This is a genomic window from Maritimimonas sp. 2405UD52-3 (genome assembly GCF_056591715.1).
In genome coordinates, this window is sequence record NZ_JBWQOL010000002.1 from 57,672 (window position 1) to 115,342 (window position 57,671).

53 protein-coding genes (2 of these 53 cut by a window edge) are annotated in these 57,671 nt (G+C 33.9%); 20 read left to right on the forward strand and 33 right to left on the reverse strand.

The window, feature by feature from the left end:
• From AC1EU5_RS04380 to AC1EU5_RS04390, 3 genes are all read left to right on the forward strand, one after another.
• Positions 1-2,276, forward strand: the 3' portion of a protein-coding gene (locus AC1EU5_RS04380; RefSeq protein ID WP_480191144.1) for a hypothetical protein. It extends 16 nt beyond the left edge of the window; the window shows 2,276 of its 2,292 coding nt (coding positions 17-2,292); the start codon falls outside the window, past its left edge; its stop codon occupies positions 2,274-2,276.
• A 129-nt stretch (positions 2,277-2,405) separates the two neighbouring features.
• Positions 2,406-4,271: a tetratricopeptide repeat protein gene (locus AC1EU5_RS04385; RefSeq protein WP_480191145.1), complete on the forward strand. Its 1,866-nt coding sequence runs from the start codon at positions 2,406-2,408 to the stop codon at positions 4,269-4,271.
• Between the two features lie 280 nt (positions 4,272-4,551).
• Positions 4,552-6,165 (forward strand): hypothetical protein, encoded by a 1,614-nt coding sequence (locus AC1EU5_RS04390; RefSeq protein WP_480191146.1) that lies wholly within the window; start codon positions 4,552-4,554, stop codon positions 6,163-6,165.
• A 46-nt stretch (positions 6,166-6,211) separates the two neighbouring features.
• Here AC1EU5_RS04390 and bshC read toward each other — a convergent pair whose 3' ends face one another.
• The 7 genes from bshC to AC1EU5_RS04425 form a co-directional block, all read right to left on the reverse strand.
• A complete protein-coding gene (bshC, locus tag AC1EU5_RS04395; protein WP_480191147.1) occupies positions 6,212-7,825 on the reverse strand; it encodes a bacillithiol biosynthesis cysteine-adding enzyme BshC in 1,614 nt (537 codons plus the stop codon).
• Between the two features lie 79 nt (positions 7,826-7,904).
• The gene (gene rimO / locus AC1EU5_RS04400) at positions 7,905-9,215 is read right to left on the reverse strand and encodes a 30S ribosomal protein S12 methylthiotransferase RimO (RefSeq protein ID WP_480191148.1); all 1,311 of its coding nucleotides are present in this window, start codon (positions 9,213-9,215) and stop codon (positions 7,905-7,907) included.
• Between the two features lie 46 nt (positions 9,216-9,261).
• Positions 9,262-10,215 (reverse strand): signal recognition particle-docking protein FtsY, encoded by a 954-nt coding sequence (gene ftsY, locus AC1EU5_RS04405; protein WP_480191149.1) that lies wholly within the window; start codon positions 10,213-10,215, stop codon positions 9,262-9,264.
• A gap of 231 nt (positions 10,216-10,446) precedes the next feature.
• Positions 10,447-10,596, reverse strand: coding sequence for a DUF4295 domain-containing protein (locus AC1EU5_RS04410; protein WP_480191150.1), 150 nt, complete (start codon positions 10,594-10,596; stop codon positions 10,447-10,449).
• 43 nt (positions 10,597-10,639) lie between these two features.
• Complete coding sequence (rpmG, locus tag AC1EU5_RS04415) at positions 10,640-10,822, reverse strand: 50S ribosomal protein L33 (RefSeq protein WP_480191151.1); 183 nt, start codon at positions 10,820-10,822, stop codon at positions 10,640-10,642.
• A gap of 6 nt (positions 10,823-10,828) precedes the next feature.
• Positions 10,829-11,068, reverse strand: a complete 240-nt coding sequence (gene rpmB / locus AC1EU5_RS04420) for a 50S ribosomal protein L28 (RefSeq protein WP_480191152.1) — start codon at positions 11,066-11,068, stop codon at positions 10,829-10,831.
• 69 nt (positions 11,069-11,137) lie between these two features.
• On the reverse strand, positions 11,138-12,394 hold the full coding sequence (locus AC1EU5_RS04425; RefSeq protein WP_480191153.1) for a competence/damage-inducible protein A: 1,257 nt from the start codon (positions 12,392-12,394) through the stop codon (positions 11,138-11,140).
• A gap of 86 nt (positions 12,395-12,480) precedes the next feature.
• On the opposite strand from AC1EU5_RS04425, the gene AC1EU5_RS04430 reads away from it, so the two are divergent.
• Entirely contained in the window at positions 12,481-13,722 is a 1,242-nt protein-coding gene (locus AC1EU5_RS04430) for a MauE/DoxX family redox-associated membrane protein (RefSeq protein ID WP_480191154.1), read from the forward strand.
• Here AC1EU5_RS04430 and guaB read toward each other — a convergent pair.
• The 4 genes from guaB to AC1EU5_RS04450 form a co-directional block, all read right to left on the reverse strand.
• On the reverse strand, positions 13,719-15,194 hold the full coding sequence (gene guaB / locus AC1EU5_RS04435) for an IMP dehydrogenase (protein ID WP_480191155.1): 1,476 nt from the start codon (positions 15,192-15,194) through the stop codon (positions 13,719-13,721). The genes AC1EU5_RS04430 and guaB overlap by 4 nt on opposite strands.
• A gap of 195 nt (positions 15,195-15,389) precedes the next feature.
• Positions 15,390-17,351 (reverse strand): ferrous iron transport protein B, encoded by a 1,962-nt coding sequence (gene feoB, locus AC1EU5_RS04440; protein WP_480191156.1) that lies wholly within the window; start codon positions 17,349-17,351, stop codon positions 15,390-15,392.
• A complete protein-coding gene (locus AC1EU5_RS04445; RefSeq protein ID WP_480191157.1) occupies positions 17,348-17,575 on the reverse strand; it encodes a FeoA family protein in 228 nt (75 codons plus the stop codon). Before AC1EU5_RS04445 ends, feoB begins: the two co-directional genes overlap by 4 nt.
• Positions 17,576-17,646: 71 nt before the next feature.
• Positions 17,647-18,366, reverse strand: a complete 720-nt coding sequence (locus AC1EU5_RS04450; RefSeq protein ID WP_480191158.1) for a hypothetical protein — start codon at positions 18,364-18,366, stop codon at positions 17,647-17,649.
• Positions 18,367-18,581: 215 nt separating this feature from the next.
• Between AC1EU5_RS04450 and AC1EU5_RS04455 the strand changes: the two genes are divergently transcribed.
• Positions 18,582-20,822 carry a TonB-dependent receptor family protein gene (locus AC1EU5_RS04455; RefSeq protein ID WP_480191159.1) on the forward strand — a complete coding sequence of 747 codons (2,241 nt, stop codon included), beginning with the start codon at positions 18,582-18,584 and terminating at the stop codon, positions 20,820-20,822.
• Positions 20,823-20,885: 63 nt separating this feature from the next.
• Here AC1EU5_RS04455 and AC1EU5_RS04460 read toward each other — a convergent pair whose 3' ends face one another.
• The 3 genes from AC1EU5_RS04460 to AC1EU5_RS04470 are packed head-to-tail and all read right to left on the reverse strand — an operon-like array spanning position 20,886 to position 24,664.
• A complete protein-coding gene (locus tag AC1EU5_RS04460; RefSeq protein ID WP_480191160.1) occupies positions 20,886-22,424 on the reverse strand; it encodes a bifunctional metallophosphatase/5'-nucleotidase in 1,539 nt (512 codons plus the stop codon).
• Positions 22,425-23,807, reverse strand: coding sequence for a M20/M25/M40 family metallo-hydrolase (locus tag AC1EU5_RS04465; protein ID WP_480191161.1), 1,383 nt, complete (start codon positions 23,805-23,807; stop codon positions 22,425-22,427).
• A complete protein-coding gene (locus AC1EU5_RS04470) occupies positions 23,804-24,664 on the reverse strand; it encodes a PPK2 family polyphosphate kinase (RefSeq protein ID WP_480191162.1) in 861 nt (286 codons plus the stop codon). The genes AC1EU5_RS04465 and AC1EU5_RS04470 overlap by 4 nt, the downstream gene beginning before the upstream one ends.
• 119 nt (positions 24,665-24,783) lie before the next feature.
• Here AC1EU5_RS04470 and AC1EU5_RS04475 point away from each other — a divergent pair, with 119 nt between their 5' ends.
• Complete coding sequence (locus AC1EU5_RS04475) at positions 24,784-25,176, forward strand: flavodoxin family protein (RefSeq protein ID WP_480191163.1); 393 nt, start codon at positions 24,784-24,786, stop codon at positions 25,174-25,176.
• A 199-nt stretch (positions 25,177-25,375) separates the two neighbouring features.
• Positions 25,376-25,942, forward strand: coding sequence for a hypothetical protein (locus AC1EU5_RS04480; RefSeq protein WP_480191164.1), 567 nt, complete (start codon positions 25,376-25,378; stop codon positions 25,940-25,942).
• 51 nt (positions 25,943-25,993) lie between these two features.
• On the opposite strand, the gene AC1EU5_RS04485 is transcribed toward AC1EU5_RS04480, so the two are convergent.
• The 4 genes from AC1EU5_RS04485 to AC1EU5_RS04500 all read right to left on the reverse strand — a co-directional run bounded on the left by AC1EU5_RS04485 (position 25,994) and on the right by AC1EU5_RS04500 (position 30,443).
• Positions 25,994-27,157: a sigma-54-dependent transcriptional regulator gene (locus AC1EU5_RS04485; protein WP_480191165.1), complete on the reverse strand. Its 1,164-nt coding sequence runs from the start codon at positions 27,155-27,157 to the stop codon at positions 25,994-25,996.
• Positions 27,158-27,274: 117 nt separating this feature from the next.
• Entirely contained in the window at positions 27,275-28,150 is an 876-nt protein-coding gene (locus AC1EU5_RS04490; protein WP_480191166.1) for a DUF6268 family outer membrane beta-barrel protein, read from the reverse strand.
• Positions 28,151-28,198: 48 nt separating this feature from the next.
• Positions 28,199-29,515 (reverse strand): ABC transporter permease, encoded by a 1,317-nt coding sequence (locus tag AC1EU5_RS04495; protein ID WP_480191167.1) that lies wholly within the window; start codon positions 29,513-29,515, stop codon positions 28,199-28,201.
• 1 nt (position 29,516) lies between these two features.
• Positions 29,517-30,443, reverse strand: coding sequence for an ABC transporter ATP-binding protein (locus AC1EU5_RS04500; protein WP_480191168.1), 927 nt, complete (start codon positions 30,441-30,443; stop codon positions 29,517-29,519).
• A gap of 149 nt (positions 30,444-30,592) precedes the next feature.
• Here AC1EU5_RS04500 and AC1EU5_RS04505 point away from each other — a divergent pair, with 149 nt between their 5' ends.
• Genes AC1EU5_RS04505 through AC1EU5_RS04520 form a run of 4 tightly spaced genes read left to right on the forward strand, consistent with a single transcriptional unit; the run spans position 30,593 to position 36,509 of the window.
• Positions 30,593-31,051 (forward strand): MarR family winged helix-turn-helix transcriptional regulator, encoded by a 459-nt coding sequence (locus AC1EU5_RS04505; protein WP_480191169.1) that lies wholly within the window; start codon positions 30,593-30,595, stop codon positions 31,049-31,051.
• Between the two features lie 23 nt (positions 31,052-31,074).
• A complete protein-coding gene (locus AC1EU5_RS04510) occupies positions 31,075-33,483 on the forward strand; it encodes a 3-hydroxyacyl-CoA dehydrogenase/enoyl-CoA hydratase family protein (RefSeq protein ID WP_480191170.1) in 2,409 nt (802 codons plus the stop codon).
• Between the two features lie 4 nt (positions 33,484-33,487).
• Positions 33,488-34,678 (forward strand): acetyl-CoA C-acyltransferase, encoded by a 1,191-nt coding sequence (locus AC1EU5_RS04515; protein WP_480191171.1) that lies wholly within the window; start codon positions 33,488-33,490, stop codon positions 34,676-34,678.
• Between the two features lie 22 nt (positions 34,679-34,700).
• A complete protein-coding gene (locus tag AC1EU5_RS04520; protein WP_480191172.1) occupies positions 34,701-36,509 on the forward strand; it encodes an acyl-CoA dehydrogenase family protein in 1,809 nt (602 codons plus the stop codon).
• Positions 36,510-36,594: 85 nt separating this feature from the next.
• Here AC1EU5_RS04520 and AC1EU5_RS04525 read toward each other — a convergent pair whose 3' ends face one another.
• Positions 36,595-37,542 carry an FKBP-type peptidyl-prolyl cis-trans isomerase gene (locus tag AC1EU5_RS04525; RefSeq protein WP_480191173.1) on the reverse strand — a complete coding sequence of 316 codons (948 nt, stop codon included), beginning with the start codon at positions 37,540-37,542 and terminating at the stop codon, positions 36,595-36,597.
• 71 nt (positions 37,543-37,613) lie between these two features.
• Entirely contained in the window at positions 37,614-39,383 is a 1,770-nt protein-coding gene (gene typA / locus AC1EU5_RS04530) for a translational GTPase TypA (RefSeq protein WP_480191174.1), read from the reverse strand.
• A 132-nt stretch (positions 39,384-39,515) separates the two neighbouring features.
• Between typA and AC1EU5_RS04535 the strand changes: the two genes are divergently transcribed.
• The 3 genes from AC1EU5_RS04535 (at position 39,516) to AC1EU5_RS04545 (ending at position 43,212) form a co-directional block, all read left to right on the forward strand.
• Positions 39,516-40,166, forward strand: coding sequence for a hypothetical protein (locus AC1EU5_RS04535; protein WP_480191175.1), 651 nt, complete (start codon positions 39,516-39,518; stop codon positions 40,164-40,166).
• A gap of 559 nt (positions 40,167-40,725) precedes the next feature.
• The gene (locus AC1EU5_RS04540; protein ID WP_480191176.1) at positions 40,726-41,490 is read left to right on the forward strand and encodes a hypothetical protein; all 765 of its coding nucleotides are present in this window, start codon (positions 40,726-40,728) and stop codon (positions 41,488-41,490) included.
• A 78-nt stretch (positions 41,491-41,568) separates the two neighbouring features.
• Positions 41,569-43,212 carry an AMP-binding protein gene (locus tag AC1EU5_RS04545; RefSeq protein ID WP_480191177.1) on the forward strand — a complete coding sequence of 548 codons (1,644 nt, stop codon included), beginning with the start codon at positions 41,569-41,571 and terminating at the stop codon, positions 43,210-43,212.
• Here the strand turns inward: AC1EU5_RS04545 and AC1EU5_RS04550 are convergent, their stop codons facing one another.
• Together AC1EU5_RS04550 and AC1EU5_RS04555 are read right to left on the reverse strand one after the other, a co-directional pair.
• Positions 43,213-43,500 (reverse strand): LETM1 domain-containing protein, encoded by a 288-nt coding sequence (locus tag AC1EU5_RS04550; protein WP_480191178.1) that lies wholly within the window; start codon positions 43,498-43,500, stop codon positions 43,213-43,215.
• Complete coding sequence (locus tag AC1EU5_RS04555; protein WP_480191179.1) at positions 43,500-44,666, reverse strand: proline dehydrogenase family protein; 1,167 nt, start codon at positions 44,664-44,666, stop codon at positions 43,500-43,502. Before AC1EU5_RS04555 ends, AC1EU5_RS04550 begins: the two co-directional genes overlap by 1 nt.
• Before the next feature lie 83 nt (positions 44,667-44,749).
• On the opposite strand from AC1EU5_RS04555, the gene aroB reads away from it, so the two are divergent.
• A complete protein-coding gene (aroB, locus tag AC1EU5_RS04560; protein ID WP_480191180.1) occupies positions 44,750-45,817 on the forward strand; it encodes a 3-dehydroquinate synthase in 1,068 nt (355 codons plus the stop codon).
• Positions 45,818-45,820: 3 nt separating this feature from the next.
• On the opposite strand, the gene bshA is transcribed toward aroB, so the two are convergent.
• The gene (gene bshA, locus AC1EU5_RS04565; RefSeq protein ID WP_480191181.1) at positions 45,821-46,951 is read right to left on the reverse strand and encodes an N-acetyl-alpha-D-glucosaminyl L-malate synthase BshA; all 1,131 of its coding nucleotides are present in this window, start codon (positions 46,949-46,951) and stop codon (positions 45,821-45,823) included.
• Positions 46,952-47,039: 88 nt separating this feature from the next.
• Here bshA and AC1EU5_RS04570 point away from each other — a divergent pair, with 88 nt between their 5' ends.
• Together AC1EU5_RS04570 and AC1EU5_RS04575 are read left to right on the forward strand one after the other, a co-directional pair.
• Complete coding sequence (locus tag AC1EU5_RS04570; protein WP_480191182.1) at positions 47,040-47,672, forward strand: NUDIX hydrolase; 633 nt, start codon at positions 47,040-47,042, stop codon at positions 47,670-47,672.
• 45 nt (positions 47,673-47,717) lie between these two features.
• Positions 47,718-48,539, forward strand: coding sequence for a lysophospholipid acyltransferase family protein (locus AC1EU5_RS04575; RefSeq protein ID WP_480191183.1), 822 nt, complete (start codon positions 47,718-47,720; stop codon positions 48,537-48,539).
• Here the strand turns inward: AC1EU5_RS04575 and AC1EU5_RS04580 are convergent.
• Positions 48,536-49,006: a Dps family protein gene (locus tag AC1EU5_RS04580; RefSeq protein WP_480191184.1), complete on the reverse strand. Its 471-nt coding sequence runs from the start codon at positions 49,004-49,006 to the stop codon at positions 48,536-48,538. The genes AC1EU5_RS04575 and AC1EU5_RS04580 overlap by 4 nt on opposite strands.
• Before the next feature lie 103 nt (positions 49,007-49,109).
• Between AC1EU5_RS04580 and AC1EU5_RS04585 the strand changes: the two genes are divergently transcribed.
• The gene (locus AC1EU5_RS04585; RefSeq protein WP_480191185.1) at positions 49,110-50,060 is read left to right on the forward strand and encodes a hydrogen peroxide-inducible genes activator; all 951 of its coding nucleotides are present in this window, start codon (positions 49,110-49,112) and stop codon (positions 50,058-50,060) included.
• A 16-nt stretch (positions 50,061-50,076) separates the two neighbouring features.
• Here AC1EU5_RS04585 and AC1EU5_RS04590 read toward each other — a convergent pair whose 3' ends face one another.
• From AC1EU5_RS04590 to AC1EU5_RS04630, 9 genes are all read right to left on the reverse strand, one after another.
• Positions 50,077-50,271, reverse strand: coding sequence for a hypothetical protein (locus AC1EU5_RS04590; protein ID WP_480191186.1), 195 nt, complete (start codon positions 50,269-50,271; stop codon positions 50,077-50,079).
• Between the two features lie 105 nt (positions 50,272-50,376).
• Positions 50,377-50,646 (reverse strand): hypothetical protein, encoded by a 270-nt coding sequence (locus AC1EU5_RS04595; protein WP_480191187.1) that lies wholly within the window; start codon positions 50,644-50,646, stop codon positions 50,377-50,379.
• A 63-nt stretch (positions 50,647-50,709) separates the two neighbouring features.
• Positions 50,710-51,333 carry a CatA-like O-acetyltransferase gene (locus AC1EU5_RS04600; protein WP_480191188.1) on the reverse strand — a complete coding sequence of 208 codons (624 nt, stop codon included), beginning with the start codon at positions 51,331-51,333 and terminating at the stop codon, positions 50,710-50,712.
• Positions 51,333-52,031: an HAD family hydrolase gene (locus AC1EU5_RS04605; RefSeq protein ID WP_480191189.1), complete on the reverse strand. Its 699-nt coding sequence runs from the start codon at positions 52,029-52,031 to the stop codon at positions 51,333-51,335. Before AC1EU5_RS04605 ends, AC1EU5_RS04600 begins: the two co-directional genes overlap by 1 nt.
• Positions 52,031-53,056, reverse strand: coding sequence for a type I phosphomannose isomerase catalytic subunit (locus AC1EU5_RS04610; protein WP_480191190.1), 1,026 nt, complete (start codon positions 53,054-53,056; stop codon positions 52,031-52,033). Before AC1EU5_RS04610 ends, AC1EU5_RS04605 begins: the two co-directional genes overlap by 1 nt.
• 5 nt (positions 53,057-53,061) lie before the next feature.
• Complete coding sequence (locus tag AC1EU5_RS04615; RefSeq protein WP_480191191.1) at positions 53,062-53,523, reverse strand: peroxiredoxin; 462 nt, start codon at positions 53,521-53,523, stop codon at positions 53,062-53,064.
• A gap of 3 nt (positions 53,524-53,526) precedes the next feature.
• Positions 53,527-53,937 carry a 6-pyruvoyl trahydropterin synthase family protein gene (locus AC1EU5_RS04620; RefSeq protein ID WP_480191192.1) on the reverse strand — a complete coding sequence of 137 codons (411 nt, stop codon included), beginning with the start codon at positions 53,935-53,937 and terminating at the stop codon, positions 53,527-53,529.
• Positions 53,938-54,462 (reverse strand): isopentenyl-diphosphate Delta-isomerase, encoded by a 525-nt coding sequence (gene idi / locus AC1EU5_RS04625; RefSeq protein WP_480191193.1) that lies wholly within the window; start codon positions 54,460-54,462, stop codon positions 53,938-53,940.
• A 33-nt stretch (positions 54,463-54,495) separates the two neighbouring features.
• A complete protein-coding gene (locus tag AC1EU5_RS04630; protein WP_480191194.1) occupies positions 54,496-55,725 on the reverse strand; it encodes a hypothetical protein in 1,230 nt (409 codons plus the stop codon).
• A 67-nt stretch (positions 55,726-55,792) separates the two neighbouring features.
• Between AC1EU5_RS04630 and AC1EU5_RS04635 the strand changes: the two genes are divergently transcribed.
• Both AC1EU5_RS04635 and AC1EU5_RS04640 read left to right on the forward strand, forming a co-directional pair.
• Positions 55,793-56,500 carry a peptidylprolyl isomerase gene (locus AC1EU5_RS04635; protein ID WP_480191195.1) on the forward strand — a complete coding sequence of 236 codons (708 nt, stop codon included), beginning with the start codon at positions 55,793-55,795 and terminating at the stop codon, positions 56,498-56,500.
• A 103-nt stretch (positions 56,501-56,603) separates the two neighbouring features.
• Positions 56,604-57,671 carry the 5' portion of a peptide chain release factor 3 gene (locus tag AC1EU5_RS04640; protein WP_480191196.1) on the forward strand. Its footprint extends 522 nt past the window's final position, so the window shows 1,068 of its 1,590 coding nt (coding positions 1-1,068); its start codon is at positions 56,604-56,606; its stop codon lies beyond the right edge, outside the window.

Consider the following 57,671-nt stretch of genomic DNA (forward strand, 5'->3'; position numbering starts at 1 on the left):
ATTTATTTAGAAATATAGGTCTGTTATTTGCTCTAATAGGCTTTATAAACTGCTCATCTGATGATATAGAAATAAATGCTCCGGCAGGTAATAACGGAGTTATTTCAAGATTAAATGTAACTCCACAAGGCAATATAACCGAAACTGAAAACGGTTTTATAGTAGATGGTAGTCTTAACATTGCAACTACATCTTCAGGAGATGTTGTTTTTAACAATGCCAACTTAGATGTGCAGTTCAATGATGACGGCTCTTTAATGAGTGTTAGTGGCACCAGTGAAATTCCACCCTCATCAAATTATTTTGAATTCGCAAATCCGGTTCAGGCAGATGTTGGTTTTTTTACCGGCAAGTTCTTAAATGAAAATAGAAACTATGAAATTCAATTGGTTGATGAACGCAACTATTTTGTATTTGCAATCTCAGTGGGTTTTGAATTGAGTCTCGGGGCAAACGATAACCCAGATGCTCATAAACCCTTATCAATTGAAGCTCCCATAGGTGGTCATATTGCCTATATTTCTGATTACACTGATCCTATGTTTTTCTTTTCTTTAGGAGGTGATGCACTAGGAGGTAATGATGAAGAGAATGATGACAACGATAGTAATAACGACAACAACAATGATGGAGATAATAACAATAATGGGGATAATAATAACAATGGAGATAATAATGACTCTAGCTCTAAGTTAGCTAGTGTAAGTTTTGGAGCCTCATTCAATTCCAATTTTACATTTGAACCAACAAACCCAGTTTCAGGAGAAGTTATTAGTTTCGACTCCAGTCTTGTTTTTGGTGGTACTGTTTCTTTCTTTAAGGTATTATCTGCTACCGGAATGTACTATCAAAATCAGGAGTTTGATGTGAATGCTAATTTCAATGAGCCCATGGAATCTGATTTTGGCATCGGTTACCGCGCCGGTATCAACGGAAAGTTAGATCTAGACTTAGAAATAGCGTCCTTTATTTCCTTTGGTTTCCCTATAGGTTCAGGAAGTGCCGCTGTAGTAGCAGAAGCCAGCACCAATAATGGCATTATTGCAAAGGCTTTTATTAATGGTCTAGTTGACCCCGATCTTTCATGGTGGCCAGATTTTATTCCTATAACACCAAGTGGTAATTTAAACGCTTATGGCTTTGTAGAACAAACCGGCAATTTTGATATTGGCCTATCTGGTGAATTGAAATTGGACACCCCCACAGGTGAGCAATCCATAGGTGGTGCACTACGTGCTACACCTCAAGCATTCACCATGGAAGGACAAGTAACCATAAACGACAAAACTTGGCAAGCAAATACAACTTTTACAAAAGATGAAACAAAGGTTGTTGCCACGCCACCTGAAAGTTTTACTGATGGCATTGCCGAAACCGTAACTGGTCAAATTGATGCTGCAATTGAAACTACAGAACAAGCCATTTCTGACCTTGAAGCCGCCAATGAAGCCTATGAATTTGAGTTGAGCCTAAGAGGTTTAAGAGCAGCTCTTCCTGGTATCATAAATAATGCAAACTCTGAAATAGACAAAGCCGTTTCTAACGCTGTTGAAAGTGGTGAAGCTCAGGCAAATACAATTCTTAGAGACTATACTGCCGCTTTGTGTAGCACAAATATTTCCAGTAAAGTTAATGATATTGTAGCGCCTTATAGAAATGCATTAAATAGACTAAAAAACGCCGTGAATGATTCTAATGATAACACACAAACGCGAATTGAAATTGAAGCAGCTTTAAGGCAACTAGTAAGTTTAGCTAACATTAACAAAACGGTTTCCGTAAAGATTACGTACGGGAATAAAGCAGTTAATAACCCCAGTCCAATACCAGATATAAGTAAATGTAGTATTTGGTCAGCTAGTACAAACCGTAACGTTAAAGTAAATGCCACGGTTTTAAATAATGAACAAAAAGCACAGTTAACAGAAGCCGCAGATAATGTAAAGTTTATTTCAGAGACACATGGCATTCGATTTGATGCTCAAGTAATCGTTGATAGGTTACCAACTGTTGAAGAACTTGAAAATTTGAAAGATGGAGCCGAAGCTTGCATTTCTGAGCTTACAGATGGTTTAGAAAAATCTGGCTTTACATTTTACTATGATAGCAAGAAGTTTGTACCATTTATTATTGTTAACGGTGAAGAAAAAGAGGTTAGTGATTTCAATATATTCAGCGGTGATGAAATGGTTAATCAAGCACGTATAAAAACAAACAGTTGCAACCCCGATGATGCTCTTAAACAATTGCAACAAAAAGCCAAAAATAGGCGTTGATTGGTTAATTATTTGAATTTGTATGAAAAAGCAAGCCTTAGTGCTTGCTTTTTTTTAGTTATAAATCTTTTGTCACTACCTTTAAAGTATTAAGAACAGTATCTTTATATAACTAAAAATATCTCTTTCATGAAGACTTCTCTTGGTTTGTTAATATTTATTTTTTTACTCTCTTTTCAAGTAGTTTATAGTCAAAATAAAGTAAAAATTGATAGTATTCTTAAAATTATTAACGAGACAAAGAGCGATACCATCAAGGCAAAAAATTACCTAGAGCTTTCGAACCTTACAATGTATAATGATCAAACAAGAACTTATGAATATCTCAAAAAAGCAGAGCAGCTTTATATAAAGACCAATAATGGTAAAGGAATAGCTAAGCTATATGCGCAAAAAGCTAATTATTATTATCGCCTTGGAAAAATAGATTCTGCAAGATATTATCTAGATAATTCGGTAGAAAAATCACTTCAAATGAAGGATACGCTTCGTGCTGCAGTAATACGACACAACATCGGAATACTAGATCATTACCAAGGAAATAGCGGTAGTGCTACCGAAATAATGAAAATCAATATTCCAATATTTAAAAAATATAAAGACACTTTACATTTGGCAAACGCATATCTTATGAAAGGCAAAATTGCAATTTCAGACGGTTATTACAATATTGCTCTTGAAGAAACATATAATGCATTAAAAATACATAGAGAAATAGCTGAGTATTTTAGAATTGCAGAAGACTTATTACAAGTTGGGTTGATATATCAAGCAACCGATGAACATCAAAAAGCTATTGATGTTTTTAAAGAAAGTATCGATTTTTATGACAAATTGAAAAGTGAACAAAGTAAGGCGCAAGTTTTAAATTACATGGCAGACTCTCAAACAAAATTAAAAAATTATGTAAAAGCAGAAGAAAATTTAAAAAAATCATTGTTAATATCAAAAGAACTGGCATACAATGCGAATATAGCCAGGGTATATGAAAATTGGGGGAAAGTAAAGTACATACAAGGAAATTACACTCAATCTATCAAATATTTTCAAGATAGTTACAATATTTGGAAAACCATTGGCTCTCCTAATAATGAAGCAAATCTTTTATATTTTTTAGGCAGATCCTATGCTTCTAAAAAAGAATATCCTGAAGCTATTAAGCATCTAAATCAGAGCATAAATGTTCAAAGTAGTGCAAACTATCCGAAAATACTTAGTGCAGTTTTTTTAGAGAAATCAATTATACAAGAAAACCTTGGAAAATATAAAGAAGCATTAATGAACTTCAAACAAAATAAAATACTTAATGATTCTATTTTTAATATTGAAAGAACAAAGGCAACTCAAGAGCTAAAAACAATTTATGAAACTGAAAAAAAGGAGCAACAAATAACGCTTCAAGAAAAAGAAATCACGGTTTTAGAACAAAAAGCAGAAATAAGTAATTTACAAAAATTGCTCTTAACACTTGGCCTTGGCTTGTCTTTGTTAATTTTTGGGTTAGGTTATTATGCCTTGCGTCAAAAAATGAAACGTAACAAACTTGAAAAAGAAAAACTAGATACTGAGCTAGCTTTTAAAAAGAAAGAATTAACAACACATGCTTTGCATTTAGCAAAAAAGAATGAAGTGTTAGAAGGCTTAAAACAAAAAGCAGAAACATTAAAAAATTCTGAAAACAATCAAAATGGTTACCAACAATTGATAAGAACGATTAATTTTGATTTGAAAGATGATAATAACTGGGAGCGTTTTAGCACCTATTTTCAAGAAGTACATAAAGATTTTAACAGTATTGTAAAGCAAAAATTTCCCGAAGTTACTACTAAGGAATTACGCTTAATTGCTTTATTAAAAATGAACTTGTCATCAAAAGAGATTGCTAATATTTTAAATATTTCTATGCCTGGTGTTAAAAAAGCTCGTCAACGATTACGCAAAAAAATGAAGCTTTCCACCCACGAATCCTTAGAAGATACCATTTTAGCAATCTAGCCGAGTACTATAAACACTCACTTTCTCAAACTATTTTCAAGGAGTATACCGTTTGTCTCCCCTAAAAATTTCACAACATCTTATGTCTACAATATGTTTGTTATGTCAATGAATTGACAAACCGTTTTGTGGTGTCTTGCGCTTACTCGGGCTGCAGACCTTTAACGCGCAAGATCACGCAAAACCAAGTTTAACCACAAAACATAATGTCATGAGCTTTTCTAAAAAAAAATACGGTTTCATTAATTTGATAAAGAACATTTTCAATAATCTAGTGATCATGCTCGCATTCATTTTTGTAATCTATAGCTGTAGTAAAGATGATAGTATTGAAACACCACCTAATGAAATTACTGAACTTATTGTTAGTCAGGGTGCTTCAGAAGATGATTTTGAAAAATTCTCTGGTGAGATTGGTGTTATTATTAATGCCAGAAACATTGCTAAAAAAGGTTACAAACCAACACAGGCTGTAGTAAATATAAATGCCGAAAATGGAAACTACTCGCAGACCATTCCTTTAGAAGATGTTTCTTTTATGGGCCAAATAAAAATACCCGTTGAAGGTCTTAGTAAAGACGCTTTAAATGAACTTAGTTTAGGTGTACCTATGTCAGCAGCGATTAAAGACGAGAATGGAAGCACTATATTTAACCAAGACATCTCAGCAGTTGTGTTTAGATCCAATCCAGAACCTATAGTGTTTAATGTTTCAAATTTAGAAGAGACTCAGGAAAACTTAGCTCTAGATTTGCGCGAAAACAAATCCTATTATATTCAAAAAGTTACTAGCGATGGACTACCAACAAATATGGCGATGGGTGCAAGCACTGGTGTCCACAAAAACATGATTGTTAGTTCTTCACTTTCATTTAATGGCGCAGAAGAGGATCGTAAGTTTGTAATGAATTTTATACCCATTCCAGGTGAGTTTAACACCTTTGCCATAAAAACGCAAGCAGAAAATAAATTCATAAGCCTAAAAGGAGTTGCTATAAATGGGCAAGCATTTATAGTTCCATACTTATCTAATTACAGGTCTTTAAGCGATGTTAGTAATAGTGGGGGATTATACAAATTTGTAATAGAGAAGGAAGAAGAAGGTATTTATACTATCACACCTCAAGGCTTATTTCCTTTAAAAGAAAGGCCTGGACTTGGTTTAATAGCACCAGGTATTCCTGGTCCTTCAGCTGAAATTGATGTACGTTGGAGAATAATTTCTAATAGCCTAAACTGGAGTGTGGAAGACATTGGCATTGCATCTTTAACACCCATATTATCAGAGCCCAATACAGATTTTGGAGCCAATAGCACCTTAACCAATTGCTCAAATGGTGAAATTACTCAAACTGTTGGACTAGATCAGAGTATAGCTATTACAAATACTGTTGGTTGGGAAGAGCGATTTTCGTTAACCGGATCAACATCAACAAGTGTTACTGCAGGAATTAGTGCAGAATTTGAAGCTGGTTTTTTTGGAAATACAGCTACTTATACTGCATCTCTCAGTGCAACAGTTGAAGCTAGTGTAAGCATTACCGATGAAGCAACAGAGTTTGGAGAAACTCAAGAAACTCTTGAAGAAACCATCTTTTTTGAGCGTAGCATTACTGTACCATCAGGAAGTGCCACATTAGTATACGATGTTGCTCAAATATATGATGATGCCAAAGTGCAATTTGTAAAACGCTTAAGGCTAAGAGCTACAGAATCGGGCAATGCTTTGTCTGGCGAAGAACTTAAATCTCAACTACTGTTTAGCAAATTTAGTGGTGTTGTTCAACAAATAGGTAGTGACTTTATTGATATTACGATTAAAGGAACCACCACTTTAGGCAAAGTTTTACAAACACAAACGACAGCACAAGATGTTCCTTCAGCTTGTAATTAAATAAAATTTGAATTCGTATAAAAAAGCAAGCTCTTAGCTTGCTTTTTTATAATGTAACTATAGAAAACTCTTGTCTCAAAGGATCAAGATTTTCTTTTAAAGACTCGATTAACCCATTTCCATATTCAAGGTAATACTCAGAAAAATTACGCAGACGTTCTTCTAGACTTTGGCTGGGAAATAATTCGTCTTGTAATTTTTTAATTCTATCTGTTAATTCCTGGTGCTTTCTTTTTTCAGCTTTTAGTAAACGCTTTTCGAGGTTATCAAGTCCGTTGAGCTGTTTTTTCGTTTGCGCTTTTACAGCACCAATAAATGATTTGTCAGTTTGTAGCGCTATTTTTTCTAATTCAGAGAACTGATCTTTTAAAAATTGTTTTTGCTTGCTAAAGTCAATTTCAAGTTTAGAAACTTCTTTTATTTTCTTATTAATTAAGTCATTTTGTTTTAGGAAAATCTCCTCTTGAGAAATATTTAATTTATCTAATTGTTGTACTTGTTTTTCTGATTGCAACAACACTGAATCGCGCAATAATAAAATTGGAAATGGCACCTCAGCTGCATTAAAATATGATTTTAGCTCAAACCAGTAAGCTAATTCTCCACCTCCACCTATATAGCCTAAATTAGGCAAGATCACTTCCTGATATAAGGGTCTTAACAGTGCATTAGGGCTAAACCGTTCCGGCACCTCATAGAGGTGCTTTATTATCTCACTCTTGCTGAAAACAATATCAGTGTTATTTATACTATAAGTTTCACCTACTGAAATGATGCGCTCTCTTAAATCATCAGTTAAATAAAATAGATTTATTTCACGAGGGTTCACTTGAATCTTATAGTTCGGTTCAAGTTCAAACATCGTTTCTGAAACTTTTTGATGACTCGTTTTATTTAATAACTCATCCTCTACAAATGGTGCAAAGAGCCTTTTTAGTTCTTTGTCATCTCCATCAACAATTACCAGTCCAAATTCAGCAAATAATTCATTGGCAATATAGCGCGTAGCATCTGTTAAATTCGTATGCTCTAAGTACCCTTTTTTAAAGAGTTCTTTTAGGTAAGAAGCATTTTCTGTAATGGGTAGTGCTTTTGAAAATTCTTCAAAAATGTTATCCATTCGTTGTGTTGACAATCGTCCAACTGCTCCGTTACAATCTCTGTTCCATTGAATTTTCTTTCCTTTAAAATTGAAAAAATTAATTTCTTCAAAATCATGATCTTCAGAAGCCATCCAATAAATAGGCACAAAATGATTTTCGGGAAACTCTTTTTTTAATTTCTCTGATAGATTGATAGTAGAAATGATCTTATACAGAAAATAAAGAGGACCCGTAAATAGATTTAGTTGATGACCTGTGGTAATCGTAAATGTATTTTCATTTGCTAAAGCATCAATATTCTGTTTTGTCTTAACCGATGACTTTACGCTCTGATATTGTTTTTTTAAGGCCTTAACTAAGATAGTTCTCGACTCCGCTCGAACCGACAGGCGTTTTTCTTCTATCTGTCTTTTGAAGCCAGAGAGGTCAGGATAATTATTGTAGAAAGGTTTAATTGTTTCTTTTCTATCTAAATAGTCACAAATAGTTTTTGAAAAATAACCAGTTTGTTGAAAAGGTAAAGTGAATAGCTTTTTTTTACAGTCTTCGTCAACCATTTGTATATATTTGGCAAGCTAAAAATACTAAAATTAAGACATCAGCCGAACCTAGAGGAAACAACTAACAATATTTTAACTAAACTGGTATTGCTTGAAGGTCAAAATCGCCAGCACCCGTGATCTTGACATTTACAAATTGGCCAATTTGCACATAATGCTCTCTTGCATCTACAATCACATCATTATCAACATCGGGTGAATCAAATTCAGTACGACCAAAGAAATAATTCCCCTCTTTTCTATCGAAAATACACTTGTAAGTACTACCAATTTTTTCCTGATTCAGCTCCCATGAAATCTGACTTTGAATTTCCATAATCTCAGATACACGTTGTTTTTTCACTTCTTCCGGAACATCATCTTCTAAGTTTGCAGCATGTGTATTTTCTTCATGTGAATACGCAAAAGCTCCCAAACGGTCAAAACGTGTATCAATCACCCACCGTTTTAATTCTTCAAAAATGGCATCGGTTTCACCGGGATAACCAACAATTAAAGTGGTACGAATAGCCATATCAGGAACCGCTTCTCTAAATTGCGTTAAGAGTTTGTTTGTTTTTTCAAAAGTGGTACCCCTACGCATAGATTTTAAAATATCAGTATTGATATGTTGTAATGGAATGTCGAGATAATTGCAAACTTTTGGTTCATTTTTCATGACCTCCAATACGTCTAATGGAAATCCGGTTGGAAACGCATAATGTAAACGAATCCATTCAATACCATTTATCTTTACCAATTCTTTTAATAAGTCAGCGAGGGCACGCTTCTTATAGATATCTAGTCCATAATATGTTAAATCCTGTGCAATTAGAATTAATTCTTTAATCCCTTTTTCAGCAAGTTTTGTTGCTTCAGTAATTAATTCTTCAATAGGAGTAGATTTATGTTTACCGCGCATTAAAGGAATAGCACAAAACGAGCAGGGCCTGTCGCACCCTTCTGCAATTTTTAAATAAGCATAGTGCTTTGGTGTGGTAGTTAGTCGTTCACCCAATAATTCATGCTTATAATCAGCTTCCAAAACTTTTAATAAGTTTGGCAAATCATGTGTACCAAAGTATTGATCTACATCAGGTATTTCTTTTTCCAAATCAGGTTTATACCGTTCACTTAGACAACCCGTAACAAACACCTTATCCACCTCACCTTTTTCCTTTTTGTGTGCATAATGTAAAATAGTATTGACCGATTCTTCTTTTGCTTTACCTATAAATCCGCAAGTGTTGATAACTACAATATTACCATCATCTTGTGCATCTTCATGAACCACATCTTTACCATTAGCTTTGAGTTGTCCCATTAATACCTCAGAATCATAAATATTCTTTGAGCATCCTAAGGTAACAACGTTAATTTTATTTTGTTTGGTGGACTTGGTTCTCATAGGTATAAATTAAAAATGGATTCCTGCCTACGCAGGAATGACAAAATTATTTGAAAAAGGAATCTACAAATTCATGCTTGTTAAAAACCTGAAGGTCATCAATCCCCTCACCTACACCAATATATTTTACCGGAATTTGAAACTGATCTGAAATACCAATCACAACACCACCTTTGGCAGTACCATCTAGCTTAGTGACAGCTAGCGAAGTTACTTCTGTAGCTTTTGTAAATTGTTTGGCTTGTTCAAAAGCATTTTGCCCTGTAGAACCATCTAATACTAGCAAAACATCATGTGGTGCATCTGCAATGGTCTTTTGCATGACACGCTTAATCTTGGTTAACTCGTTCATTAAATTCACCTTATTATGTAAACGACCTGCTGTATCTATAATTACCACATCTGCATCTTGATTCACTGCAGATTGTACTGTATCAAAAGCCACTGAAGCTGGGTCAGACCCCATTTTTTGCTTTATAATAGGCACATCAACTCTATCTGCCCATACTTGTAACTGGTCAATAGCCGCAGCTCTAAAAGTATCACCTGCACCCAAGACAACTTTTAATCCTTGTTTTTTGAACTGAGATGCCAGTTTGCCAATGGTAGTTGTCTTCCCTACCCCATTAACACCAACCACCATAATAACATATGGTTTTTTATCTCTAGGAACAGTAAATTCAGTTTCTTCACCTATATTGGTCTCAGAAAGTAATCCTGCAATTTCTTCGCGCAGTATTTTATTTAACTCATCAGTACCTAAATATTTATCGCGTGCAACACGTGCTTCAATGCGTTCAATAATTTTTAAAGTTGTGGCAACACCTACATCTGAAGCCACCAATACTTCTTCCAGATTATCTAATACGTCATCATCTACCTTAGATTTACCTGCTACAGCCTTTGAAAGTTTTCCAAAAAACGAAGCATTACTTTTTTCTAATCCTTTGTCTAAAGTTTCCTTTTTGTCTTTTGAAAATATGTTTTTAAATAAACTCATATGTCATGTTTATTTGTTTAATTGTTTATCTGTTTAAATTTTGCGTTAGGGATTGAGGTATTTGTTGGAACTCTTTTGAAAAGCTGAACTATGTTTAGCTTGATAAAAAGTGACTACCGAAAGCCTGACCCCGAGTACTCAGGAAACGCCCTAAAACAAGGCAAAAATATAAAAAAGAAAAGCTACTTTCAACAGTATGAAAGTAGCTTCAATATTTTGATGTGCAAACGATTATTTGTTGAAAAACTCGTTTACCTTAGATGGATCCATAATTGACTCAACAAATGTATAAGCACCTGTTTTAGGAGACTTAACCATTTTTATAGCCTTTGTTAATCTTTTTGAGCCTGTCTGTAACGATGCTACTGCCTTCTTTGCCATGTCTAACTTATCTTATCTGAAATTTTTTGACAAAAATTTCTAATTATTTAATTTCTTTATGAACAGTCATTTTCTTCAAGATAGGATTGAATTTTTTTAATTCCATTCTATCTGGAGTATTCTTTTTATTCTTTGTAGTAATATATCTTGATGTACCTGGCATACCACTGTTTTTATGCTCAGTACATTCTAAGATTACCTGAATTCTATTACCTCTCTTTGCCATTTGATCTTATTTTTTTAAGAAACCTTTTTCTCTAGCTTCTTTAATTACAGCAGAAATACCTTTTTTATTAATATTCTTTAATGCAGAAGCAGATACTTTTAAGGTAATCCATTTATCTTCTTCAGGAAGATAAAAACGCTTCTTCATTAAATTGGCGTCAAATTTACGCTTCGTCTTATTCATGGCGTGAGAAACATTGTTTCCAACCATGGCTTTTTTTCCGGTTAACTCACAAACTCTTGACATTTCTTGACGGTTTAAATTGTTGTTTTGAAACGAGGTGCAAAAATAACAACTTTTAAAAGAACTCACAAACTATTTTACATTCTTTTTTAAGATGGTGTTTCTAAGCAATTCTAATGCCTTGACAGATGCTCTTTGAATAACACGTTCGCGTGGTTTTCCGAAATTAAAATCATAAACCTCAACCCTTTGCGGAGAAGCGATAGCAATATATACTGTACCCACTGACTCATCTGTTTTATCTTTAGTGGGGCCAGCATTGCCAGTAACCCCAATAGCGTAATCAGAATTGAAGTTTTTCTGTACTCCAAAAGCCATTGCTTTTGCTACTTCTGAACTGACTACGGAGTGCTCCTCAATGAGCTCTTTTGATACTTGTAAAAAATCTGTTTTTATACGTTCATGGTAACTGGTTACTGAACCTATAAAATAACGTGATGCTCCGGTAACTGCCGTAATCATTTTAGCAATATTTCCTCCAGTGCAACTTTCAGCAATCGCTAAGGTGTGATTATTCGTCACTAACAATTCACCAACCACTGCTTCTATAGCACCATCTTCTTCATAACCTACAAAAATATCCTTTACTTTTTCTACAAGCTCTAAACTCAATTTTTCAATCAATGCTTCAAGTTGTTCCTTATCTTCACTTTTACCAGATAATCGCAGTCGAACTTTTCCAAGATTTGGTAAGTAGGCCAACTTTACTTCTTTTGGTAAGTTATCCTCCCAATCTTCAATTCTATTTGCAATGGCACTTTCACCTAAACCATAGGTCAAAATTGTTTTATGAATGATATAAGGTGTATGGTATTTATCATGTAAAAAGGGAAGCACCTCATAACTTATAAGTGCTTTCATTTCATAAGGAACCCCGGGCAACGAAATAAATGTTTTTTCACCTTTTTCAAAGAGCATACCAGGTGCACTACCAAACCTATTCATTAATACCTTAGATTTTGATGGCACCAACGCTTGTTGTTTATTGATATCAGAAATAGGCGTTGAAATATATTTTTTGAAAAGGTATTCTATATTCTCAAGTACTTTCTGATCTTCCACCAATTTATCATTAAAATAATTACAAATTGTATGCTTTGTAATATCATCCTTAGTAGGGCCTAAACCACCTGTAAGGATAATGATATCTGCATTGGCTTCAGCTTCTGCCAATGCTTTTAAAATATGATTTTGATCATCTTGAACGGAAGTAATCTGATAAACTGAAACTCCAATTTTATTAAGTTCTTTACTTATAAAGGCTGAATTGGTATCTACAACCTGACCTATTAGGATTTCATCACCAATAGTTATAATTTCTGCTTGCAAAGTCTCTAATTTTTGTAGATGCAAATATAGTTAACCTTTTACAGTGCAGTAATAAAATTATATTTGCCAATCTAATTTGCTATCCCATGACAGAAGATAAAATCCTTGAGAAGATAAAAGTCATTACCTGTTTGTTCTTTATCATTGGTATTTTAATGTCTTCTAACCTATGGACACATTATAGAAATTTTCCTACTATACCATTATTAGGAGATTTTATCGAATTAGGCAATTCGTTAGACAAACTATTATACTACGCCTTACTTGCTTCACTGGTTTTCGTGATGTTATTAAAAAGTAGAATGTATATTATAGGGTTATTCATTATTCTAGCTATTTTTCTTACACTAGATCAAATGCGATGGCAACCTTGGGTTTATATTTATACTTTGGTTTTATTTTCCTTTTTATTTAAGAGTAAATCGAAATCAATACTCAATTATCTTCAAATACTGTTTATAGGTATCTATTTATGGAGTGGTATTCACAAACTAAATCCAAATTTTAACGAATTCATCGTGGAAGGTTTTGCACTGTATCTTTTTAAACTCAATGACTCTTCCTTAATTTCACTACTTAAATCTATAGGTTTTTTATTTCCTATTATTGAAATTATAGCAGGATCATTATTAATACTTCCAAAAACAAGAAAATTGGGAATTTTGATAGTTATTCTTATACATTTATTCATTATTGCCTATGTGAGCCCATTGGGCATGAATTATAACCACATCATTCTTCCTTGGAATATCTTTATGACCGTTGCTGTGGTTTTATTGTTTTATAAATCAAAACAACATATTAAACTTTTGGAAGCTAATTCTAGTAACTACTTAAATGTATTTATCATTTTTTTAATGTTACTTCCGGCATTAAACTTTTTTGGGTATTGGGATTCTTACTTGAGTTTCTCGCTTTATTCAGGAAAAATTGACAATTATTATATCTTTTCAGAAGGTAAATCGATAGATCAAGAAACGGATTTTGAATTATCAAATTATGTTATCTATCAAAGTGATCTATTGGATAAAGAAATTCTTTCATTAGATTATTGGGCATCGAATGAACTGGGAGTTCCAATGATTCCGGAAAAAAGAGTTTTCAAAAAAATAACAAAGCTTTTTTGCAAAGTCAAAAATAAGGAAGAGAAACGCTATTTTGTATCTACTAACCTACCATTATTTAAATTAATTGACAGAAATGAATTAAATACATCACCAACCTTACTTCAATTAATACCAGAGAAAAAAACAAATAAACTCTTGTTTTTAGAATTTATTACTCCAATTGAAGAAGATGATTTTGAGTACTATACCTGTAATGATTAACGCCTAGAGTAATTAGGTGCTTCTTTGGTGATCATTACATCATGTGGGTGACTTTCATGAATACCCGAAGCTGTAATCTTTACAAACTTACCTGAATCTTTTAGCGTTTGAATATCTTTTGCTCCACAATACCCCATACCTGCGCGTAAACCACCAACAAATTGATGAATACTTTCTACAAGCTCACCTTTATAAGGTACGCGCCCAACAATACCCTCTGGCACTAATTTTTTAATATCATCTTCTACATCCTGAAAATAACGATCTTTTGAGCCTTGTTTCATGGCTTCAACAGAGCCCATTCCTCTATATGATTTAAACTTACGCCCTTCATAAATAATCGTTTCTCCAGGTGATTCCTTTGTTCCTGCCAATAATGATCCTAACATTACACTATCTGCACCTGCAGCAATAGCTTTTGGAATATCTCCAGTATAACGAATACCACCATCAGCAATCACAGGCACACCACTTCCTTTGATAGCTTCAGCCACATCTAATACCGCCGAGAATTGTGGAAAACCAACACCTGCTACAACTCTAGTTGTACATATAGAGCCTGGTCCAATACCAACTTTTACACCATCCGCTCCAGCTTCAACTAAGTATTTGGCTGCTTCCGGAGTAGCAATATTCCCAACGACTACGTCTAACTCAGGAAATTTTTTCTTAACTTCTTTTAATACAGTAACAACTCCTTTGGTATGACCATGAGCTGTATCTATAATCACTGCATCTATACCAGCATTTACCAATGCTTCTACCCTATCAAGGGCATCGGCAGTTACACCAACAGCAGCAGCTACTCTAAGCCTGCCATATTTATCTTTGTTAGCTATGGGTTTCTGAGTGAGTTTGGTAATATCTCTGAATGTGATTAATCCGATTAATTTATTATTGCCATTTACCACAGGTAATTTTTCAATTTTATTTTTCTGAAGAATCACTTCAGCATCTGACAACGAAGTACCTTCACCTGCTGTTACTAAATTTTCACTTGTCATTACTTCAGAAATGGCACGCTCATTATTCTTTTCAAAGCGAAGATCACGATTGGTGACAATACCTATAAGCACACCCGAATCATCCACCACTGGAATCCCTCCTATCTTATGCTCCGCCATATTGCGTTTTGCATCCAATACTTTAGCGGTAACTGGTAAAGTAACCGGATCTATGATCATACCAGACTCAGCTCTTTTTACCTTGCGCACCTCAGCTGCTTGTTGCTCTATACTCATGTTCTTATGTAGCACTCCAATACCACCTTCTCTAGCCATAGCAATCGCCATAGCAGATTCTGTAACTGTATCCATGGCAGCAGATACAATAGGAACATTTATAGAAATATTTCTGGTAAACTTAGTTTGAATATTGACTTCGCGAGGTAGTACTTCAGAATATGCAGGAACTAAAAGTACATCGTCATAAGTTAGGCCTTCGCCTACAAACTTTAATTGGTGGGATTTCATGATGCAATTAGAATTTAATTGCGAGCAAATATACTCTTTTTTAATCGAATAGAATTATGAAGATCAAAACTTAACATCCACAATCATCGCTACCACAATCATTTGCTTTTTTTGTTTTTCTAAAGAATTTGGAATAGAGAATCCATAGCGCTAATAGCACTGTAAGTATTACCAGTATGCTTTGTAACAATTCCATTATTTTAAAAACTGATAGGCTATCATAGCTGAAATATACGCAAAAACTGACATTGTTACCAATTGAAATGTAGGCCATTTCCAACTATTAGTTTCCCTTTTAACAATAGCCAATGTACTCATGCATTGCATGGCAAAGGCATAAAATAGTAATAAAGAAATACCTGAAGCCAAATTGTAAACGGGTTTCCCTGATTTTGCATGTACTTCTTTTTGCATTTTATTCTTAATAGGGATTTCCTCTTCTGAACCTACACTGTAAATGGTTGCTAGGGTGCCTACAAATACTTCGCGGGCGGCAAAAGAAGTAATCAAAGCGATGCCTATTTTCCAATCGTACCCCAAAGGTCTTATAACTGGTTCAATCCCTTTTCCTAAAATACCGATATATGAATTTTCTAACTTATAGGATGCAATTTTAGTTTCGAGTTCCTGTGGAGGTAATTCAGCATATTCCTTTTTAATTAGCTCCTCGGCATTTTTAAAAGAAGTACCTGGCCCAAAGGATGCTAGTACCCATAACAAAATAGAAATCGCAAAAATGATCTTACCGGCTTCAAAAACAAATGCCTTTGTTTTGTCTAACACATGAAACAACACATTTTTGAAAAGTGGTAATTTATAGTCAGGCATTTCAATAACGAAATATGACTTAGATTTTATTTTCAACACCCTATCCAAAACATATGCTGATGCAATAGCTGCAGCGAAACCTAAAAGATATAGTAGCATCAATGTTACTCCTTGTAGGTTTACCCAACCGCCTAATACCTTTTCATTAGGAATGACAAGACTGATAATAATAGCATATACAGGAATTCTTGCAGAACAGGTAGTAAATGGTGTTACTAAAATGGTAATTAAACGCTCTTTCCAGCTTTCAATATTTCTAGCAGCCATAATTGCCGGAATAGCACAGGCAGTACCTGAGATCAATGGCACCACACTCTTACCGCTCAAGCCATAGCGTTTCATAATCTTATCCATTAAAAAAACGACCCTGCTCATATACCCGGTTTCTTCAAGTATTGACAATACTAAAAACAGAAAGGCAATCTGTGGAATAAAGATTACTACTCCTCCAATACCCGGAATTACACCTTCTGCTAATAAGTTGGTAAACATTCCTTCTGGTAAATTTGCTTTTACCCACTCACTCAAAGAAGCAAAAGAAGCATCAATGAAATCCATTGGAGCTTCAGACCAATAAAATAATCCTTGAAATATGAGAAAGAGAATAGAAAAGAAAATAATATATCCTAATACAGGGTGAATGAGAATAGCATCTAGCTTTGATCTTAAGTCAGAAGCTTGCGTTCTATCTACCAAATATGACTTATTTAAAGCCTTCGTTAAAAATTGATACCGTTTTATCGTTTCTCTGTGCTTAGCACTGCTTTGTTTATTGTCTAGAATTCCATCTTTGTTTAAAAAACAAGGCTCTAATGACAAACTTTTATATGCTAAAATCTCATCCTTTAATTCTGTGATACCTTTATTCTGTTTGGAACTTATAAGAGCAATTTTGGTTTTGAGATCTTTTTCAAGGCTAGTTATGTTTATGGAAATCCCTTTTTTCTTCATTTGATCTTGCATATTAATAGCAAGAATGGTAGGCAAGCCCAGATCTTTGATTTGGGTGAATAGTAATAGATTACGCTTTAAATTTTCAGCATCTGCCACAACCACCACCACATCTGGATAATTCTCATTTGAATTATCAGAAAGTACTTGTACTGCTATTTCTTCATCTAAGGAACTGGCATTTAAACTATAGGCACCCGGTAAATCAATAATGGTGGCTTTTTCAGTTTTTGAAAGCTTACTTACACCAGTTTTCTTATCAACTGTAACACCAGGATAATTGCCAACTTTTTGATTTAAACCAGTTAATCTGTTAAATAATGAAGTTTTACCTGTATTTGGGTTGCCAATTAAAGCGACTTTCAGCTGCTCACTCATAGTCGTTCCACTTCAATTTTTTGGGCAATTTTTTTTCGAATGGCCAAATAGGTACCGTTTATATTTAAATATAAAGGGTCATTAAATGGAGCGTACTGAATTACTTCTACTGCGCTACCTACAATACAACCCATTTCAATGAGCTTTAGAGGTACCATTTTTCTGGTGATAGATTTTATAATAGCTTTTTCTCCTTTTTTTAAGTCAGCTATGGTAGCATTCATGAATCAACTGTACTTTTGGGGTTCCAAAAATACAGTATTATTTAGAATTAATCTAATTAAGATGGTGAATATTATTGTACTTTATCGTACTTACTTTGCCAGATAAATTCATTGAAGTTTTTACCGCTGGCAATGCCATAAAAAAGAATGTATCCAACAGCAAACTTAAAGTAAAACATAAATAACAATAAGCTGTATACTGGTGCGGTTTTATTATTAAAAATAAAATCTTGTGTTAAAAGTGTAAAAAGAACACAGCAAATCAGTGTGAAGAAGGTCAGATTTCCTACATTTTTTGTCGGCCATACTTTTAATTTCCGTAGCGGGTGCAAGTCCTTCCCCCATTTATGGATTAAATAATAGTAGCCATTACCCATTGGTGCACAAAGGATAGGGTCATCAGCTTTTTTAAGTATAAAAAGCTTTGAGGGTGCTATGATCTTAAACCCAGAAAGCTTTGTATTGTGCGCTCTTTCTAATTGGGAAATTTTAGAAATGGCTTCTTCTGGGTAATCACCTTTAAAAAATTGTGTACTTAAAAACCGTAGTCTGTAGTCAATACATATTTTTCTAATTTGATCAATATGAAAGATCTTATCGGTCTCAACTAAATCTATATTAAAATAGTTTTCTCGCTCATCTGAAAGAGACTTCAGCTTTTGCAATGTTTGAACTCGTGTATGATCTAGATCTATAAAAATCCGTTCTACCCAGCTTAAAATATCCTCATTCTTTAACTCCTTCTGTCTTTCTAGAAGTAATTTCTGTTCTAAGTTTACCGGAGTTAACATACTAGTTTTCTTTTGTATAAAAATACGACAAATGCTAAAGTGTGAAAAACAGAAAACAAAATTTTAACTATTTAGAATTACTCTACATAACATATTGATAATCATCTTTCAATAAAAAATTATTTTTATTTATTCTAAATAAGCTTTGTGAATTGAAAATTGCCACTTACATTTGCAAGCGAAATGGTTTATTATTTATAATTAGTCTAAATAAAATGAATAGCTTACTCAAATTAACATTCTTAATACTTTTTACAAAAGTAGCTTTCGCTCAGCAAATCACACCAAAAAATAAAAACACCTCTTTAGACTCCGTTCAAAACTTAGATGAAGTTATTCTAAAAGGCAATGTTATATTTGGCAATAAGTATATTGCTCAAAATAGAACCGGATCGGCTTTTTACATTGCTCCTAAAGAACTAAAAAAATATAATTTTACCGATGTTAATAGAGCCCTCAGAACAGTTCCCGGAGTAAACATTTATGAAGAAGATGGTTTCGGCTTAAGACCAAATATAAGTTTGCGGGGTACTTCCCCAGAACGTAGCGCTAAAATTACCGTGATGGAAGATGGAGTGTTAGCTGCTCCCGCACCCTATAGTGCATCATCAGCATATTATTTTCCTACTATTGCTCGAATGCAAGCCGTTGAAGTTCTCAAAGGCAGTAGTCAAGTGCAATTTGGACCATTCACAACCGGAGGAGCAATCAATATGATCTCTACACAAATTCCTGAGAAATTAAATGGAAATGTAAGAGCAAGTTATGGTAGTTTCAATTCTACTCAGCTTCATGCAACATTAGGAGGCGGAAACACAACTTTTGGGTACCTGATTGAGTACTTAAACTTCACATCTGATGGTTTTAAAGATTTACCATTAGACGGTGATACAGGTTTTAATAAAAATGACTTTTTAGCTAAATTTAGTGTTCGTATTTTTCCTAAAGCAAAAGTAAAACATGTTTTTGAAGGCAAATTTCAATATTCAGATGAGGAATCTAATGAGACCTATTTAGGATTAACCGATCAAGATTTTGCTTCAAATCCTTTTTCTAGGTATGCCGGTTCAAATAATGACCTTATGACCAATTTGCACCGTCAATTTATGTTGACATATACAGTAGATTTTTCAAAAAATTTTAGAATTACAACAACAGGATATAACAATTACTTTAAGCGTAATTGGTACAAAGCAGACTTTATTACATTCAATGGTAGTCGTCAATCCATAGGAAATATCTTTGGTAACCCAACTGGATTTGCTGATTATATAAGTTTTGCTCGAGGTGAAATTTCTTCTGATGGTGATGATTTTATGAATCTTAGAGCTAATAATAGAGCTTATACGGCAAGAGGAGTACAGACAAAATTTGATTACCATTGGTATGTGGGTGACTTTTTTCATGATATAGAAATTGGTCTTAGATATCACTATGATGAAGAAGACAGGTTTCAATGGATAGATGATTATGCTATTAACAACCAGCAATTATCTCTTGTAAATGCAGGTGAACCTGGTTCTAATGCCAACAGAATTAGTAGTGCAAAGGCTTTTGCTGCATCTGCTACTTATAAGTTAAAATACAAAAATTGGACCTTTACTCCTGGAGTTAGATATGAAAATATATCGTTAGAAAGAGAAAATTTCGGTGGGGATGACCCAACAAGATCTGGAAGCGATCTTGCAGTAAGAGAAAATAATGTTGATGTTATCATTCCTGGTATGGGAATGAGTTATAAAATTGGCAAAAACACCTTATTTTTTGGTGGTGTACACAAAGGATTTTCACCTCCAGGTAATCAACCAGATGAGAAACCTGAAGAAAGTATTAATTATGAATTAGGTACCAGATTTGGTTTTGGTAATTTAAAAGGTGAAATAGTAGGTTTTTATAATGATTATGAAAATCTTTTAGGCAGTGATCTTGCAGCTACTGGCGGAACTGGCTCTTTAGATCAATTTAATGCTGGAGAAGTACGAGTAAGCGGACTTGAATTATTGCTGAATTATGATCTTCTTTCAAAGAGTACTAAATTTAAACTGCCTATATCATTTGCATATACTTTTACTGATACAGAATTTAAAAATAGTTTTGGTAGTGATGAAGATTTATGGGGTGAAGTAAGTCAAGGTGATGAACTACCTTATATAACAAAACATCAATTTAATACAGGTATATCGCTTGAACACAAGAAGTTTGAATTAAACTTAAATGGAAGGTTTAACGGAAGATTTAGAACTCAAGCAGGGCAAGGTAGTATTCCTGATAATGAGTTAGTAGATGACAATTTTATTGTTGATTTCTCTGGAAAATACCACTTTACAGATAGCTTGAGTGTAACGGCTAATATTATTAATTTATTTGATGAAACATATGTAGCTTCAAGAGTCCCAGCTGGACTGAGGCCAGGACATCCTTTTGGTGCCTATGCTGGATTACAATTTGTCTTCTAAAAGATAGATAAAAAAAGATAAGAATGCCCTGCAATTTATTCAATTAAAATTGCAGGGTGTTTTTTATAAGTTTTTTAGATAAGCAATGACAGTTTTTCTAATGTCAATACCTAACTCATTCTCTTTTGGAGTATATACGGATAATACTCCCTCATTTTCAGGTTTTAAGAAAGGAATATCAAAGCCTTTTAGAAGATAATCTGTAAAAGCTATGGTATATGTTTTCTCAGGATCAATAGGTTTACCATTTATAAACCACTCATCGTTATTTCTCTCAATTAAGTAGTGCTGTAAATAGGCTCCTTTACCTGCACTTGATTTTCCATAATCCAAAACTTCTTTCAGTAAACTTCCTTTGAGGTCAACTTTTAAAATACCTCCACCAAAAGGTAGCACTCTAAATATATCTAGGCTGGTAATATTACCTTCTAACTGATCATCTATACGTATAGAACCTCCATTTATGATAGCCGTATCAACTTTATCTTCAAACCCATAAGCCATTGAACGTGCAATCAATTTTCCTAAATTAGTTTGTTCGCTTCTTATAGGTTTATCTCTACCATCTAATGGTTCTTTTGCTACATGAATTACCTCATAAGGATTCTTAATAATCTTTTTGATTTGTGTTTCCAAAATTTCATTCCACCTGCTAACAATTTTTTTCACTTTTTCGTCCTCATCTACTTGATCATTAATAGGTACTAATTCTGAAGTTAAACTGTATTGCCTTGTCTTTTTTTCATAATTAATTCTATGCACATAGACGGTTTTTGCATTGGCATCTGCTTTAGCTATCTTTGTAGTACCCACTTCTACCATCATATTATTATGTTCATGCCCACCCATAATCAAAGGTAGCTCAGGTAGCATCTCTGCAATTTTTTTGTCTTGTTCAATCTTTACGTGTGTCAATCCAAAAATAATGTCTGCTTTTCCTTTTAAGGTATTATAAGCTCGTTGCGCTTGCTCAAACATATCCGTATATTCAACATAGCTCGTTGGATTTGAAGGGAGTAATACACCAAAAAAACCAATTTTCACAGTAGTACCATCGGTATCAGTAGTTTCAATAATATGGGTATCTGTAGCAAATTCTTTAATTCCATTTTTTTCTTTGTAAAAAGGATAGGTAGTACCGCAAACTTTTTGACGTACATTGGCGGATGTCCATGCAAATTCAGATTCATTTAATCGTTGCTGAAGATCATGCTTGCTAAGATCAAATTCATGGTTACCAAAAGTTACAAGGTCAACTCCCATGGCATTCATCACCTCTACCATTTGCTTACCACGGATTCTCTTTCCTTCATACTTTACAGTTCCTAATAATGACGGATTCAAAAAATCACCTGCCATAAAGGTGAAGGTGTTTGGATTTTCTTGTTTTAATCGATTCCTTAGGTTCGCCACCCGTGCCATACCTCCTACTTTACCTCCTTCTAAGGGCGCTATTTCATAAACATCATTTAGCTGTAAAAAAGTAAAGCTGATCTTGCCATCATCAACTACTGCAGAAGTATCTGTTGTAGGTTGTGTTGTTCCACATCCTATTATATGTACAATTAAAAACGAAAGAAAGAATATCTTGAATGCTTTCATCTATTTAATACCGTATTTATCGAATAAATAAAGAATAGCCGTCATGCTGGCCGCACCCAATTCTAACTCCCGTTTATTGACCTTATCAAAAGTATCAGTCTCCGTATGATGATGATCAAAGTAACGTTGTGAGTCAGGACGCAATCCTAGTAATACATTATCCTCTTTTTTCAATGGTCCAATATCTGCACCTCCTCCACCTCTAGCGAAAATATGAATGTTATAAGGTTCAAATAATGATTTCCAACTTTTCACTTGTGCGTAGTTAGCATCATTACATGTAAAACCAAATCCTCTTGGGGTAAACCCTCCAGCATCAGATTCTAAAGCCACTAAATGTTTTTCATTATTTTGAGTAGCCAGCCTTGCATATTCTTTAGCTCCTGAAAGACCATGCTCTTCATTAGCAAATAATACCACACGAATGGTTCTCTTAGGTTTGATATTTAATTTTTTGAATAAACGAACCACTTCCATTGACTGTACCACTCCAGCACCATCATCATGTGAACCATCACCTACATCCCAAGAATCTAAATGACCACCTACCAAAATAATTTCATCAGGTTTTTCTGAACCTTTTATTTCTCCAATAACATTGTACGACTTTGTATCCGGCAAGGTTTTGCTATTCTGCTTAAAGAAAAATTTCAGGTTTAATTTCTCTTGTTCTTCAAGCAATTTGCTCAGAAGGTCAGCACCGTTTGTGCTAATTGCAGCTGTGGGTATTTTTTCATTTTCAGCATTTTCTCCATAGCTCATTGTACCTGTGTGCGGATGGTTATCAACCGTTAAGTTCATTGAGCGTACTATGGCCGCAATAGCACCTTGTTTTCCGGCTACTCGTGCCCCACTATAACGCTGATCTACACTTGCTCCATAAGCTCTAAAAGTAACTATTTTTTCTGGCGGCATAGGCCTATTGTAAAAAACAATCTTTCCTTTTACCTTATCACCTAATTCTTCTACTTCCTTTAAACTTTTTACTTCTATTACTTCTCCTATAATGCCTTGAGGTGGCGTAGCAATAGAACCCCCTAATGCAGTGATGGCTACATCAAATTTCCCGAAATTAGATTGAATATAGGCTTCTTCTTTTTCACCACGTACCCAATGCGGAACAGTTACCTCTTGTGTCCAAACTTTATCTAATCCTAATTTATCTAATTCAGCTTTTGCCCAAGCTACTGCTTTTTTATCACCTTCTGAACCTGCTAAACGATGACCAATATTTCTCGATAAATAACTCAACCATCTATAGCTTTGCCCTTTTGTAAGGGCTTCGGTGTATATGTTTCGTAATTGAATAGAATCAGCCTGATTCTGCTGACCTATAACGGTAATTGAAATCAATAAAATAAAAATACTAACTATTCTTTTCATATTTCGCTTTCTAATTGCGTTTTAAATGTCGCTAATTTCTCTCTTGTCTTTAACTCTAATTCAGGCTCTTTAATATCTTTGTATTGCTGTAAAGTTTCCAAAATAGTTTGGGCCACGATCAATCTTGCTGTTGGTTTATCATCAGCAGGAATAATATACCATGGTGCGTGCTCTTTAGAAGTTCTATTAAGTAAATCTTCATAACAGAATTGGTATTGATCCCATAGCTTTCGCTCTTTCATATCGCCTGAAGAAAACTTCCAGTTTTTTTCTTTTAGATTGATTCGTCGTAACAATCTATATGCCTGTTCTTCTTTTGAAATATTTAGGAAGAATTTGACAATAATAGTACCGTTTTCAGCCAAATATTGTTCAAAATTATTAATATGCTCCATACGCTTATGGTAAAAGGCATCATCTAGATCTTTAACACTCTTTACAGCCGGTATATTCTCGCCTAAAATATATTCAGGATGTACTCTGGTAACTAATACATTTTCATAATGTGTTCTATTAAAAACGGCTATCTTACCTCTATCAGGTAAAGCAATATAATGACGCCACATATAATCATGGCGTAATTCTCTTTCTGTAGGCACTTTAAAACTATGTACTACAACTCCTCGAGCATTCACATCTTTAAACACCTCCCGTATCAAACTATCCTTTCCTGCAGTATCCATTCCTTGTAAACATACTAACATACTGTATTTACCATGTGCATACATGGTATCTTGTAATTCACTTATATGCTTTCTTAGCTTTCTTAATTTTTTCTTAGCGGAGTCATCTACTTCTTTAGTAACGCTCTTTTTTAGCTTTACCTTTTCAGTAACCTTATAATTGTCTGTATTCATATCAAATTTAAGTGGAGGCTAAATATACTAATTCTCTATATAGTTTTTTAAAGTAGTAAGATTGAATTTATCTATTGCAATCTGTGCTATGTCAAGTAAAAAATTCTTTGTTTTATAGTATGGAACAAAAAGCAGTAATTATACTTGGGAGCTCAAGAAGTGACGGTGATTCAAAAAAAGTCATTGATTATTTGAATGTTAAAAATCAATTTGATGTTATTGATCTCAATGAATTTAATATAAGTTACTTTGACTATGAGCACAAAAATAAGAATGACGATTTCTTGCCACTGATAAAAAGAATTCTATCAAATTACGAAACCATCGTATTTGCAACACCAGTGTATTGGTATAGTATGAGCGGAATTATGAAAGTGTTTTTTGATAGAATTTCTGATCTGCTTACCATTGAAAAAACTTTAGGAAGAAAATTAAGAGGTAAGAATATGGCTATGGTGAGCATCAATAATGCAAATGATTTAGTTCAAGGTTTTAATATGCCGTTTTATTGAATCAGCCAATTACTTAGGGATGAACTATCTTGGTGATATGCATGCTTGGATTGAAAACGGCAAAATTTCAAATGAAGTTATGATGTTAATCGATAATTTTAGAAATATTATTAGGTAAAATTCTTAACAGATTTTAATATATTCGTTCGTAATGATTTATTGAAAAAATTTAGGTTTAAAAGAAAAAATACGACACAGAATGACCCATAAAACTTTACCAATTTCAAAATTATTTATTGTTTCAATTACACTATTATTTTTCTCAAATCTGGTTGAAGCACAACCTAGAATAGGAAAATCTATTGATGCATCTATAGGTTACGGACAGAGCTTTTCATACGATGACATAGATATTTATAGTTCAGGATTTTTCGCTCAGGGAGAATACGTATTTGGCATCACAAAGTGGTTTGGAGTACGACCCTATGCAGGATTGATCTTTACTTCTGGTAATGAGTCAAATCAAGGTTTTAAAACAAAAGCAAGTGCTTTTATGCTAGGTGGAAAGGCGCGTGTTTTGGCTCCCATACCTTGGGTAGCCCCTTATCTTGAAGGTGGCATAGGTGCTTCTATTGGATCGTTTGAAACAGTTACCCCTAGTGTTAATATAGATGATAGTGGTGTATTTTTTCATATTCCATTTAGTGTAGGGTTGGCCATAGGGCGCAATCATAATTTTGATATTGCTTTCACCTACTATTTCCATCCATCATTGGAACAGGTCACTGGAGCAGCAGCTGTTGGGTTTTCGTTTGCATTGAATTGAAGTCTAATCAACTAAAATGTATGGCAATAAAATTTGATCTAATATAAAGGATTACTTGCTAGCAAACAGCTTCACGTCATCTTCTGAGACTTCACTACCACCTAAAATGATTAGACGTTCAACTACATTGCGTAATTCACGAATGTTACCTGTCCAGTCATATTCTTGCAGTTTTTTAATGGCCTTATCAGAAAAAGATTTCACTGCAGTACCCTGCTCACTGGCTATCTTATCTGTAAAGAAACTCACCAATAAAGGTATATCTTCTCGTCTGTCATTTAATGCCGGTACCTGAATTAAAATAACTGCTAATCTGTGATACAAATCTTCTCTAAACCTACCTTCAGCTATTTCTTTCTTTAAATCTTTATTAGTAGCTGCTACCACACGCACATTTACCTTGATGTCTTTATCACTACCTACTCTACTAACCTTATTTTCTTGCAGCGCACGCAGTACCTTAGCCTGGGCAGAAAGACTCATATCACCAATTTCATCTAAGAAAATGGTACCTCCATTTGCTGCTTCAAACTTACCTGCTCTATCTTTATTTGCACCTGTAAAAGATCCCTTTACATGACCAAAAAGCTCGCTTTCTATAAGCTCAGAAGGTATTGCTGCACAATTTACCTCAACCATAGGTGCTTTGGCACGCTCACTCTTTTCATGTAACCAATGTGCTACCAATTCTTTACCTGTTCCATTAGGACCAGTAATCAAAACACGGGCATCTGTAGCTGCTACTTTTTCTATAATATCTTTTATATGAGTAATGGCATCACTATCACCCACCATTTCATAATTCTTACTAACTTTTTTCTTTAGTTGCTTATTTTCAACTACCAGATTCTTCTTATCTAAAGCATTACGAACAGCATTCAATAACCTGTTTAAATCTGGTGGTTTTGAAATATAGTCAAATGCACCCATACGCATGGTATTAACAGCAGTATCTAAATCACCATGGCCAGAGATCATTAGCATAGGAATTTCTGGCTTTATCTTCTGCGTTTTTTCTAGCACCTCAACACCATCCATCTTAGGCATTTTGATATCACATAATATCAAATCATAATCATTGTTCTTGATGAGTTCCATGCCGCTAAGACCATCTTCAGCTTCTTCTACTTCATAGCTGCTATTTTCTTCAGTAATTATTTTTCGTAGTACCCTGCGGATTGCCGCTTCATCTTCTATGATTAGAATTTTGCTCATTTTCTATTATTAAATCGTTTAAATATTGATCTGTTAATTGCGAAGTTACAATCTTTATACCAAATTATTTTCCAAGGACAATATCAATATTTCGTTATGAAAAAAAACGTTAGTAAATTAAAAGTTGAATTTCAACCCTGCTCTAAAGGTATAGGCATTAGAAAGATCAAAATCAAAAACCTTGTCATTTCTATTCTTAACTAAGCGCAGTGAATTTCGTAATGTATAGCCTCCTTTTAAAAACAAATTCATACGTTTACCAATATACTTGTCAAAACCAATTCCTGTTACCACACCAGACATTGAAATATGTTCAGCCATTTGATTGCCAACAGGCAAGTTTAAACTTAAATTAGAATAATATCCATCTAAGATTATGAAGGCTTCTACACTATTTTTTTTGTTGCTAAAGAAGTATTTCATTTTACTAATAGGGACCCCAAGCGTATATGTAAGATGGTTATTCACTTCTTTAAAATATGTAGCAAAAGGTAGTGGCAGTGGTAAACCTGTACGTTGGTTATACATAAGACCTAACGTCCATCTTGTTTTTTTAGGAGTTTCATTGGTTTTTATGAATAAAACACCTCCACTCCAGATAAGGTCATCTCCTGAAATTTTATCGTCTAGATTTGAAGCTACTGTTGGTGAAATTTGTGCTGTAAATCGCCACTTCTCACTCATCATAAAAGTATAACCTAAGGTATATTCTAATACATGAATTTCTTGTAAAGGATTTGTATCAAAATTATAATTTGATTGATCATCAAAGTCTAGTTTTACATTGCTATAGCGCAAACCATTTACGAGAATGTGATCTTTCTTTTTAAGCTTAACAGGGTAATTCAACCAAACCCGAGTACGGGAAAAATCAGGTGAACCAGATTTATTAAATACATGAGTGTAGTCTATACCGCCAAGGTCTTTTACTTGACCGAAAACGATAATACTAGTCAACGATAAGATAAAACCAAAAAGGATCTTTTTAAACAATGGTTATAGGGAGATTAACTATATCTCGCTTATAACGTCAAATTCTTCTTAATATTTTAACCATTTGGCTAATTCTTTATATGTAGGTTTCTTACCATACATTAAAATACCTACTCTATATATTTTAGCAGCAAAAAGTACCGTTAAGAAAAAGGTGCCGAATAACAACAGTAATGAAATTAACTGCTGCCAAATGGGTACACCAAACGGTATGCGCATTAACATCACTACGGGTGAAGTAAAAGGTATATATGAAAATACTTGTGACACTGTACCATGTGGATTTTCAATTACAGTAAAAAAGCCTACGTAAATAGCCAGCATTAATGGCATAATAATAGGCAACATGAATTGTTGCGTGTCTGTTTCATTATCTACTGCAGCTCCAATAGCTGCATACAGTGACGCATATAACAAATAGCCCCCTATAAAAAAGAAGATAAACATAATAACAAGATTGGTTAATGGTAAATTGACGATCTCCTGAACAATAGTTGCTACCTTATCCTGGGCTATTCCTTCGCCTCCAACTTGATTCATGACTTCCTGCTGTTGTGCCATTTGGTTTTGAGCTACATCAATACCAAAAACAGAAGACACAACTGTTAGTAGAACAAATCCGATAACAATCCATATCAAAAATTGTACAATTCCAGCCAAAGAAGTTCCAAATATCTTACCTAATAATAACTGCACAGGTTTTACCGAAGAAATTATTACTTCAATAATTCTACTGGTTTTTTCTTCTATAACACTACGCATAATCATATTACCATAAATAATGATGAACATAAATAGCAAATAGCCCGCAGCCCCACCAAAAATTAGCTTTAGTCCGCTGCCAATTTTAGACGTTTTTTCACCTTCAAAAGTTTCAAGATTGGCATCAATTTTAACTCTAAGATCATTAATCATATTAGGATCCAAACCTGACTCTCTATATTTAATATTTCTAGCCTTTTCCTCTATTTTATCTTCAATTTTATCCATAACTACAAGTGATGGCGAATCTTCAGAATAGAATTTTACCTTATCGGCAATAGCATCTATATTTCTCCCTTTAGGAATGTACAGCAGTCCATAATTACCTGCTTCTTGTACAATTTTTTTAGCATCTTCAAGGCTAAGCTCCTTAAGAATATCATACTTGGTATTCTCCGTATTTTGAAATTCGTTTTCAAATAACTTGCTTTCGTCTAATACAGAAATGGTTCGTACCTTATCATTATTTAGTTGTGTTAGGTACACGACCAAGGTAATAACACCAACCATAATTAAAGGACTCAAAAATGTCATGAGTATGAATGACTTATTCTTTACCTTATTTAAAAACTCTCTTTGGGTGATAAGTGATAAGTGATTCATATTAATTGTTTTGTACAGTTTGGATAAAAATGTCATTAGCGCTTGGGATGATCTCAACAAAGTGTGTCAGTTCCCCCAAAGTAGTAAGATGTGACGCCAAATCATTAGCAGTTCCACTTCCATTAATTTTGATGTTAAATTTGAGTTCATCATTAATGGTTTTAAAACTTGCTTTTGATAATTCAAACCTTTCTGCCAATTTATTGGTCACAGCATCTTTTTTATCTGCAATCAATCCTACTTCATAGGTATTTGATCTAAATTGACGCTTAATATCAACTAATTTTCCATCTAAAATTTTATTTGATTCATGAATCAAAGCTATATGTTCACACAGCTCTTCAACAGATTCCATTCTATGCGTAGAGAAAATCACAGTTGCTCCCTCATCTCTTAATTGTAAAATTTCATCTTTAATTATATTCGCATTTATAGGGTCAAACCCACTAAATGGTTCATCAAAGATTAAAAGCTTGGGTCTGTGCAGTACCGTAACAATAAATTGTATCTTTTGAGCCATTCCTTTAGACAGCTCCTGAATCTTTTTATTCCACCAATCGCCTATTTCAAACTTTTCAAACCAATATTTCAATTGTTTCTTGGCTTCGGTTTTACTAAGCCCCTTTAATTGTGCCAAATACAATGCCTGTTCACCTACCTTCATAGACTTGTACAAACCTCGCTCTTCAGGTAAGTATCCAATATCTTTAATATGTAAGGGTTTTAAATCTTCACCATCCAAAAGCACCTTACCCATATCAGGCATTGTAATTTGATTGATAATTCGTATTAAAGTAGTTTTACCAGCTCCATTAGGACCTAATAATCCGAAGATACTCCCTTTAGGTACCTCTATAGAAACTTCATTAAGAGCTCGGTAGTCACCAAAGTTTTTGACCACCTTATCAACAACGAGTAGATTATCCATTGAATTTGTTAAAATTTTTGCCAAACCTACATAATTTGACTTAGATAAAGGCTATTTGTTACATCCCATTTATGATAAATTTACTATGCACGCATAACTTTTTTCAATTTACTATGCGTGCATAGTATTTTTTATCTATATTTGTTTCCATGCAAAAAGAAACTACCATTGACCATGCACTACGAGCCACTTGGCAAGCCGTTGCCAAGATGTATAATGAGCAGGCAGCAAAGCACGGAAGTACAATGGCTACGGCCTTTGTACTATTAAATATAGACTATGAAAACGGAACACCATCAACAGCATTAGGGCCTCAAATGGGTATGGAACCAACAAGTCTTTCAAGAATTTTAAAGACTATGGAAGACAAAGGGGCCATCTTTAGAGAAAAGAATCCTGACGATGGAAGAAGTGTTTTAATAAAATTAACTGATTACGGAAAAGAAATGCGAGAAGTATCTAGAGAGCACGTTATCACTTTTAATGAAAAGGTACGTGAACACATTTCCAATGAAAAAATCAGACATTTTTTTGAAGTTACAGAGAAAATTAACCAATTAATTGCTGATCGTGATATCTATCATCAGGTAGATCGAAAAGCCATATAATCTTAAATATTTTTAGATCAAATATGAGTAAACGTAGAATTAAAAAAGTAGCGATTATCGGTTCCGGAATTATGGGGTCAGGTATTGCATGTCATTTTGCGAATATTGGCGTTGAAGTATTACTTCTTGATATAGTTCCAAGAGAACTTAACGATGCCGAAAAGGCAAAGGGCTTAACTTTAGATGATAAGGTGGTTCGTAATCGCCTAGTAAATGATGCACTTACCGCATCATTGAAATCAAAACCTTCACCTATTTATAATAAGAAATTCGCTGATAGAATTACCACTGGTAATCTTGATGATGATCTTCACAAGATAAAAGATGTTGATTGGGTTATGGAAGTTGTTGTAGAACGACTTGATATTAAGCAACAAGTGTTTGAAAAAATTGAGAAATATAGAACTCCAGGTACTATTGTATCTTCAAATACTTCTGGTATTCCAATCAAATTTATGAATGAAGGAAGAAGCGAGGATTTTCGTCAGCATTTTGCTGTGACACATTTCTTCAATCCTCCTCGCTACTTAAAGTTATTTGAAGTTGTTCCAGGACCAGATTGCAAACAAGAAATCACTGATTTCTTAATGGAATATGGCGACAAATTCTTAGGGAAAACATCTGTTTTAGCCAAGGATACACCAGCATTTATTGGTAATAGGATTGGTATTTTTGGAATTCAATCATTATTTCATCAAGTAAAAGAGATAGGATTAACTATTGAAGAAGTAGATAAATTAACCGGACCTGTGATAGGGCGACCGAAATCTGCTACATTTAGAACTGTTGATGTTGTTGGTTTAGATACTCTTGTACACGTTGCCAACGGTATTTATGACAACTGCCCTGATGACGAAGCCCATGAATTATTTAAACTTCCTGACTTCATCAATACTATGATGGAAAACAAATGGTTAGGGAACAAAACAAAACAAGGTTTTTATAAAAAGACAACAAACGCTGAAGGCAAGCGCGAGATATTAGCTTTGGATTTGAACACCTTGGAATACCGCCCAAGCAAAAAAGCAAAATTTGCAACGCTTGAGTTAACGAAGACAATAGATAAACCAATAGATAGGTTTAAAGTATTAGTTGGCGGAAAAGATAAAGCTGGTGAGTTCTATCGTAAGAATTTTGCCGCAATGTTTGCTTATGTTCAAAATAGAATTCCAGAAATTTCTTATGAACTCTACCGCATTGATGATGCTATGAAAGCAGGTTTTGGATGGGAAAATGGTCCTTTTGAAATTTGGGATTCCATAGGAATTGAAAAAGGTATTGAACTGATGAAAGCTGAAGGTAAAGAGCCAGCAGCTTGGGTAACAGAAATGCTAGGCAAAGGCGAAACTTCTTTCTACACTGTTAAAAACGGAGCAACATATTATTATGATATTCCCGCCAAGGCTCAAACCAAAAAACCTGGTCAAGATGCGTTTATCATATTAGACAATATCCGTAAATCAAATGAAGTATTCAAAAATTCAGGAGTCGTAATTGAAGATTTAGGTGACGGTATCTTAAACTGTGAATTCCAATCTAAAATGAACACCATAGGTGGGGATGTCTTGGCAGGGTTAAATAAAGCGGTTGATCTAGCAGAAAAAGATTTTGAAGGCTTAGTAGTTGGTAACCAGGCGGCAAACTTCTCTGTTGGTGCTAACATTGGTATGATCTTTATGATGGCTGCAGAGCAAGAATATGATGAGTTAAATATGGCAATCAAGTATTTTCAAGATACTATGATGCGTATGCGTTATTCTTCTATTCCTACTATTTCTGCACCACATGGTATGTGTTTAGGTGGTGGCTGCGAATTATCAATGCATGCAGATAAAGTTGTAGCCGCAGCTGAAACTTATATTGGATTAGTAGAATTTGGTGTAGGTGTAATTCCCGGCGGTGGAGGTTCTAAAGAGATGACTTTGCGTGCTCAAGATTTATTCCATAAAGGTGATGTTCAACTTAATGTATTGCAAGAACATTTCTTAACTATAGGGATGGCAAAAGTAGCCACCTCTGCTTATGAAGCATTTGATATGAATGTACTTCAAAAAGGTAAAGATGTTGTAGTGGTTAATAAAGATCGTCAGATTGCAGAAGCCAAAAAGCATGCTTTAATAATGGCTGAAGCTGGGTATTCTCAAAAGCCGAAACGCGAAGATATACTCGTGTTAGGTAAACAAGCACTTGGAACCTTTATGGTAGGTACCGACGCTATGAAAGCCTCAAAATATATTTCTGAACATGATCAAAAAATAGCAAATAAATTGGCATATGTAATGGCTGGTGGTGATTTATCAGAACCTACAAGAGTTTCTGAGCAGTATTTGCTAGATATAGAACGCGAAGCATTCTTAAGTTTATGTACAGAACGTAAAACTTTAGAACGCATTCAGCACATGTTGAAGACAGGTAAACCTTTAAGAAATTAAAAACATGAAAACAGCATATATAGTAAAAGGATATAGAACCGCCGTTGGTAAATCTAAAAGAGGTGGATTCAGATTTAAAAGAGCTGACGAATTAGCCGCAGAAACCATTCAGTATATGATGAGTAAGCTGCCTGGTTTTGACGTGAAACGTATTGATGATGTTATTGTTGGTAATGCCATGCCAGAAGGATCCCAAGGATTAAATATGGCGCGTATTATCTCTTTGATAGGGTTGAATACTGTTGACGTTCCCGGTGTAACGGTAAATCGTTTTTGTGCATCTGGATTAGAGACTATAGGAACAGCTGTTGCTAAAGTACAAGCAGGTATGGCTGATTGTATAATAGCGGGTGGCGCAGAAAGTATGAGTTCTGTGCCAATGACAGGATTCAAACCAGAATTGAATTACGATGATGTAGTGAAAACAGGTCACGAAGATTACTATTGGGGTATGGGTAATACAGCAGAAGCCGTAGCTCAAGAGTATAACGTATCTCGTGAAGATCAAGATGATTTTGCTTACAATTCTCATATGAAAGCCTTAAAAGCATTAGATGAAGATCGTTTTCAAGATCAAATTGCCCCAATTGAAGTTGAGGAGACTTACATAAATGGAGGTAAAAAGGCAACCAGAAAATTTACCGTAACTAAAGATGAAGGTCCGCGTCGTGGTACTAGCAAAGAGGCTTTAGCAAAATTACGACCTGTATTTGCTGCCAATGGCAGTGTAACAGCAGGTAATTCATCACAAACCAGTGATGGTGCTGCTTTTGTTATGGTCATGAGTGAAGAAATGGTAAAAGAGCTAAACCTTGAGCCAATTGCCAGATTGGTAAGCTATGCAGCAGCTGGTGTGCCTCCTAGAATTATGGGTATTGGCCCAATTGCTGCTGTTCCAAAAGCATTAAAACAAGCTGGGTTAGCACAGAAAGATATTGAGCTAATTGAATTAAATGAAGCGTTTGCTTCTCAGTCTTTGGCCGTAATTCGTGAATTAGATCTTAATAATGATATCATCAATGTAAATGGTGGTGCAATTGCTCTCGGTCACCCTCTTGGATGTACAGGAGCTAAGCTATCAGTGCAGCTTTTTGATGAAATGCGTAAACGTGATATGAAAGGTAAACATGGTATGGTAACCATGTGTGTAGGTACCGGTCAAGGTGCCGCTGGAATATTTGAATTCTTAAATTAAAAATTTAACCAATTATAAACTTATGGAAGTAATAGATAAAGAAATTTTACGGGGAGGTCAATTCCTAGTAAAAGAAACACAGTGTGAGGATGTATTTACTCCCGAGGATTTTTCTGAGGAGCAAAAGATGATGAAAGAGGCGGTTATTGAATTTAATGATCGCGAAATTATAGCTCATAAAGCACGCTTTGAAGCAAAAGATTATGCGTTAACCGAAGAAGTAATGCGCAAGGCAGGAGAACTCGGGTTCCTAGGAGTTGCTGTACCTGAAGCATATGGAGGTTTAGGAATGGGGTTTGTGTCTACCTGTTTAACATGTGATTATATTTCTAGTGGTACCGGTTCTTTTAGTACTGCCTTTGGTGCACATACAGGCATTGGTACAATGCCAATTACACTTTACGGAACAGAAGAACAGAAACAAAAGTATGTTCCTAAATTAGCTACTGGAGAGTGGTTTGGAGCTTACTGTTTAACTGAGCCTGGGGCTGGTTCTGATGCAAACTCTGGAAAAACAACTGCAGAGTTGACCGAAGATGGAAAATCTTATAAAATCAATGGGCAAAAAATGTGGATTTCTAATGCAGGTTTTTGTCGTTTAATGATTGTTTTTGCTAGGATTGAAGACGATAAAAACATTACAGGTTTTATAGTTGAATATGATAAAGACAATCCAAATGGGATTACACTGGGTGAAGAAGAACATAAATTAGGTATTCGTGCTTCTTCAACTCGTCAAGTATTTTTTAATGATACGGTAGTTCCTATTGAAAACATGTTGTCAACAAGAGGAAACGGCTTTAAAATAGCCATGAATGCTTTAAACGTAGGACGTATTAAATTAGCTGCTGCTTGTTTAGACTCACAGAGAAGAATATTGACTACTGCAGTTAATTATGCCAATGAACGTAAGCAATTTAAAACCCCTATAGCTGACTTTGGAGCTATTAAAACAAAGCTAGCACAAATGGCAATGAATGCTTATGTAGGCGAATCTGCCACCTATAGAGCTGCAAAAAATATTGAAGATAGAATTGCCATCCGTGAAGCTTCTGGAAATAGTCATCAAGAGGCAGAATTAAAAGGTGTTGAAGAATATGCTATTGAATGCTCTATATTAAAAGTTGCAGTTTCTGAAGATGTTCAAAATTGTGCTGATGAAGGAATACAAATTTTTGGCGGTATGGGATTCTCAGAAGAAACCCCAATGGAAGCAGCTTGGAGAGATGCGCGTATTGCACGAATTTATGAAGGAACCAATGAAATCAACAGGATGCTTTGTGTTGGTATGCTTGTTAAAAAAGCAATGCGTGGTCATGTAGACTTGTTAGGCCCAGCAACGAAAGTGCAGGAAGAATTAATGGGAATTCCTTCGTTCGATACTCCTGATTATTCTGAATTATTTTCTGAAGAAAAAGCCATGATTGCTAAACTTAAGAAAGTATTTTTAATGGTTGCAGGTGCTGCTGTTCAAAAGTTTGGACAAGATTTAGAGGAGCATCAACAATTACTAATAGCTGCTGCTGACATTTTAATTGAAATTTACATGGCTGAATCAGCAGTTTTGAGAACTGAGAAAAATGCGAAGCGTTTTGGAGAAGAATCTCAATCCGTGCAGATAGCAATGTCAAAATTATACTTATATAATGCTATAAATATAATAGAAGACAAAGGAAAAGAAAGTATTATTTCTTTTGCTGAAGGCGATGAACAGCGTATGATGTTAATGGGGCTTAAGCGTTTTACGAAATATGCTAATTATCCAGATATCGTTGATTTACGTAATGAAATTGCCGAAAAAGTTAAGGAAGAAAATAAATATTGTTTTTAACAGCTTAGTTGTTTTAAGCAAAGTTTAGTGGAAATTGAAAAGCCGTTTCATATGAAACGGCTTTTTGTTTTTTTTTGAGAAGTCCTTAATTAGTATCAGGGTCCAAATAATCAACAACGCCATCACCATCTTCATCATTTGTTTTGCTTTCATCTCGTGTTAGAGTTCCGTCACCATCATCATCATCATCTAAATAATTCTTCGTACCATCATTATCTGTATCATCATTCATAGGGTTTCCATCTCCATCTATGTCTTCATCTCTTGTTAGCACTCCATCATTATCATCATCTGCATCTAAATAATCAGGTGCATTATCGTTATCTGAATCGTCATCAATTCCTTCGCCATCACCATCAATATCTTCATTATTATTCACTACGCCATCGTTATCATCATCTGCCATTACAACTGCCCCTAATTCAATCTGAAATATAAGTGGTTCATTGGCTGGGATACCTATAGTACCTGCATTACCATATCCTAACCCTGAAGGAAATATTATAAGTCCTTTACCCGTATCTTTATATGAAATAGGCTCTCCCGAAACACTAGTATTGATACCACTTTTAATATGTTCTATACCATATCTCCAGCCTTGTCTTAGACCCTGAGTCGTTCCAGAAAACCATACATAATTGCTTCTTTCATCAAACTTAGTACTATCTAATAAAAAACCTCTGTATCTAACCAAGGTTGAATCTAATCTAGTAGGGTTTTCATTTACGCCTTCTGAAGTAATTAGGTAATACAGCTTGAAATTAAAATCCTGAATTTCAACGTTTTGCTCTACAAGGTCAGGATGTTCATATAATGAAACTTCATTGTCACTTGGTAATAAAGTGTCTATTACACCAAAAATTTCATTTTCTTGAGGTGGCACATAATAATGAGTTTGTAAATACTCTACTATTCTTTCATCATCAATTAAGGATTGCGCTGCAATATCAAAATTATCTGATGCATCATCGTCATTATTACAAGCAATAAAAATTACCGTAAGCAATACAAGAAAAAATGTTTTCAACTTCATAGTTCAAAAAATTTGGTTGGCAATTTACAATTTTATATTCGTTGCATTTAGATAATCTTTTGTTAAAAAGACTACCTAAATTCTATCTTACGCATGCGCAAGTTTTGCGGTGTTACCTCTAAATATTCATCATCTCTGATATACTCCATGCATTCCTCTAATGAAAATTTAATTTTCGGTGCAATCTTCAAACCTTCATCACTACCCGCTGCTCGTACATTGGTCAATTTCTTTCCTTTAATAAGGTTAACTCCCATATCTTCCTGTCGACTATTTTCACCAACTACTTGTCCTTTATAAATCTCTTCATTAGGATCAATAAAAAACTTACCTCTATCTTGTAGACGATCAATTGCGTATCCGGTTGCTTTTCCAGTTTCTGAACTTACAATTGCGCCGTTTACAACATCACTAAAATCTCCCTTAAAAGTATCATATCCGCGTAAGCGATGGTTAATAATAGCTTCACCTTGAGTAGCGGTTAACAATTTATTTCTGAGACCAATCAAGCCTCTTGATGGAATATCAAACTCTAAATGTTGTAGATCACCCTTGGGTTCCATAACCATCAAATCGCCTTTTCTCAGCGTCACTAAATTAATAGCTTTACTTGCCAACTCTTCAGGGACATCTATCACCAAAGTTTCATAGGGTTCACTTTTGACACCATTAACCTCCTTCAAAATTACTTGAGGTCTACCCACCTGCAATTCATACCCTTCTCTACGCATTGTTTCTATAAGTACAGATAAATGCAAAATACCACGACCAAACACATTAAACTTATCTTCAGAATCGGTATCTTCTACCTTCAATGCTAAGTTTTTTTCAGTTTCTTTATAAAGTCTGTCACGCAAGTGTCTTGAAGTAACAAATTTACCTTCTTTTCCAAAAAATGGAGAATTATTAATTGTAAACAGCATACTCATGGTAGGTTCATCCACTTTAATTCTTGGCAAAGCTTCCGGACTTTCCAAATCAGCTATAGTATCACCTATTTCAAAACCTTCAATACCTGTAATAGCGCAAATATCACCACTCCTTACTTTTGAAACTTTGGCTTTACCCATGCCTTCAAAAACATGCAGTTCCTTGATACGCACTTTCTTCACACTTCCATCTGCTTTACAAAGCATATAATCTTTATTTTCTTCGAGATTACCTCTAAAAACACGTCCAATAGCAATTCTACCAGTAAATGATGAAAAATCTAAGGATGTTATTTGCATTTGAGGAGCTCCTTCTCTATACGGTGCTTCTGGAATTGATGCAATTACAGCATCTAATAAGGGAATGATATTTTCCGTTGGCTGCAGCCAATCAGTACTCATCCAGCCATTTTTTGCCGATCCATAGATAGTCACAAAATCTAATTGCTCTTCAGTAGCATCCAATGCAAACATTAGATCGAAAACTTTTTCATGTACCAAATCTGGAGTACAATTATCTTTATCTACTTTATTTACAACAACAATTGGAGTCAAACCTAATCCAAGTGCTTTACCTAATACAAAACGCGTTTGAGGCATAGGTCCTTCAAAAGCATCAACCAGCAACAATACACCATCAGCCATTTTTAGTACTCGTTCAACCTCACCACCAAAATCAGCGTGGCCCGGCGTATCAATAACATTGATCTTAACATCTTTGTATGTTACAGATACATTCTTTGATAAAATTGTAATTCCGCGCTCTCGCTCCAAATCATTATTATCAAGTAATAAATCCGTTCGCTCTTTGCGCTCATCTAAAATCTTTGCCTGATCAATTATTTTGTCAACCAATGTAGTTTTACCATGATCAACGTGAGCTATAATAGCTATATTTCTAATGGATTGCATCTCTTTAATTTTGAAGCTGCGAAAGTACTCATAAGTATTCAATTAAAATTGAGCTTTTTTTGGAAAATTAAAACTTATTCCATTCATTGGTCTAATTTTTGTTAGATTTGATAAAAATAAAATTTACTTATTATGAATAGATTTGCATTGAGCTTATTAATTACTTTTTTTTGTGTTCTTGTTTTTACTACAACTCAAGCTCAACAATCGAAAAAAAAGGAATTAACCGGTTTGGTTACAGATTATGATAGTAAACCAATAAAAGGAGCCAGAATTTTTATTGATTCTTTAAAAACGAAAGTGAAAACGAATAAAGAGGGATTATACCAAATTATGTTGTCACCAAATAATAAGTTAGTGACTGTATTTTCTTCTAAACATGGACTTATTGATATTGAATATACCGGACAGGATAAAATAAACTTTATCTTTCCAGAAGAACCAGCAATTATTTCAAAGAAGGAATTTTCTCAATTAGGCTACGGCTCTTCTAATTATGATGAGAATAATACCGATTATTCAAGTTATACTGATATTTTTCAACTCTTAAGGTCGAAATTCCAAAATATAGAAGTAATTGGAGAAAATGTATTTGTCAAAGGAGGAGGCATATCAGTTAATGGAGGTAGAATGCATCCAATTTTTTTAGTAAATGGTTCTCAAGTTAATAATATAGTATCTATTTCGCCTACTGATATTAAGTATATTTCAGTAGAAAGGGGCAATACGAGCTTATATGGATCAAGAGGAGCAGGAGGAGTAATAAAGATTAAATTGAAATAATATTTTTTAACATAAAAAATGAAAGCTCATCTATATCTATTTAGATGAGTTTTTTTATTATAAAAGTGCTTTTAAATAAATGAAGTAGTTGTATTCAGTTTTTCTTTAAGAAGTCATAGAGGGTAGCAATAGATATTAAATTTCCCAAAAAATTAGAAGTTTATGATCAAGGAAGTTTCGAAAAAGTTATAAAAGAATGGGGTGAATTAACTGAAGGTAGTCAATCAGAATTATGGGTGCTTCGAGAGGATTTAAGTGGTAAAAATGCAAAAGATGCGGCCAGAAACTAAATAATATAGGAACCAAAGACTAGACTGGTAAGTACTAATTGTTTTTACCAGTCTTTTATATTTGACTGAATTTATAAATGTTAAAATAATTTAGTATCTTTAAAAACAACTAATTAACCCCTTTAGAACAAGATGCCCTCCTTTTATCTTGTATTTTCTTCGTGTATTATTTGGTCAAATATTGATCAGCGAACTCTAACTTCATTTAATCCAAAAGAAGTAACCAAAACATTTACTAATTATTCAAACAATTAATTAAACCAACTATTATGAAAAAAATTAAATTTCTAATGTCATTGACATTAGCACTTTTTTTTGCGGCAATAATTACTGCACAGGAGAAAAAAATCCAAGCCTACTGGGTGCATCAAGACAATGTAAAACTTGCCAAAACTCAAGACTATGAAGAAGCTGCAAAGGAGTTAACAGCACTCTTGAAAGAAAACAACATTCAAGATGAAAGTTGGCTGACATCAAGCACTTCAGATGGCAGGTATATGTATGTAACGCCTATTAGCAATATGGCTGAATTAGATAGACCTCTTTTTAAATCGTTAACAGATAAAATAGGTAAAGAAAATTTATATGCCATATTTGGTAAAATGGACAAATGCTATGATAGCCATACTAATTACATTATACACTTAGACAAAGAACTATCATATATGCCAGGTGGTATTACTTTAACTCCTGAAGGAGAAGATTTTAGAGAATTTCATTTTTTACATTTTACTCCCGGTAATGCCGCTGAGGTAAAGAAAGGAATGAAAGCCGTCAGAAATATGTTTGCCAACAAAGAGTCTAAAATTCATTACAGAGTTTATAGAACTGGTTTTGGATCACCAAGCGATTACTATATGGTTGCTGTGGCAGCAACAGACCCAATTCAAATGGCCCAAAGAGGAGCAGATAATGATAAATTATTAGGAGAAGAGGGTAACAAAACTTTTGGAGCACTGTTCAACCATCTTTCTAAATATGAAAAAGTAGAGGGAAGAATACGTCCTGACTTAGGATATACATCGACTAAATAATTTTAAAAGAACAGTTATTAATAAAACCTGACGAATGTCAGGTTTTGTTTTATATTTAAATTGAATATACAGCATCAAATGAAAAAATTCAATTCTCCTTTAGAAGCTTTTCTTCATTGGGAAGAACTAACACCTGATCACATTTTTTTAAATCAACCTATAGATGGAAAAAACATTTCATATACTTTTAAGGAAGTAGGAAGTGAGGCTCGAAAGATTGCAAATGCAATAAAAGACTTTAATTTACCTGATCATAGTCATATTGCATTATTATCTAAAAACTGTGCGCATTGGATAATGAGTGATTTAGCTATTATGATGGCAGGGTATGTTTCTATACCTATATACCCTACCTTAAATGCTGATTCAATTAATAAAGTGCTTATTCATAGTGAAGCTAAAGCCATAATCATTGGCAAACTTGACAATTTTAGCACACAAGAATCAGGTATTCCAGATATTCATAAGATCAGTGTTAGTTTATATGGTGAAGCTACAGGACAAATATGGGAAGAGCTAGTTCAAACAAAACAGGAAATCAAAGAAATCAAGTTACCAACTAGAGAGGATTTATACACCATCATTTACACCTCGGGTACAACAGGTAATCCAAAAGGCGTTATGCATACCTACGGAAACTTTATGGTAGCTACTTACAATGGAATTTCAGTATTTTCTATTCCTGATCATCCTATCTTGTTTTCTTATTTACCGTTGGCTCATGTTGCTGAACGTGTAATTACTGGGGCTATAGGTACAACTTTAGGTGCTGAGTTCTACTTTCCTGAATCATTAGAAACATTTGCATCTGATTTACAGAAAGCGCAACCTTATTTATTCTTTGCGGTACCTAGAATTTGGACAAAATTTCAAGAGAAAATACTTGAAGCGCTTCCACAAAAGCGGTTAAATCTTTTATTATCAATCCCTTTTGTAAAAACAATCATTAAAAATAAACTCAAACAAAAATTAGGTTTGAGCAATGCGCAAGTTATGGCCTCGGGTGCTGCTCCAATTGCCCCAAGTTTGTTGAAATGGTACAAAAAAATAGGAGTTGATATCTATCAAGGTTATGGCATGACTGAAGATTGTATTATTTCTCATGGCAACATACCAAATGCTAATAAAATAGGAACAGTAGGTAAAGCAATGCCTGAAGTAAAAATTAAATTTACACCTGATGGGGAAATCTGCATTAAAAATGAATGCTTAATGAAAGGATATTTTAAGGAACCAGAGATTACTGCTAGTGTTTTTGATGAAGATGGCTATTTTAAAACAGGGGATATTGGTGAATATGATCATGATGGTTATTTAACAATTACAGGCCGTGTTAAAGACCAGTTTAAAACTGATAAGGGCAAATATATATCACCCGCCTCTTTAGAGCTGAAAATGACAGAGAATACAGATATAGAACAAATATGTGTCGTAGGAGCTGGTATTCCTCAACCTATTGCATTGATTACCTTGTCAGAACTTGGAAGAGCAAAATCTAAAGATGATCTTTCTAAAGGATTAATTGCAACTGTAAATACTATAAATCCATTTTTTGAGAGACATGAAAAACTTGAAAAAGTGGTTATCATGAAAGAAGATTGGACCGTAGATAACGGACTGACAACCCCAACATTAAAGGTAAAGCGAAATGCTATTGAAAAAATTCATCAACCATATTATAAACAGTGGTTTGATATGGATGAAAAAGTAATTTTTGAATAGTTAATTTTCTAAATTATCGTGAAAAGAGCTCGGTAGTATTTCTGGAATTAGCTTAGCTGCAATAGGTAGTAAAATTAATCCACCAGGCAAAGCAAAAATTGCCAGAGCCGGTATTTTTTTAAAGAGGTCAATCAATAAATGTTTTAAACGATCTTTTTCTTGACTTTTTAACGTAGTTGTTGTATAACGTTGCAAAAGACTCATCAACTCTTTACTGTCTTTAAGCTCTCTAGCCAGAATTTTCTTGTTCTTTTCAAGAACTTCTTGTACTTCCTCTTTTGTAAACACTATAATTTTCTACGTTTTTTTTCTTTTTTTATGAGAGTTAACTCTCTACTAGTCTGACCAGCCACTGATGTATTTTCTTCTGCTCTACGGATTAAGTAAGGCATTACGTCTCTAACAGGTCCATAAGGTAAGTATTTTGCAACATTATATCCGTCATCTGCTAAATTATAACTTATATGATCACTCATACCATATAATTGGCCAAACCAAAGGCGTTGATCATTCTTTAAAATACCTTTTTCGGTTGCCATTTGCATCAATAAATAAGAACTCTCTTCGTTATGCGTTCCGGCAAATAATGCCAGGCGTTCGTTATCCATGAAAAATTTAATAGCTGCATTATAGTTTTTATCGGTCGCTTCTTTATCTTCACAAATTGGTGATGCATATCCTTTTTTTTGTGCTCTATCTCTTTCTTTTTCCATATAAGCACCACGAACTACTTTCATGCCAATGAAGTACTTTTTTTCTTTTGCTCGCTTGTATAATCTTTTTAGATAATCCATTCTATCATGACGATACATTTGTAACGTATTAAAAACAATAGCCTTTTGGGTATTATACTTTTCCATCATTTGTTCTATTAAATTATCTGCAGCATCCTGCATCCAGCTTTCTTCTGCATCAATCAATAATGGAACATCTTTTTCTTTTGCAGCAGCACAAACTTTGTCAAACCTGCCTACAACCCTTTGCCATTCTACTTGTTCTTGATCATTTAATTCCTGACCCTCTGTTAACTTTTGATACAATTCAAATCGTCCAAAACCTGTAGGTTTGAAAACCGCAAACGGAATGCTTTTTTTCTCATGAGCAAAATCTATAGACTGCATAGTCTTTTCAAAAGCTAAATTAAACTGATCTTCTTCTTCCTTACCTTCAACAGAATAATCAAGCACAGAGTGTACATTTTTAGTGAACATTTTCGCTATTACTGGAAGGCAATCTTCTTCATTTACACCACCACAAAAATGATCAAATACTGAGGCCCTTATTAAGTGTTCAACAGGCATATGAGCCTTCAAAGCAAAGTTTGTTATAGCCGTTCCTATTCTTACCAGCGGCTCACTTTGAATCATTTTAAATAGAAAATAAGCGCGATCAAGCTCTGTGTCAGATTTTAATGCAAAAGCCGTTTTAGTATCTTCAAAAGTTTTATCAAGCATTGTTATCAAATGTTTTTACAAAGATAGCCAAGACCACAATTTTTTCAATAAATTCGCTTGCTATTATTTAATTTAAATTTCACGTGAATTCTATACATTCAACAGACTACTATATTCATTTCAATGGCCTTGCTTATGATGAATTAGATACATATATTTCTGAAAAGAATCCTTCTAAACTTGTGGTTTTAGTTGACTCTAATACAAATAAACACTGTATTGATCACTTCATTTCAAACCTAGGAAAAAATTTCAAGATTGATGTTATTGAAATTAACGCTGGTGAAATACACAAGAATATAGCTACCTGTATTGAAGTATGGAATAAACTGACCGAATTGAAAGTAGACCGTCAAAGTTTACTCATTAACTTAGGTGGCGGGATGGTTACTGATCTAGGTGGTTTTGTGGCTTCTACCTACAAAAGAGGAATTCGTTTTATTAATATTCCTACCACACTTTTAAGTATGGTAGATGCTTCTGTTGGAAGTAAAACGGGAGTTGATTTAGGTACGTTAAAAAATTTAATAGGACTCTTTAGTAATCCTGAAATGGTAGTTATTGATACTACTTTCTTAAAAACAATGCCCGAAAGAGAATTCAAATCAGGTTTGGCTGAAATTATAAAATATGGCTTAACCTATGACACATCTGTATGGAATCATTTAAAAGAAAATAAAGAGCCATTTGGAGATCAATTAGATACATTCATATACAGATCTATAGAAATCAAAAATGAAATTGTTCTAAAAGATCTCAAAGAGTCTAGCCTAAGAAAAGTGTTAAACTTTGGACATACTTTTGGACATGCTGTTGAATCGTTCTTTTTGGATCATGAGAATAAACAGACTTTAACACATGGAGAAGCTATTGGTATTGGTATGATTGTAGAAGCCTATGCATCACATAAGTTGTTTGATTTTCCGATGAGTGAATTAACTTCCTTAAAGGAATTAGTTATTAACCTTTATGGAAAAACAGAAATTAATAGTGAAGATTATGTTACCATATTTGACTTAATGAAACACGATAAAAAAAGTATTGGCAATACGGTAAATTTTGTGTTACTGGAAGCTGTAGAAAAATTTAAATTAGATTGTCAAGTCAATGAAGATTTACTAATAAAAGGAATAAAATTTTACAATTCTTAGATACTAGCAACAACCTACTTTAACAGCTCTATACACTTCTTCATATTGGGGAAGAATTGATTCCAATGAAAATTGCTTAGAGAACTCAAAGGCTTTTCGTTTAAATTCAGCCAATCGCTCGTCATGTTCCAAAATAAAAATGGCTTTATTCGCCATATCCATGGTATCTCCAACATTACTAAGATAACCCGTTTCTCCATCTTTATTTACTTCAGGTAAACCACCAGTATTTGTAGATATTACAGGTGTTTTAGCCGCCATAGCTTCTAATGCAGCTAATCCAAAACTTTCTGTTTTAGACGGTAGCAAGAATAAGTCTGAAAAACACAAAATTTTATTTACTTCACTGCTATTACCTAAGAAAATAACCTTATCTGAAATTCCTAACTTGGCCACCTGCTTTTCGGCTGCATCACGTTCAGGACCATCACCAACCATTAGCAGCTTGGCCTTAATCTCTTGTTGTACTTTAAAAAATACATCAATCACATCAGGAATACATTTTACTGGTCTAAAATTACTTATGTGCGTTATAATTCTCTCATTAGAATCAGCCAAATTACCTCTAGCGCAATCTTCCTTATTTACCTCATAATTATCAACATCAATAAAATTATGGATGACTTCTATTTGCTTTCTGATATTAAAGAGGCGCAACGTATCTTCTTTTAAACTCTTTGAAACTACGGTAACTGCGTCTGAATTATTAATACTAAATTCTACTGCTGTTTTATAATTAGGATGGCTTCCTACCAAAGTAATATCTGTACCATGCAATGTGGTAACAAAAGGAATATCTATACCATCCTCCTTTAACATTTGCTTTGCCATGTATGCAGCGTAGGCATGTGGTATTGCATAATGCACATGCAGAATCTCAATACCGTGAAGTTTCACCATGGCCACCAACTTACTTGAAAGCGCTAACTCATAAGGTTGAAAATGAAATAAGGGATATTCTTCTACAAAAACCTCATGAAAATGAATATTCTTTGACAGCGCATTTAACCGAACTGGTTGGTTGTAAGTTATAAAGTGAACTTCATGGCCTTTATCTGCCAAAGCAATACCCAATTCTGTTGCTACTACTCCACTACCACCAAAGGTAGGGTAACAAACAATACCTATTTTCATATTAAAAATTTAACCGTTTTGTCGTTATACGCTTCAATTACTTTCTAGAATAATCGTAATTTCGTACCTCGTAAATTTAAACCATTTCATGGACTTCACTTCATTTTTAACACATCTTTCACAACTTAAAAATGCATCGTTAGGTGGTATGGAATCGCAATTTAAGATGGTGCCTGCCTTGCGGCTAAACTTTACTGAAGAGTCTATTGCTAAGCGAAATCCGAAGTATTCTGCGGTTTTGGCATTGTTTTATCCTAATCAATATAATGAAACTCACTTTTTGCTTACCCAAAGAGCTCAATATAATGGAACACATTCTGCTCAAATAAGTTTCCCTGGAGGAAAAATTGAACAACAAGATAAAGACCTACAAGAAACCGCTATTAGAGAAACATTTGAAGAAACTGGTGTTAACAAAAAAGATATTTCTATTTTTAGAGAAGTTACAAAAACATATATACCTCCCAGCAATTTTTGGGTAACCCCGTTTATTGGCACTGTTGATTACACCCCTACTTTTAAAGCTAGTGATGAAGTGCATCAGTTTATTGAAGTGCGCTTACATGACCTATTAGATGATGGTTCTTTAGCTTTGGAAAAAATGACGACCTCCTATATGAAAAATATAGATGTACCTTGTTTTAAATTAAATAATCATACCGTTTGGGGTGCAACAGCAATGATTCTGAGTGAAATTAAAGACTTGTTAAAACCAATGTGAACGCTCAAACTTTTTGTAAGTTTGTTTTACTAACGCTAGTACTCTATGAAGCTTTTTAAGCAAGACCCTTTTGGAAATGCTTTATTTATAAAGAAAAATTTGATTCGATTGCTCGGATTGATTTCCCACCAACGCTACCAAGGATTTAATAAACTAAATATTGAAGGCTCTGATATCTTACGAAATTTACCCGATAAAGGTGTATTATTTGTTTCAAATCATCAGACCTATTTTGCTGATGTTGCAGCTATGTTGCATGTTTTCAATGCATCCTTAAAAGGAAGGGATGATTCCATAAAGAATATAGGATATATCTGGCAACCAAAATTGAATATTTATTATGTTGCCGCCCTTGAGACCATGAAAGCCGGATTACTCCCTAAAATATTTGCGTACACTGGTTCTATATCTATAGAGCGGACATGGCGAAGTAAAGGTGAAGAAGTCAATCGTCAAGTTAAAATGTCAGATGTTTCAAGCATAAGCACTGCTCTAAACGATGGCTGGGTAATTACCTTCCCTCAAGGTACTACAACACCTTTTAAGCCTATAAGGCGTGGTACAGCACACATCATTAAACAAAATAAACCCATAGTAATTCCTATTGTTATAGACGGTTTTAGACGTGCTTATGATAAAAAAGGCCTTATGATCAAAAAACGAAATGTTCTGCAATCTATGGTTATAAAAGAGCCTTTAGACTTTGATTATGAGAATGAGTCTGTTGATGATATTGTTGAAAAACTTCAGTTTGCTATAGAGCAACATCCTTCTTTGTTGAAAGTACTTTCAGAAGAAGAATATGCAAAACAGGAGGCTGAACTTAACGAGCAGCGAAAGTTTTGGAATTTTAGTAACTACGATTAGTTTAACCAAGCATTCATCATCCAAACAGTTTTTTCTTGTTCACTAATAAAATCACTCATCATTGAATTGGTTCCTTCATCATTTGCTTCACCAGATTTATCTAAAATATTGCGTTCAATTTTAAGTAATTCTGATAGTGAATTTACTATTAAACTTACAGCTTCAACATCATTTGAAACATGTTTTCCAACTGGAACAACCGACCTTTCATTATAATCTATAAATGTATGCAAAGGAACACCTTCTAATGTTAGAATACGCTCAGCTATCATATCCACTTTTTCTTGAGCATCTGTATACAACTCTTCAAATTTAGTATGTAACTCAAAAAAAGATTTTCCTTTTATATTCCAATGTAAGCCTCTTAAACTTTGGTAATATGTTTGAAAATTAGCAAGTAGATGGTTCAGCTCATTTACTAAATCCTCAACTTTGTTTTTCTCTAATCCAATTAATGTAGTTTTCATGATATTCAACTTTAAATTCACACAAAATTCATGAAAAATAATCGCTAAACATTATAAGTATAATTGATAGTTTTAATATATTTATCATCAAAATTTATACTTAATGACCATTACTCAATTAAAATATGCTTTAGCAGTTGCCGAGCATAGAAACTTTACCACAGCTTCAGAAAAGTGTTTTGTTACACAGCCCACGCTGAGCATGCAAATACAAAAACTAGAAGAAGAATTAGATATTATCATTTTCAACCGAAAAAAGAAACCCATTCAACTAACTGCAATTGGTGAGAAGATCTTAGAACAAGCAAAGGTAATTGTAGATGAAAGTAATAGAATTAATGATATTGTAGATCAACAAAAAGGATTTATTGGTGGGGAATTTAAATTAGGAATCATTCCCACCATTACTCCTACCCTGCTACCCTTGTTTCTTAAAAACTTTATCAAGAAGTACCCAAAGGTGAATCTAAAAGTAGAAGAGCTAAATACCGAAGCAATCATTCAAAAATTAGCAGATGGTCATTTAGATGCAGCAATAGCAGCTACACCTTTGGAAAATGAGGCTATAAAAGAAAGAGTTATTTATTATGAGCCATTTGTAGGGTTTATGAGTGAAGATCACCGACTTTCACAAAAGGAAAAGTTGAGTATTGAAGATTTAGATATTAATGATATTTTATTATTAGAAGATGGTCATTGTTTTAAAGATAGTGTATTAAACATCTGTACCAATTTGAAAAGTAATGATACAGACTCTTTTAAACTTGAAAGTGGTAGTTTTAATACTCTATTGAAACTTTCAAAAGAAGGCCTAGGAATGACATTGCTGCCCTACTTACATACTTTAGACCTTGCTCAAGAAGACAAGAAATACCTGAAAGAATTTGTGAGCCCAGCCCCCGCAAGAGAAGTCGCATTAATCTATCACAAATCACAGTTAAAAATGCAAATGATAGAAGCTTTAAAAAATACTATTGATGGTATTATAAGAGGTGTTATTTCCTTTAATGATGTAAAAATTGTAAGTCCATTACAAAAAAATAAAGGAGCTTAAAAAAGCTCCTTTATTATTATTTAACAACAGCCAAACAAGCATTTAACTCAGGTTTGTTGGCAGTAAATTCTAAAAGCCAAATTCTTAACTCATCTATTTCGTGTGGTAATAATCTTGAAATGGCTTTCTCTAATTCTCTACAAAAAAGATCTACACTAAAACTCACTTTTTTCAACACAGTTTTAGTATACTCAAACATTGCTCTCGCCATAGAATTCAAAAGGGTTTAATTGGAATATACTTTAGAACGTAATAATTAATTTGATATTACAAAATTTAACATTTTTTAGTAAATCTTGTTAAGGCTCATAACAATTTATAATTTTTGAATCTTGGCTAATAAACCATTAGCCTTATCTTCTAACTCTTTACTAATTGTATTAAAATGACTTTTTTTGTCCTCAACGTCTTTTTTATGAATTTTTTCAATTAATGCATCAAACGTGTCAATTGTTTCATCTATTATTTTTTCAGCTTTATCTGTTTTTTTATCATCTTCCTGTAATATTTGCCACATATAACACTCTTCAATAATATCAGAAAGAACAGTATTGATATCTTTCTTTAAGTTTCTAACACTTGCCATAATTTATGATTGATTTTTGGACAAATTTATGCTTTTAATATACACAAATTTTTTAATTTTTTCTTAAAAATTATCCAATTCCTTTTGAAAAGCTTCCGCAAATAAGCCAACATGATATCCGTCAACCAAAGCATGATTTACAGCTATAGCTAAAGGCATCATCAAACGCCCACTATGATTTGAATATTTACCAAAAGCCAATTTAGGCACCGACTCTTTTTTAAGTCCAAAATGAGGTTCTTTATGACCAGAAAAATTAAACCATGGTAAAGCCGAACAGTAAATACAATCCTCAGTGTTTTGAGGAGGAAATAAATCAGTAGTGGTTAAAACGCGATTTTTTTCCTTTTGAAAATTGTCATTGAACACTTCGAAATTTTTATCAAAATGGATAAAAGTACAACCAAAAGTGTTATCCACTCTAGATATCGTTACAGATGCATGAATCACTTCATGAATAACAACCTTATGGTCTACAGTCCTGTATTTAAAATTCTCAACCTGATTGATTGCCTTCATACAAGCATATAAATAGGCCACAAAAAAAGATTGCTCTTTATCTTTTGAAAATTGAAACGCTTTTGTAACATCAAAACTAATGGTAACAGCAAAATAGGGATCATCAAACTGCATAAAATGCTCAAAATGCTGCTTGCGATTCCAGGTGCTAATATCTAATTCACGCATCAATTTAAAAGTTCAATAATATCTGTTAACTGTTGTATAGTTTTATAATCTTCTCCATTATCTTCAACAACTTCATGTGCCCATGTAGTATGAAAAGGAATATGAATAGCTTGTGCACCTATTTCAATAAGCGGTAAGATATCAGATTTTAATGAATTACCTATCATTAGAAATGAAGATGGATCTATATCTAAATGCGAAAGTAATTTCTTATAATTTTCAGGTTTCTTTTCGCTCAACACCTCTATATGATGAAAGTATTTTAACAATCCTGACTTTTCTAGTTTACGTTCTTGATCTAACAAATCACCTTTAGTAGCAAGAATCAATTTATAATTCCCATTTAATGCTTTTAATGTCTCTTCAACCCCTTCTAACAATTCAATTGGCTTATTGATCATTTGTTTGCCAATGTTGATAATTTTCTCAACAACTTGAGGTTTTAAGGTGTAATTAGATAATTCCAGAGCAGATTCAACCATAGACAACACAAAACCTTTCACCCCATAACCATAAAGTTCGAGGTTATCCATTTCTTTTTTAAAAAGCTCTTGATCTATCTTATTTTCGGTTTCAAAATCTGCCAGCAATCTTGCAAACTCATGTTCTGCCTCTCTAAAATAAGTCTCATTAATCCATAATGTATCATCGGCATCAAAAGCAATAACTTTTACTCTACTATAATCAAAACTACTCATTAGTTTCTTGAATTTTTCTTCTTGAATAAGGCTTCTTCTAATAATGGAGAATCTTTATCTATATAAATCTCTAGCAATTCAGATTTATTTTTAGATCTAATAAAAAATTTCTTTAATGCGGCCGGTATCAAAACCGTTTCACCCACACCCAAACTTGTCTTTTCTCCATCACAAATGAATTCAACACTTCCTTTTACACACATATAAATGACAAACGAATCCTTATCAGAATGATCAATTGCAATTTTCTTCCCAATTATAGGTAAGAAATTCGTAGTGAAGTATTGACAATCTACAATATTAGAAATTGTATTGTTTTCTTTTTTATAGCTCGTTTTATAATTTGACAGTGCTTTGTAATTAATTGCATCTAGTGCCTCGTCAGTATGGAGTTCTCTGTACTTTCCATACTTGTCCTGTCTATCCCAATCATATACCCTATATGTAATATCACTAGTTTGTTGTATTTCAGCAAGCATTACACCAGCCCCTATAGCATGTACTCGCCCAGTAGGAATAAAATAAACATCGCCCTTTTTTACCTTATCTACATTTAAGATATCTAGTAATGATTTATTCTCTAAGTGTTTTAAGTACGTTAGTCGATCACTATCCTCTTTAAATCCAACAATTAGCTCTGCACCTTGATCTGCTTGCATTACATACCACATTTCCGTCTTACCAAATGAACTATGACGCTCTTTTGCTAAATCATCATGAGGGTGTAACTGAATACTCAAGGCTTCCTTTGCATCTATAAATTTAATAAGCAACGGAAAATTATAGCTGAATTTGGTAAACACTTTTTTGCCCAGCAAATCATCTCTATGAGTGACCATAAGATCTTGCAGTGAATATCCTTTTAAAGTTCCGTTGGCTACGACAGACATATTCCCTTTTATATCTGATATTTCCCAGCTTTCACCAATATTAACTTTATCAGAATCCTTATTCAGTTTTTCAACAAGTTTTCGGCCTCCCCAAATCTTTTCTTGAAGTATAGGCTCAAATTTAATAGGATACATTAAACTCAACTTTGCAACTCTTTTAGAATACTCAAAGATTCCTCAATGTGCTTTTCAGCACCAAATTGGTCTTCAAAAATATATTGTATAATTCCTTTTTTATCTATTACAAAAGTTACTCTACCAGGAAGCAGTCCTAATAAAGAACTTTTAATACCGAATAATTTTCTGATCTTTTTACCTTCATCAGAAAGTAATGTAAAGGGCAATCTATATTTTTCTGCAAAGCGTTTATGCGAACTTTCTCCGTCACCACTAACACCGATAACTTCAACACCTAAATCTGTAAAATCTTCATATTGATCTCTAAAGCTACAAACTTCTTTTGTACAGCCTGGTGTAAAATCTTTAGGATAAAAGAAAAGAACTATTGCTTTTTTGCCTAATAGATCCGAAATATTGAAATCAGTCCCATTTTGATCTTTTAAAATGAACGTGGGAGCCTTATCACCTATTTTTAAACTCATCTTTTAGTTACCATTATATGTTACAAAATTTCTTGGAGTTTCATAAAGTGTTATTGAAAGTTCATTTTCAGATTTTATCTGTGGGCGTATCTTGTTGTAGATAACCACCACAATATTCTCAGCTGTAGGATTCAATTCTTTAAATTCTGAAACTTCAATGTTTAAGTTCTTATGATCAAAAGCATCCTCAACTTCCTTTTTGATAATTTCTTTTAGATCCTTCATGTCCATCACAAAACCAGTTTGAGGATCTATCTCTCCAGTTACAGAAACTACCAATTCATAATTATGTCCGTGATAATTTGGGTTACTGCATTTACCAAAGACCGCAGCATTTTTTTCATCACTCCAATCTGAGCGATATAGCCTGTGAGCTGCATTAAAATGTGCTTTTCTATGTACGGTAACTTTCATTTAATTTACTTCAACTAAACGTTGATAATATTCGTCAAAAATAATCTTGAACCATTCAGTATATATTTCCGGACGATTAGACATATCATTCTTCACAGCTTCTAAGTTCATCCATTTAAAAGCTTCAACTTCTTCCTTATTAATCTCAGGATCTTGATCATATTCACCAATCATCACATGGTCTAATTCATGTTCCGTTAGACCATTATCAAAAGGCGCTTTATAAATAAACGAAAATACTTCTTTTAGGTCACAGGTGAAACCCATCTCTTCTTGTAAACGTCTTTTACCAGCCTCAATATTTGATTCTCCATCACGTTGATGACTACAACAAGTATTTGTCCAGAGTAAAGGTGAATGGTATTTATGCGCTGCTCGCTGTTGTAATAATAATTCTCCTTTTTCATTAAACACAAACACAGAAAAGGCACGATGAAGCAGTGCTTTTTCATGTGCCTCCAGCTTGGGCATTAATCCAAGCTTTTCATCCTGTTCATTTACTAATATTACTTGTTCTTCTCTCATAAAAAATCGTTGCAAAGGTACTAATTATAGTACTCATTTATTGAGTTCATTTAGAAAGAAAGCTTTTGCCATTCTTTTCATTTTTATACTAGAATTATCACTCTGTATATCATTCCAAGCTACATATACATGATTACCAAAAACTTCCAGTTGTGGAAATCCACTAGACCTTGATGCATCTATTTCAGTAACGGTTGTTTCTTTAAGTATTCCCTTTTTGTTATTGACCAAGGCCACTTTTAACTCAGCTCTAGGTTCAGTAGTTGATTCCATCCAACTGACCAGAACGTTCTCCTCATTTAAAAAAGCTACATCCACTCTACCAATTGGATTCCCATTATCAACTTGAAAGGGTTTATCAAAAGACTTGCCATTATTTCTAGAAAATGACACATTAACTTTTGGCATGCCATTAGCATTTGTGAACCAAGCTACAGTAAGATTGTTTTTATTTGCAGCAACTTTTGGACCATTAACCGGGCAGCCAGCAATCTTCCAGTTATCATTATTTACCGGTTTAGGAATTGTCCAGTCACCGTCTACCTGACGGGTAATATAAATATCTCTTATCTCACTATCCGATCTATCTCTATAAGCTATAACAGGCCCATTTTGGGTAATAGTAGCACTCGTTTGGCAACAGTCACAAGTTTTTGCATCTAATTCAACCTCGTTCATCTTACTGCCATCAACCTGAACTTCTGCAACGCGCAATGTCATTGCACCTCCATTGTGATCATGACCACCTGAAGTTTTCCTACCGTCTAACCAAGTAGCTAAAAAAGCAGTTTCCCCATAAGGTAATAAAGAAACAAAACCATGTTCCGTCTTTGTGGAATCAGAATGCAATTTAAAATCTTCTTTCCAATTTTGGTCATAACCTTTTAATCGCAGATCATAAGCAAACGTAGCCGTATCTGATTTTTGTAAAAAATGACTTAATAACAAACCATTATTTTCTACTATTGCCGGAAAGTCTGCCCAATTAATAAACCAGTTAGTACCACGAGTAATTTCAATTGGTTCTTGCCATTTGTTTTCTTTAAATTCCGTATACTTTAAGATAGTTACTGAATCCTTTTCTTTTTCCGTAAATGACATCAAAAAAGTATCTCCATCAGAAAACAAATAAGGTTGCATGGTAGTGTCTTTGATGGGTAATTCCACTTTAGACCAAAGTGTTGAATGATTTGAAATATTTGAACTTTTCTTACAACTTACAACAAAAATAATGAGTAAAAGTGCAAAAAAATAGTTTCTCATGAAGACTGATTCAAAAGCGAAAATACGAAGATTTTAGTAATGGTTATATTTGCCTCAAAACTTTCTTATGCGCGTTTTTTTAACCTATTTTTTTGCTATAATAGTGCTGATAGGGTGCTCTAAAAAGAATGAGTCGTCTAATGCTAACAAAAATAGCAAAGCTACATCTGAAAAGGTTTCTAAAAAGAAAAAATCAAAAAAGGCTACTGTTAAAAAAGAAGAAGTCAAAACTATTACTCGTAAAAATGCGGTAGAATTTTTGACTGCATATGGCAAGGGAAATAAAGAAACAATTGTACTTTTTGAAACGCGCTTAGGTAATATGAAAGTAAGACTGTATGAAGATACGCCAATTCATAGAGCCAGTTTTATTTTCTTGACAAAACAAGGTTATTTTAGTACCACTTGTGTTCATAGGGTTGTTGAAGATTTTGTAGTACAAGGTGGTAATTCTGAGCATCCTAAAACCAGAAAATTTAGGCGTGAGTTTGACCAATATACCATACCCGCTGAATTTAAAAAACATAGAACGCATAAATATGGAGCTATTGCTACTGCAAGAGATTGGGATGATAATCCTAAAAAACGCTCTACTCCCTTTGAGTTTTATTTTGTACAAGATAAAAATGGTAGTCACCATCTTGACGGAGAACATACCATTTTTGGTGAAATCATTGAAGGGTTTGATACCTTAGATAAAATTGCTAAAGTAAAAGTAGGTAATGATGAATGGCCTATTGAAGATGTATTCTTTAAAGTGACTGTGGTAAAATAGCATTCCACCATATTCTAAACCCAGAAATTAAATTGGAATTTGACTTTTGATTCTTGATAATTGTTTTTCCAAAATGATATCTTTGCGCACCTAAAATCTATGCATGTCTTTTTTAGAAGAAATACAACGCAGGCGTACCTTTGGTATTATTTCGCATCCTGATGCCGGTAAAACTACATTAACAGAAAAATTACTCTTATTTGGTGGTGCCATTCAAGAAGCTGGTGCGGTAAAAAATAATAAGATTAAAAAAGGAGCTACTTCTGACTTTATGGAAATTGAACGTCAACGTGGTATCTCTGTTGCCACTTCAGTATTAGCTTTTATCTACAGAGATAAAAAGATCAACATTCTTGATACACCAGGGCATAAGGATTTTGCAGAAGATACTTTTAGAACCTTAACTGCAGTTGATAGTGTCATCGTAGTTATTGACGTTGCCAAAGGTGTAGAGGAACAGACTGAAAAACTGGTTGAAGTTTGTAGGATGCGTAACATTCCAATGATTGTGTTCATTAATAAATTAGATCGTGAAGGTAAAGATGCATTTGATTTGTTGGATGAAGTGGAACAGAAACTGGGCTTAACGGTTACTCCTTTGAGTTTCCCTATAGGTATGGGTTTTGATTTTAAGGGTATCTATAATATCTGGGATAAAAAACTAAACCTTTTCTCTGATGATAATAAGCAAAAAGTATCAGAAGGCGTTGAATTTGATGATGTTTCTAATCCTGAACTAGATGGCCATATTGGCGAAGCGGCGGCCAGTCAATTACGAGAAGAATTAGAACTGGTTTACGAAGTGTATCCTAAATTTGATAGAGATGCATACTTAAATGGTTCACTTCAACCTGTTTTCTTTGGTTCTGCCTTAAACAACTTTGGAGTTAAAGAATTGTTAGACTGTTTTATAGATATTGCTCCACCTCCTCAAGCAAAAATGTCAGACACACGACTTGTTGAGGCTTCTGAAAATAAATTAACAGGCTTTGTATTTAAGATTCATGCCAATATGGATCCGAAACATCGTGATAGGCTTGCTTTTATAAAAATAGTATCTGGCACCTTTAAACGAAATGTACCTTACTTACATGTACGCCATAATAAGAAACTAAAATTCTCAAGCCCTAATGCCTTTTTTGCGGAAAAAAAGGAGATTGTAGATGAGTCT

What these genes read in the sequence shown, in the direction of transcription:
- AC1EU5_RS04495 (WP_480191167.1), bottom strand. Translation starts at nt 29,515, where the DNA reads ATGAATCACTTATCACTTATCACCCAAAGAGAGTTTTTAAATAAGGTA.
- AC1EU5_RS04610 (WP_480191190.1), bottom strand. Translation starts at nt 53,056, where the DNA reads ATGTATCCTATTAAATTTGAGCCTATACTTCAAGAAAAGATTTGGGGA.
- AC1EU5_RS04540 (WP_480191176.1), top strand. Translation starts at nt 40,726, where the DNA reads ATGAAAAAAATTAAATTTCTAATGTCATTGACATTAGCACTTTTTTTT.
- AC1EU5_RS04450 (WP_480191158.1), bottom strand. Translation starts at nt 18,366, where the DNA reads ATGTTAACTCCGGTAAACTTAGAACAGAAATTACTTCTAGAAAGACAG.
- guaB (WP_480191155.1), bottom strand. Translation starts at nt 15,194, where the DNA reads ATGAAATCCCACCAATTAAAGTTTGTAGGCGAAGGCCTAACTTATGAC.
- AC1EU5_RS04475 (WP_480191163.1), top strand. Translation starts at nt 24,784, where the DNA reads ATGGAACAAAAAGCAGTAATTATACTTGGGAGCTCAAGAAGTGACGGT.
- AC1EU5_RS04445 (WP_480191157.1), bottom strand. Translation starts at nt 17,575, where the DNA reads ATGAATGCTACCATAGCTGACTTAAAAAAAGGAGAAAAAGCTATTATA.
- AC1EU5_RS04505 (WP_480191169.1), top strand. Translation starts at nt 30,593, where the DNA reads ATGCAAAAAGAAACTACCATTGACCATGCACTACGAGCCACTTGGCAA.
- AC1EU5_RS04615 (WP_480191191.1), bottom strand. Translation starts at nt 53,523, where the DNA reads ATGAGTTTAAAAATAGGTGATAAGGCTCCCACGTTCATTTTAAAAGAT.
- rimO (WP_480191148.1), bottom strand. Translation starts at nt 9,215, where the DNA reads ATGAGAACCAAGTCCACCAAACAAAATAAAATTAACGTTGTTACCTTA.
- AC1EU5_RS04520 (WP_480191172.1), top strand. Translation starts at nt 34,701, where the DNA reads ATGGAAGTAATAGATAAAGAAATTTTACGGGGAGGTCAATTCCTAGTA.
- AC1EU5_RS04635 (WP_480191195.1), top strand. Translation starts at nt 55,793, where the DNA reads ATGCGCGTTTTTTTAACCTATTTTTTTGCTATAATAGTGCTGATAGGG.
- AC1EU5_RS04580 (WP_480191184.1), bottom strand. Translation starts at nt 49,006, where the DNA reads ATGAAAACTACATTAATTGGATTAGAGAAAAACAAAGTTGAGGATTTA.
- AC1EU5_RS04455 (WP_480191159.1), top strand. Translation starts at nt 18,582, where the DNA reads ATGAATAGCTTACTCAAATTAACATTCTTAATACTTTTTACAAAAGTA.
- AC1EU5_RS04485 (WP_480191165.1), bottom strand. Translation starts at nt 27,157, where the DNA reads ATGAGCAAAATTCTAATCATAGAAGATGAAGCGGCAATCCGCAGGGTA.
- AC1EU5_RS04620 (WP_480191192.1), bottom strand. Translation starts at nt 53,937, where the DNA reads ATGAAAGTTACCGTACATAGAAAAGCACATTTTAATGCAGCTCACAGG.
- AC1EU5_RS04630 (WP_480191194.1), bottom strand. Translation starts at nt 55,725, where the DNA reads ATGAGAAACTATTTTTTTGCACTTTTACTCATTATTTTTGTTGTAAGT.
- AC1EU5_RS04510 (WP_480191170.1), top strand. Translation starts at nt 31,075, where the DNA reads ATGAGTAAACGTAGAATTAAAAAAGTAGCGATTATCGGTTCCGGAATT.
- idi (WP_480191193.1), bottom strand. Translation starts at nt 54,462, where the DNA reads ATGAGAGAAGAACAAGTAATATTAGTAAATGAACAGGATGAAAAGCTT.
- rpmG (WP_480191151.1), bottom strand. Translation starts at nt 10,822, where the DNA reads ATGGCAAAGAGAGGTAATAGAATTCAGGTAATCTTAGAATGTACTGAG.
- AC1EU5_RS04605 (WP_480191189.1), bottom strand. Translation starts at nt 52,031, where the DNA reads ATGAGTAGTTTTGATTATAGTAGAGTAAAAGTTATTGCTTTTGATGCC.
- AC1EU5_RS04470 (WP_480191162.1), bottom strand. Translation starts at nt 24,664, where the DNA reads ATGAATACAGACAATTATAAGGTTACTGAAAAGGTAAAGCTAAAAAAG.
- rpmB (WP_480191152.1), bottom strand. Translation starts at nt 11,068, where the DNA reads ATGTCAAGAGTTTGTGAGTTAACCGGAAAAAAAGCCATGGTTGGAAAC.
- AC1EU5_RS04555 (WP_480191179.1), bottom strand. Translation starts at nt 44,666, where the DNA reads ATGCTTGATAAAACTTTTGAAGATACTAAAACGGCTTTTGCATTAAAA.
- AC1EU5_RS04480 (WP_480191164.1), top strand. Translation starts at nt 25,376, where the DNA reads ATGACCCATAAAACTTTACCAATTTCAAAATTATTTATTGTTTCAATT.
- AC1EU5_RS04390 (WP_480191146.1), top strand. Translation starts at nt 4,552, where the DNA reads ATGCTCGCATTCATTTTTGTAATCTATAGCTGTAGTAAAGATGATAGT.
- bshC (WP_480191147.1), bottom strand. Translation starts at nt 7,825, where the DNA reads ATGGTTGACGAAGACTGTAAAAAAAAGCTATTCACTTTACCTTTTCAA.
- AC1EU5_RS04385 (WP_480191145.1), top strand. Translation starts at nt 2,406, where the DNA reads ATGAAGACTTCTCTTGGTTTGTTAATATTTATTTTTTTACTCTCTTTT.
- AC1EU5_RS04500 (WP_480191168.1), bottom strand. Translation starts at nt 30,443, where the DNA reads ATGGATAATCTACTCGTTGTTGATAAGGTGGTCAAAAACTTTGGTGAC.
- typA (WP_480191174.1), bottom strand. Translation starts at nt 39,383, where the DNA reads ATGCAATCCATTAGAAATATAGCTATTATAGCTCACGTTGATCATGGT.
- AC1EU5_RS04430 (WP_480191154.1), top strand. Translation starts at nt 12,481, where the DNA reads ATGACAGAAGATAAAATCCTTGAGAAGATAAAAGTCATTACCTGTTTG.
- AC1EU5_RS04535 (WP_480191175.1), top strand. Translation starts at nt 39,516, where the DNA reads ATGAATAGATTTGCATTGAGCTTATTAATTACTTTTTTTTGTGTTCTT.
- AC1EU5_RS04460 (WP_480191160.1), bottom strand. Translation starts at nt 22,424, where the DNA reads ATGAAAGCATTCAAGATATTCTTTCTTTCGTTTTTAATTGTACATATA.
- AC1EU5_RS04570 (WP_480191182.1), top strand. Translation starts at nt 47,040, where the DNA reads ATGGACTTCACTTCATTTTTAACACATCTTTCACAACTTAAAAATGCA.
- AC1EU5_RS04515 (WP_480191171.1), top strand. Translation starts at nt 33,488, where the DNA reads ATGAAAACAGCATATATAGTAAAAGGATATAGAACCGCCGTTGGTAAA.
- feoB (WP_480191156.1), bottom strand. Translation starts at nt 17,351, where the DNA reads ATGAGTGAGCAGCTGAAAGTCGCTTTAATTGGCAACCCAAATACAGGT.
- AC1EU5_RS04465 (WP_480191161.1), bottom strand. Translation starts at nt 23,807, where the DNA reads ATGAAAAGAATAGTTAGTATTTTTATTTTATTGATTTCAATTACCGTT.
- AC1EU5_RS04410 (WP_480191150.1), bottom strand. Translation starts at nt 10,596, where the DNA reads ATGGCAAAGAAGGCAGTAGCATCGTTACAGACAGGCTCAAAAAGATTA.
- AC1EU5_RS04575 (WP_480191183.1), top strand. Translation starts at nt 47,718, where the DNA reads ATGAAGCTTTTTAAGCAAGACCCTTTTGGAAATGCTTTATTTATAAAG.
- AC1EU5_RS04590 (WP_480191186.1), bottom strand. Translation starts at nt 50,271, where the DNA reads ATGGCGAGAGCAATGTTTGAGTATACTAAAACTGTGTTGAAAAAAGTG.
- AC1EU5_RS04525 (WP_480191173.1), bottom strand. Translation starts at nt 37,542, where the DNA reads ATGAAGTTGAAAACATTTTTTCTTGTATTGCTTACGGTAATTTTTATT.
- AC1EU5_RS04585 (WP_480191185.1), top strand. Translation starts at nt 49,110, where the DNA reads ATGACCATTACTCAATTAAAATATGCTTTAGCAGTTGCCGAGCATAGA.
- AC1EU5_RS04545 (WP_480191177.1), top strand. Translation starts at nt 41,569, where the DNA reads ATGAAAAAATTCAATTCTCCTTTAGAAGCTTTTCTTCATTGGGAAGAA.
- AC1EU5_RS04595 (WP_480191187.1), bottom strand. Translation starts at nt 50,646, where the DNA reads ATGGCAAGTGTTAGAAACTTAAAGAAAGATATCAATACTGTTCTTTCT.
- AC1EU5_RS04600 (WP_480191188.1), bottom strand. Translation starts at nt 51,333, where the DNA reads ATGCGTGAATTAGATATTAGCACCTGGAATCGCAAGCAGCATTTTGAG.
- bshA (WP_480191181.1), bottom strand. Translation starts at nt 46,951, where the DNA reads ATGAAAATAGGTATTGTTTGTTACCCTACCTTTGGTGGTAGTGGAGTA.
- ftsY (WP_480191149.1), bottom strand. Translation starts at nt 10,215, where the DNA reads ATGAGTTTATTTAAAAACATATTTTCAAAAGACAAAAAGGAAACTTTA.